Source organism: Streptomyces ortus (assembly GCF_026341275.1).
In the GTDB taxonomy this organism is placed as follows: Bacteria; Actinomycetota; Actinomycetes; order Streptomycetales; family Streptomycetaceae; genus Streptomyces; species Streptomyces ortus.
The window spans coordinates 2023264-2080243 of record NZ_JAIFZO010000002.1 but is presented as its reverse complement, the minus strand read 5'-3'; the positions used below and the strand labels follow the sequence as shown (position 1 = coordinate 2080243).

Here is a 56980-nt window from a genome sequence, read left to right as displayed (position 1 = left end):
GTGACCGACTACCGGCGGGCCGCGGACCATGTCGTCAGCCAGGCCGGGAATTCCAGCAGGTCCTTGAGGACGACGTCGGCGCCGGCCGCGCGCAGTTCCTCCTCGTCGCACGGGCCGGTGGCCACCGCGACGGACAGGGCTCCGGCGGTCCGCGCGCCGCGCACGTCGCCGGTGTGGTCGCCCACGTAGACGTCCGCGTCGTACTCGCGCAACGCCTCCGCCTTGCGCTCGGCCCACAGGTCGCCGACGACCGCGTCGGCGTCGATGCCGAGATGACCGAGATGCAGCTTGGCGTTCGGCTCGTACTTGGCGGTGACGACGATCGCCCGGCCCCCCGCGGCCCGTACCGCGGCCATCGCCTCGCGGGCGCCGGTCATCGCGGGCGTCGGGGCGATGGCGTGGGTGGGATACATCTCGCGGTAGACATCCGCCACGGCCGCGACCTCCTCGGCCGGAAACCAGTTGACCAACTCCTCCGCGAGCGGCGGCCCGAGCCGGGTGACGGCCAGATCGGCGTCGATGAAGGTCCCCGTCCGCGCCGAGAGCGCCTGGTAACAGGCACGGATCCCGGGCCGGGAGTCGATGAGGGTCATATCGAGGTCGAAGCCGACGGTCAGCACACGAGAAGTCATATGAGCCATTGTGCGGGTGCCGTCACTACCGTCGGCGCTGCGAGCGCCACACCAGGTACAGCGCCGAGGCGACGGCCGCGCCGCGCAGGACCCACGGCCAGGTCTCGGCGATCGCGTCGCTCATCCGGTCCTGCGGAATGGGCTCGCCCCAACGCCCCTCCTTGCGGCCCCAGATCCAGGCGATGCCCCCAGCGGCGACGAGGCCGGGCACGACGAGCACGGCCCACTTCGCCTCGGTGGGAGTCAGGCGGCGCGAGAGGTAGGCGATGAGCCAGCCGAGGCCCAGCATGACGAGGTTGCCGATGACCGCGCCGGCGACCAGGAGGGCGGCGGCGAGCAGGAGAAGAGGGTTGGACCAGCCGCCGCCACCGCCGCCCCCGCCGCCGAGGGGGCGCAGGCGGGGTACGTAACGCCGGCGTACGCGCCCGGTCGGCCCGGGGTTCTCGACCACCTCCACCACTGCCGCACCGGACTTGGCCTGATCGTCCCGCTTGCCTTGCTTGTCCTGCTCGTCCCGCTTGTCGGGTTCGTCGATCGGTGGCGGCTTGAACAGTTCCGGGATCTCCACGCCGCCCGTGAACCCCGGCACGCTGTCCGTCGCCCCGAACGGGCCGCTCTCCACCCGCCACCAGTCGGGCTGAGGCCCGGTGCCCAGCTCCTCCGTGCTGGCGAGGTGCGGCGGGGTGGGCGTGGAGCCGACCATCCCCGTCGGTTCCGTCTCGGCGAGCTCAGGGTGGGCCGAACGCGGCCGGGGCACCGCGCGGCGCAGGCGCCTGGGCCGGGCCGCGGGTCCGCCGTCGCGCTGCGCGGGGACGGCGGACCGCTCCCCCGAGGACGAGGGGGCCGTCGGGAATGAGGGGGACGGGGTCGTGTCGGCGCCCTTGTCCCGGCCGGTGGAGCGGCCCGCGCCGCCGTCGGGCCCGGCGTTGGCGGCCTCGACCACCGACTCCGGGCTGCCGATGCGGTCGAGGATGCGGCGCACCGCGGCCGGACTGTCGAGCGTCGCCTTCGTGCGGCGCCGGTCGATCTCGCCGCGCAGCTCGGACACGAGCCGCATCCGCGTCCCCGACGGCAGCTGCCTCTGCTGGGCCAGGTCGCCCACCCGGCTCAGATAGTCGAATACGAGCTGGTCGCTCTCGATCCCCACGAAGTCCCCTCCGGGACGCCCACGTTGCGATTTCCCGTGCGACCGACGGTACCGCGCCCGCCGCCGGCGGCGGGCCCCGGCACGGCCGTGGCGCACGCCAACGGGAACGGCGGCGGGGGCCCACCCGCTACCGTGGATCGGATGAGCGTCCAGGAGCAGTCGTCAGAGGAGCCCGGCGGGGCGTCCGCGGAGGGGCCCGCCCACGCCGGGGCACACCCTCGTTCCCTCGCGGAGGACCTGCGGGCCCGCGACGACTCCTCCCTGTCCGCGCTGCTGCGGGCCCGCCCGGACCTCATCACTCCCGTACCGACCGACCTGACCCAGCTGGCCACCCGGGCCGGTACGCGCGCCTCCGTGATCCGGGCCCTGGAGCGCCTGGACCGGTTCGCCCTGCAGACCGCGGAGGCACTGGCCGTGGCCCCGGAACCAGCCCCGTACGGCACGCTCCAGGACCTGCTGGCGGGCGACGCCGGCGATCCGGTGGTCGTCGAGGCGCTGCCGCGTGCCGTGGCCGTCCTGCGTGAGCAGGCACTGGTGTGGGGCTCGGACGACCGGCTCCGGCTGGTGCGCACGGCCCGCGAACTGCTCGCGCCCTCGCCGCAGCACCCCTCCCCGACGGGGCTCGGCCCGACGGTCGCGGAGGCCACCGCGGGCATGTCCCCGGGCCGGATCCAGGAACTCCTCACCGCCGCCGGACTGCCCACCACGCACGACGCGGTGTCCGCGACGGAGTCGCTCACGGCGCTCTTCACCGACCGCGCCCGGATGTCCGCCCTGCTCGACTCGGCCCCGCCGGACTCGCTAGAGGTCCTTTCACGGCTGCTCTGGGGGCCGCCGTACGGTCAGGTGACCGCCGATCCCGCGCCCCGGCTGCGCTGGCTCCTGGACCGCGGACTGCTGCTGCCGACGGCGCCCGGCACGGTGGTCCTGCCCCGCGAGGTGGCCCTCCATCTGCGGGCGGGACGGGCACACCGGAGGACGGAACCGCTCCCTCCGCCGGTCGAGCCCACCTCCGTACACCGTCCACAGGTTGTGGACAGCACGGCGGCCGGACAGGCGTACACCGCGCTCGCCACCGTCGAGGAGCTGCTGAAGGACTGGGACGAGGGCGGCCCGTCCGTGCTGCGCGCGGGCGGTCTGAGCGTGCGCGACCTGAAGCGGACGGCCGTGGCCCTGGACGTACCGGAGCCGGTCGCCGCCTTCTGGGTGGAACTCGCCTACGCGGCGGGCCTGCTGGCCACGGACGGCGAGGCCGACGAGCGGTACGCGGCGACGCCCGCCTACGACGAGTGGCTGGAACTCCCGGCGGCCGAACGCTGGACGCGGCTGGCCACGGCGTGGCTGTCGGCGACCCGCACGGCGGGCGTGGTCGGCGGACGCGACACCAAGGAGCGCACGCTGGCGGCGCTCGGCCCCGGCCTGGACCGCTCGGCGGCGCCCGAGGTCCGGCACCGGGTCCTCTCGCTCCTCGCCGCGCTGCCCGAGGGCGGCTCCACGTCCCCCGACGCCGTCGTCGCCCGCCTGCACTGGGAGCGGGCCCTGCGCGGCGCCGCCTCCGCGGACGACCTGCGGTCCCGTATCGCCCGGTGGACGCTGACCGAGGCCGAGTCCCTGGGGATCACCGGCAGGGGCGCGCTGTCCGCGCACGGCCGGGCGCTCATGGGCGCACCCCCCGGCACACCCGCCCCCGCGTCCGCACCCACCGCGGGATCCGCCGCAGGATCCGGTGCGGTCTCCGGTACCAGGCCCGGCGCAGGAGCCGGTGACAAGCTCCCCGTGCATCATCACCGCCCTCTCCATCCCTTCCCTCACCACCCGGCGCCCGCGCCGGAGCCCCGCTCTCCCGCCGAGGTGGCCTCCGCCGCCGCGCTGGCTGGCCGGCTGCTGGCGCCACTTCTTCCGGAACCCCTCGACCACGTCCTGCTCCAGGCGGACCTGACGGCGGTGGCCCCGGGTCCGCTGCGCCGCCCGCTGGCCGACGTGCTGGACGTCCTCGCGGACGTGGAGTCGAAGGGCGGGGCGACGGTCTACCGCTTCACACCGGGCTCGGTCCGCCGGGCCCTGGACGCGGGCCGCTCGGCCTCCGACCTCCAGGCGTTCCTCGCCGCCCACTCCCGTACGCCGGTCCCGCAGCCCCTCGCCTACCTGATCGACGACGTGGCGCGCCGGCACGGCCATCTGCGGATCGGCGCGGCGTCGGCGTACGTGCGCTGCGACGACGACGCGGTCCTGAACGAGATCATCGCCGACAAGCGGTCGCAGGGCCTGCGGCTGCGGCGTCTCGCGCCCACGGTGCTGGCCGCCCAGGCCGATCCGGCCACGCTCCTCGAAGGGTTGCGCGCGATGGGTTTCGCGCCGGCCGCCGAGTCCGCCGAGGGCGATGTGCTGATCACCCGCGCGCACGCGCACCGCACACCCCCGCGCACGGCGCCCGAGCCGGTCCCCGACGGTCCGCCGGCCCCCGACACCACCCTGCTGGGCGCCGCCATCCGGGCCATCCGCGCGGGCGACCTGGCCTCCACGACCCCGCGCAAGCCGTCCGCCTCGGATGCCGCCGGCACCTCCGCCGACTCCGGCTCCTCCGGCGGCGGCCGGAGCGGCACCCTCCCGCGCACCACCCCCGCCGAGACCCTCGCCACCATGCAGGCCGCCGTCCTCACCGGCGGCACCCTGTGGATCGGTTACGTGAACGCCGAGGGCGCCGCCAGCCAGCGCGTCATCGCCCCCGTCCGGGTGGAGGGCGGTTTCGTCACGGCGTACGACCACACCGCGGACGAGGTCCGGACGTATCCGCTGCACCGGGTGACGGGCGTGGCGGAACTGGCGGACGAACAGGCCTGAACCGGCTCGTCCACCGGACTCCGTCTCACTCGTTCGGGTGTGTGCGGCGGTTCATGCACGCCACGCCGGGCGCTTCCCACCCATGAGGGACCTCGCGGGTTCTCCGGCATCCCCGGGCCGGTCGCTGGGCAGCCACTTGGCGAAGGGGGATCCCACAGGTCCCGTCCCGGCTCCGCAGCACCCGAAAGGTTCCGTAGCGTCCATGCGCCCCCTCCGCCGTCTGCTGCAACCCGTCTGTCCCACGGCTTCCGAGCCCTCGGTACCCTCCCTGACCTCCGTGAGTTACGGGAGCCCCGTGACTCACGTGCACCCCGTACCCCCCGCCCGCCGTACCCCGCACGCGCGCACCGCCGCCGCGGTCGTCCTCATCGCCTCGGCGGTGCTCATCGGCGTACTCGCCCCGCAGGCAGCCGCAGCCGCGCGGGCCGCCCCGCCGCTGCCCCTGCCGCTTCCTCTGCCGGTGACCGCCGTCGAACCGCTGGTGACCGAGGGAGTCGGCGTCGAGGGGCCGCTGATCAACAACGTCACTCTGTCCACGACGCGGTGACCCGGCGCGTGCGGTAGCTGTCCCCTTCGAGACGCACGATCTCCGCGTGGTGCGCCAGCCGGTCCACCATCGCGGGGGCGGCGCCGCCGAAGACCTCCTCCCAGCGGCTGAGCGGACGGTCGGTGGTCACGATCAGCGAGGACCGCTCGTAGCGGTGCGCGACGAGCTGGAAGAAGAGGTGCGCGGTGTCCGGGTCGAGCGGGGTGTAGCCGACCTCGTCGACGATGAGGAGGGGTCGGGCGTCGAGGTCCGCCAGTTCCTCGGAAAGGCGGCCGGCCGACCGGGCCCCCGCCAGCCGCGCGGCCCACTGCGCCGCGGTCGCGAAGAGGACCTGATGTCCGGACTGGCACGCCCGCACGCCGAGGCCGACGGCGAGATGCGTCTTGCCGGTGCCGGGCGGGCCGACGAACACCACGTTGCGCCGGGCCGTGACGAAGTCCAGGCCGCCGAGCCGGGCCACGGCCTCGCGGTCGAGCACCCGGGGGTACTCCTCGTCGAATTCCTCCAGCAGCTTCCGGGCGGGGAAACGGGCGTCACGGATCCGGGCCTCGAACCCGGGCTCGGAGGGGTCGTGCACGTCGAGCGCGTCCTGTGCGGTGTGGGACTCGTGCGCGTCGTACGGGGAGGAGACGGTCTGCACCGGGATCGGGGCGGTGACCTGCGCGGCGAGCTGTGCGGCGACCTGCGAGGCGGACGGGCCCGTGAGCGGGAGGGCGACCCGTGCGACGGGCGCGGTCTTGGTGGCGAACGCGAACTCGGCCGGGACGGAGGACCCGGTCATCCCGTCGGCCGCCCTCCCGGTGCTCTCACCCCCGGCCCCCGCGCCGGAGCCATACGCGTGCCCGGCCCCTCGCTCCTGCACCTGTTCGACCCCGGGCTCCTGCCGCCGCACGTGATTCTGCGCCTGCGCCTGCCCATGTCCCTGTCCCTGTCCATGGCCGTGTCCATGGCGGTGTCCAAGGCCGTGTCCAGGCGTGTGGGCCACTCCGTGCCCCTTGTGCTGGCGCTCCCCGTGCGTCGCCATCGGTCCCGACATGTACGCCAGGATCGCCGCCGAGGCGATGAACGCCATGTGGATGACCGTCCCCCACAGCAGCGAGTGGTGCGAGGTGTGGTGCACGTCCACGAACATCTGGAGCAGGTGCACGGACGAGATGCCCACGATGGCGGTGGCGAGCTTCACCTTCAGCACGTTGGAATTGACGTGCGAGAGCCATTCCGGCTGGTCCCGGTGGCCCTGGAGGCCGATGCGCGAGACGAACGTCTCGTAACCGCCGACGATCACCATGATCAGCAGGTTGGCGATCATGACGACGTCGACCAGTTTCAGCACGGCGAGCATCACGTACGTCTCGTTCGCCTGCCCGGTCACGCTCCGGACGATTAAAGTCCACAGCTCTCTGAAGAACTTGTAGACGTACACGCCCTGTGCGGCCACCAGTCCGAAGTACAGCGGCGCCTGGAGCCAGCGGGTCGCGAAGAGTGAGTACCCGAGGGTCACGGTCGGCGGCGAGGGGGGAGGCGGCGTCCCGGGCTGGGGTTCGGGCCGCGGCTCGGGCGGCGGGGCATGGCTGTGACGAGGCAACAGTGGGCTCTCCCTGGACGGCGAACCGGGCGGTGACCTGGGGCAGTGACCTGCGAGATCACCATTCTTCGGGGCAGAGACCGTAAATCTGAATTCACACCACTCATTGGAATGAATAGACATTCAGTAGGACAGGACAAGGTCGTCGGGCGTTCGCGGCGGCGGGCTCCGGCCATCAGGCACACTGGACGTTTGGCCGTGCACATCGCACGGCTGTGCAGAAGGGGACGCGCGTGAATGGTCCACTCATCGTCCAGTCCGACAAGACCCTGCTCCTGGAGGTCGACCACGAGCTGGCGGACGAGTGCCGCCGGGTCATCGCTCCCTTCGCCGAGCTGGAGCGCGCACCCGAGCACATCCACACCTATCGGGTGACCCCGCTCGGGCTGTGGAACGCGCGCGCGGCCGGACACGACGCCGAGCAGGTCGTGGACGCGCTCGTGCAGTACAGCCGCTATCCGGTGCCGCACGCGCTGCTGGTCGACATCGCGGAGACGATGGGCCGCTACGGGCGGCTCACGCTGAGCAAGCACCCGGCCCACGGGCTCGTGCTCACCACCACCGACCGGCCCGTCCTGGAGGAGATCCTGCGCTCGAAGCGGATCACCCCGCTCGTGGGCGCCCGGCTCGACCCGGACACCGTGGCCGTGCACCCCTCCGAGCGGGGGCAGATCAAGCAGACGCTCCTGAAGCTGGGCTGGCCGGCCGAGGACCTCGCCGGGTACGTGGACGGCGAGGCGCATCCCATCGGGCTCGCCGAGGACGGCTGGTCCCTGCGGCCCTACCAGAAGCAGGCGGTGGAGAACTTCTGGCACGGCGGCTCAGGTGTGGTCGTGCTGCCCTGCGGCGCCGGAAAGACGCTGGTCGGCGCGGGCGCGATGGCCGAGGCGAAGGCCACCACGCTCATCCTGGTCACGAACACCGTCTCGGCCCGGCAGTGGAAGCACGAGCTGGTCAAGCGCACGAGTCTGACCGAGGACGAGATCGGCGAGTACAGCGGTACGCGCAAGGAGATCCGCCCGGTCACCATCGCGACGTACCAGGTGCTGACGACCAAGCGGAAGGGTGTGTACCAGCACCTAGAGCTGTTCGACTCCCGCGACTGGGGGCTGATCATCTACGACGAGGTGCATCTGCTGCCCGCGCCGGTCTTCAAGTTCACCGCCGACCTCCAGGCGCGCCGGCGGCTCGGTCTGACGGCCACGCTGGTGCGCGAGGACGGCCGTGAGTCGGACGTGTTCTCCCTCATCGGGCCGAAGCGTTTCGACGCGCCCTGGAAGGAGATCGAGGCGCAGGGGTACATCGCGCCGGCCGACTGTGTCGAGGTCCGGGTGAACCTCACGGACTCCGAGCGGCTGGCCTACGCGACCGCCGAGGCGGAGGAGAAGTACCGCTTCTGCGCGACGACGGCGACGAAGCGCAAGGTCACGGAGGCGCTGGTGCGGCGCTTCGCGGGGATGCAGACGCTCGTGATCGGGCAGTACATCGACCAGCTGGACGAGCTGGGCGAGCATCTGGACGCGCCGGTCATCAAGGGCGAGACGTCGAACGCGCAGCGCGAGAAGCTCTTCGACGCGTTCCGTGAGGGGGAGATCAGCGTGCTGGTCGTCTCGAAGGTCGCGAACTTCTCCATCGACCTGCCGGAGGCGACGGTCGCCATCCAGGTGTCGGGCACCTTCGGCTCCCGCCAGGAGGAGGCGCAGCGTCTGGGCCGGGTGCTGCGTCCCAAGGCGGACGGTCACCAGGCGCACTTCTACTCGGTCGTGGCGCGCGACACCATCGACCAGGACTTCGCGGCCCACCGCCAGCGCTTCCTGGCCGAGCAGGGGTACGCGTACCGGATCGTGGACGCGGACGAGCTGCTGGCCGACAACAACTAGCCGGGCATCATCGGCGGCCGGGTGTCATCGGCGGCGTACGCCCGCCTCCTCGCCGTACTCGCCGAGGAGCACCACTCCGAGGGCGGCGCCGGCGAAGACCTTGACGGCGCGCAGGGCGTCGCCGACGCGGTGGCGGTGGCCGTCCCGCAGTGCGGTCGCGCCGGTCGGCGGGCGGGGGCGGGCGGGGGCCTGGGTGAAAGTCACGGTACTCATGCATCCATGGTGGAACGTTCGCGCTCCACTTCCATCGGCCTGCGGACCGACCCTCGATCGTCCCCGCGTACGACTTCGGGGCGACCCGTACCCCGTAGGTACCCGTAGGCGGGGGTGGGTGTCCCCTAGGGGACACCGAAAAGCAGGAGGCGAAAACGGTTGGCCTCGGACATCCCCGTTCGCCTAGGATCTCCGCTCTTGCCCGCCTCCCGTCGTGGAGCGCCGCCGTCCGGACGGAAACCGGCCGGTTCACCGCCACAGTCAGCGGGGCCCGCCCGGCCCCGCGGTTCTCGCAGGCCCGGAGGCAACACCCGTGTCCACCCCGTCCGACCCCGCCATGCCGTCCGCCGTGCCGTCCGACGATCCCCTCTCCCGTGAACGCGCCCACCTCACGCACTCCCGGGCCGCCCTGCGTTCGATGCGCGAGGACGTCCAGTCCCTCGACATCCGGGACGTCACCGCGAACTGGGTCAACGCGGAGGTCCTGACCCGGCAGATCGACGAGCGCATCAAGGCCCTCGCCGACCTGTCCCACACCCCGCTGTTCTTCGGCCGCCTCGACTACCTGCACGCCCCGGGCGCCGAGCGGGCGGAGGGCGCCGAGGGCGAACGCTTCTACATCGGCCGCCGGCACGTGCACGACGCCGGCGGCGACCCGATGGTGATCGACTGGCGCGCCCCGGTCTCCCAGCCGTTCTACCGGGCCTCCAAGAAGACCCCGATGGACATCGCACTGCGCCGCCGCTTCGGCTACACCGGCGGCGACCTCACCGCGTACGAGGACGAGCACCTCTCCGACCCCGCCGAGACCGCCGCCACCAGCAAGCTGCTCCAGCAGGAGATCGAGCGCCCGCGCGTGGGCCCGATGCGCGACATCGTGGCGACGATCCAGCCCGAACAGGACGAGATCGTACGGTCCGGTCTGGGCGGCACGGTCTGCGTGCAGGGCGGTCCGGGCACCGGCAAGACGGCCGTCGGCCTGCACCGGGTCGCCTACCTCCTGTACGCCCACCGCGACCGGCTCGCCCGCACCGGCACCCTCGTCATCGGGCCGAACGCGTCCTTCCTCCACTACATCGAGCAGGTGCTGCCCGCGCTGGGCGAGCTGGAGGTCAAGCAGGCCACGGTCGCCGACCTGGTCGCCCATGTCGAGGTGCGGGGCACGGACGAGGCGGCGACCGCCGTCGTGAAGGGCGACGCGCGGATGGCCGAGGTGCTGCGCCGGGCGGTCCGCGCGCACGTGACCCTGCCCACCGAGCAGGTCGTGGTGGTCCGCGGCTCGCGGCGCTGGCGCGTACCGGAGCACGAACTGACCACCATCGTGCGGGAGTTGCTGGACCGGGACATCCGGTACGGCGCCGCCCGCGAGGCCCTGCCGCAGCGCATCGCGCACGCCGTGCTGGTCCAGATGGAACGGTCGGGCGAGGCGCCGGACGACCGGGTGCAGGACGCCGTCGCCCGCAACCCCGCGGTGAAGGCGGCCGTGAAGGCGATCTGGCCGCCGGTGGACCCGGCGAAGCTGGTCTTCCGGCTGCTCTCGGACGCGGACTTCCTGGCGCTGCACGCGGAGGGCGTCCTCACCGGGGAGGAGCAGGAGACGATCCGCTGGGCGAAACCCGTCCGGTCGGTGAAGTCCGTCAAGTGGTCCGCCGCGGACGCGGTGTTGATCGACGAGGCCACCGACCTCGTACAGCGCACGCACTCCCTCGGGCATGTGGTGCTCGACGAGGCGCAGGACCTGTCGCCGATGCAGTACCGGGCGGTGGGGCGGCGCTGCACGACCGGTTCGGCGACCGTGCTCGGGGATCTGGCGCAGGGTACGACGCCGTGGGCGACGCGGAGCTGGGAGGAGGCGCTGGCACACCTCGGGAAGTCGGAGGCGGTGGTGGAGGAGCTGACGGCCGGTTTCCGCGTCCCGACGGATGTGATCACGTACGCGTCCCGGCTGCTTCCGCACATCGCGCCGGGGCTCGCGCCGGTGGCGTCGGTCCGGGAGAACCCGGGCTTCTTCGAGGTACGGGAGACCGCCGTGGACACCACTGCGGCCGAAGTGGTCGCGGCCTGCGAGGAGTTGCTCGCGCGGGAGGGGTCGGTGGGGCTGATCGCCGCCGACGCGCGGGTGCCGGTGCTGTCCGAGGCGCTGGCGAAGGCGGGTCTTCCCCATCTCGCTCCGGGTGAGGAGACGACCGCCGCGGCGCGTCTGACTCTGGTGCCGGCCTCTCTCGCGAAGGGGCTGGAGTACGACTACGTGGTACTGGACGAACCGCGGGCGGTGGTGGACGGCGAACCGGACGAACGGACGGGGCTGCGCCGTCTGTACGTCACGCTGACGCGGGCGGTCTCGGGGTTGATCGTGACCCACGCGGACGCCTTGCCCGCGCAGTTGGGGGACTAGGGCGTTGCCGGCCCCTCGGCGGTCAGCGCCACACTCGCCCGCAGGCGTCACTCAGTGTCAATATGTCACTGAGATGGCCCTTGCCCTGCCGTAGATCTGCCGTAGATCCGCCGGCACGGCCCGAGCGGAGGTGACCGCGTGGAGACCGCCAAACGCGGCAGGAGCGGCATGAGTGAGCAGCGGCGCCACCGGCTGCGTCTGGAGATCTCCCGGGAGGCGTCGCGGCTGTTCTGGAAACAGGGAGTGGACGCCACGAGCGGTGACCAGATCGCCGAGGCGGTAGGCCTGTCCACCCGCACCATCTGGCGTCACTTCCGCAGCAAGGAGAGCTGCGCCGAGCCCATCATCATGCAGGGCGTGGAATGGGAGATGGGCACACTGCGCGACTGGCCCGCCGAACTCTCGCTCGAAGAGCGCCTCAGCACGGAGGCGATCCGGTTCGGTCGCGAGGCCAGCGCCGTCGAACAGGCCGACAACGCGCTGGCGATGCGGATGATCCGGCTGGCCGACACGGAGCCCGCGCTGCGTACGGCCTGGCTGATGGCCTGCGACCAGGTCGAGCGCGAGATGGCGGGGATCATCGCGAAGCGGCTGGGCCTGCCGGCCTCCGACCTCCAGGTACGCCTGTACGCCGCAGCCGCCTCCGCCGCGGTCCGGGTCCTCAACGAGGAGATCGGCGCGGCACTCCTCGACGGCGTCGACCCGGCCCAGCTCGCCGACGGCCCGGAACGCCTGGCACGCGCCGTCCGCGAAGCCACAGGAGGAAAGGTAGGAGACCCGGTCACCACATGACCCCCTCCTGCCCACCACAGGACACCCCGGCCCCCCAGGGCCAAGCCCTCCAGGGGCGCGGGGAACGGCGCAACCTTTCGCCTTTACCTCACCAGGGGCGCGGGGAACGGCGCAACCTTTCGCCTTTACCTCACCAGGGGCGCGGGGAACGGCGCAACCTTTCGCCTTTGCCCTTCAGGGGCGCGGGGAACGGCGCAATCTTTTGCCTTTGCCTCACCAAGGGCGCGGGGAACGGCGCAAACCACCCCCCGACCCCCGCTCAAGCGGCAAAACCCGCGTCCAGCGCCCCGCGCCACTCCGCAACCGCCGCCGCGGAGACCGCCCCCGCCCACCCCTCCGGCCGCGCCGCACCCCGATGTGGAAGGCGTCCACCCCGCCCCCGCAACCGCGGCACATGGTCCAGCCGAAGCCCGCCCCCACAAGGAGCCGCGGCTCATACCCCGGCTCCCCCCGCCGCCCCGCCTCCGCGAGCAACGTCGGCAGCCCCTCGTCCACGCCCCCCACGGCCCCCGCCGTGAGATACGTGTCGAGCCCGGGAAGCTCGCAAAGCCGCTTACGCAGCGCGTCCCGGTCCGCGGCCCGGTCGATCGCCCGGTGGAACGTCCAACCGCAGCCGTCCAGTTCGGCGAGCACCGACTCCAGCGCCGCCAGATCGGGCTCCCCGTTCTCGTCGAGGAACCCGAGCACGAACTCGTCCGCCCCGGCCGCCCGCAGCTCCCGAGCAGCCCGTACGAGCGCCCGTACGTCCCCGGCCGCGAAACCGTCCGCCAGCCGCAGCATCACGCGCAACGAGATGCCGACGGCGGCCCGGATCCCGGCGAAGGTCGCGACCGGCGGGGTGAGCCCGTCCGCGGCCATGTCGGTGACCAGTTCCAGCCGGTCCGCGCCTCCGGCCTCGGCGGCGACGGCGTCCTCGACGTCGAGGGCGATCACCTCCAGGACTGCACGCTTGCTCATAGGACCTCTTCCCTCGGGCGGCTTCGGATGGCTACGGATGGCGTCGGATGGCTTCGGGTGACGGGCTGCATACAGGTCTAGTCCAATACGCAGCCTACGCGCAGCCCGGGACCGCGGACAATGGAGCGCATGGCCGACCCCGACGCTCTGCGCACCCGCTGGTCCGACACACTCCACCGAAGCCGAAGCCGAAGCCGAAGCCGCAGCCGCAGCCGCAGCCAGAGCCGTGAGTTCGCACCCCCCACCCGCACCCGCACCCCCGCCCCCTCGCCGGAGGCCTACGCCGACAATCTCCTCGCCCGCTGGTCGGAACCCCAGCGCCGCTATCACACGCTCGATCACCTCACGGCGGTGCTGGACCACGTCGACGTGCTGGAGGAGACCGCGGACGACCCGGACCTGGTGCGGCTGGCCGCGTGGTTCCACGACGCGGTCTACCTCCCCGACCGCTCCGAGAACGAGGAACGTTCGGCCCGGCTCGCCGAGCGCGCGCTCCCCGAGGCCGGCCTCTCCGCCGACGCGACGGCCGAGGTCGCCCGCCTCGTCCGGCTGACGGTCACGCACGCCGCCTCCGCCGACGACCCGAACGGGCAGGTCCTGTGCGACGCCGACCTGGCGATCCTCGCCTCGCCCGCCGACGCGTACGCCGCCTACACCGCGGCGGTCCGCGAGGAGTACGCCTTCGTGCCACCGGACGCCTTCCGGGAGGGCCGCGCGGCGATCCTCCGCCAGCTCCTGGACCTGCCGCGTCTCTTCCACACCCCTTACGGCACAAGGGAGTGGGAGGGCCCGGCCCGTCACAACCTGACGAGCGAGCTGACCCTGTTGACGGCCTGAAGACCACCCCGGTGGAATGGGCTGTCCACCGTCGAGGTTGGCACTTGACATGCCCGTCCCCACGAGCTCCAGCTCCCCCGCACCCGCCACCACCCCCAAGCCCGGGTCCGCGTCCATGCCCCTGGCCGTCTACATCCTCGGGCTCTCCGTCTTCGCGCTGGGCACCAGCGAGTTCATGCTCTCCGGGCTGCTGCCCGCGGTCGCGGACGACATGCACGTGTCCATTCCGCGCGCGGGCCTGCTGATATCCGCCTTCGCGGTCGGCATGGTCGTCGGCGCGCCCCTGCTGGCCGTGGCCACGCTCCGGCTGCCCCGCCGCACCACCCTCATCGCGCTCATCAGCGTCTTCGGCCTCGGCCAGATCGCGGGCGCCCTCGCCCCGAACTACGCCGTGCTCTTCGTGTCCCGGGTGGTGAGCGCGCTGGCCTGCGCCGGTTTCTGGGCGGTCGGCGCGGCCGTCGCCGTCGCCATGGTCCCGGTGAACGCCCGTGCCCGCGCACTCGCCGTGATGATCGGCGGCCTGTCGATCGCGAACGTCCTCGGCGTCCCGGCGGGCGCCTTCCTCGGCGAGAGCCTCGGCTGGCGCTCGGCGTTCTGGGCGGTCGGCGCGGCCAGCGCGGTCGCGCTCGTCGGCGTGGCCACCCTCATCCCCCGTATCCCGCTCCCCGACGGGAAGCCCCGGCTCAGGGACGAGCTGCGGATCTACCGCGACCGGCAGGTCTGGCTCACCATCTCGCTGATCGCGTTCTCCGCGGGCGGGGTGTTCTGCGCGTTCAGCTATCTCGCGCCGCTGCTCACGGACGTGTCCGGGCTCGACGAGGGCTGGGTGCCGGCCGTGCTCGCGCTGTTCGGGATCGGCGCGCTCATCGGGACGACGATCGGCGGCCGGATCGCGGACGCGCACCTTTTCGGAGTGCTGCTCTCCGGGATCGCGGCCTCGACGGTCCTGCTCGTGGCGCTCGCCCTGCTCGCGCAGTACGCCGTCGCGGCGGCCCTCCTCGCCTTCCTCCTCGGCGTCTCCGCCTTCTACACCGCCCCGGCGCTCAACGCCCGGCTGTTCAACGTCGCGACCGCCGCCCCCACCCTGGCCGCCGCGACCACCACGGCCGCCTTCAACCTCGGCAACACCGGCGGCCCCTGGATCGGCGGCGCCGCCATCGACGCGGGCCTCGGCTTCGCCTCCCCCGCCTGGGCGGGAGCGGCCCTGACCGTCGCCGCGGGCGTACTGACCGCGATCTCCCTGCGCCTGTACCGGCGCGGGACGTCGTCGCGGGTAGTCACCCGGGCCACACCCAGAATCGAGGACGGGGAGAACGGAGCCAAGATCGCTCCGGAAATCCAAGCCTAGAAGGTCATTTCGATTGGCCAGTCGGCGGTAGCGGATGAGGGTGCGAGCCGGGGTTTCTGGGTGGCCTTGGAGGGGACGGCGGTCTCATTGAGCACGAGCAGCGGATCGGCGTCCTCCGGAGTAACGGCCGGGCCGGCCGGAGAGGCGGCCGGTCGGGCGGGCGAAATCGCCCGGCGGTCCGTGCATTGATCACCTATCCTCACCGGCATGCGAGCCATGGGTGGGGACCAGGTGGAAGAGGCCGTCTCCGGTGCGGTGGCGGCCCTGCGGGGCGCGACCGACCGGGACTGGGACGTCGAGGCGGGCCGCCTCGAATGGAGTTGCCGCAGGGCGGCGGAGCACATCGCGTCGGACCTCGTCTCGTACGCGGGCCAACTGGCGGGCCGCCCCGCCGACCGCTACGTACCCTTCCGGATCGCCTTCGACGAGTGCGAGGGCCCCGAGGACGTCCTCCAGGTCATCGAGGCGACCGGCGCCCTCCTCGCGGCAGCCGTGCGCACCACTCCACGGGAGGCGCGGGCCTTCCACCCGTACCCCTTCCGCAGCGCGAACCGCGAGGGCTTCGCCGCGATGGGCGTCGCCGAGGTGCTCCTGCACACGCACGACGTGGCGCAGGGCCTGGGCATCGCGTACGAGCCGCCGGCCGCGCTCTGCGCCGACGTGCTGACCCGGATCTTCCCGCACGTGCGCCCCGAACCCGGCCCCGACCACTGGCGGACCCTCCTGTGGGCGACGGGCCGCGGCGAACTGCCCGGCCGCCCGCCCGTCACGAGCTGGCAGTGGAACAACAACCTCGTCCTGCCGACCGAGCGCCTCACCCTCCAGGGCGTCACCCCCGCCGCCGCCGCCGACCTGAGCGCGGGCGGCACCGGGGGCTTCGAGTGGATCGAGGGCGGCCCCTACCAGGGCACGCGCGACGCCGCGGGCATGGTCGTCAAGGCGTACGAGGCCGGGGTGCACCGGCCCGAGTGGGGGCTGTTCGTCCTCGTGCGGCGCGAGGACGGCCGCGCGGTCGGCGGCATGGGTTTCCACGGCGCCCCGGACGACGAGGGCCGCGCCGAGGTCGGCTACGACCTGGCCGTATCGGCCCGCGGCAACGGTTACGCCACCGAGGCCCTGCGGGCCATGTCCGCCCGGGCGCTGGCCCGCGAGGACGTCTCCTACCTGCTCGCGACGGTCGACCTCACCAACGCCCCCTCCCAGGGCGTCATCTCCCGCGCGGGCTTCACCCGGGTGGGCACGGTGGACGACGTCGGCGAGCAGTACGTGTACGAGCTACGCGGCTGAACCACGCAGCCGAGTTACGCGGCTGAACCACGCAGCTGGGTTACGCGGCTGAGCCCGGCCCCCGGGCTTCCGGCCGCCCCTTGGGCCTGCGCAGCCCGGACGCGTGCAGGACGCGTACGACCTCGCGGCTGCGCACCCGCACCGCGCCCTCCCGTACGGCGTCCTCGTACCGGTGCGAGGGGATGTCGTAGTGGTCGCGCTCGAAGGCGCGGGCGGGCACGCCCAGCCGCCGCGCGAACGCGTGCAGCTCGTCGAAGGACACATCGCTCACGAGGTGGGACCACATGCGCCCGTGCCCGGGCCAGTCGGGCGGATCGATGTAGACGGTCACGAAGAGGTCGCTCCGCTCCCGAGGGCGGGTCCGAGTGCGCCCACCGGAGCGACGCTCACACCGGCCTTGTGGCACACCCAGTGCGGGTCGGGCCCCAGTTCCGGCTCGATCTCCAGGGCATGCGGATCGCCGTCACCGCAGACGGGACACAGCGGCCAGCGCCCGTACGTCTCCAGCAACGCGTCCTGTACGTCCTGGGCGACCAGCCCGGCCACGTACGCGACGCCCTCGGGCCACTGCTCCACCCACCACCGCCGCTGCACGACGGACTCCTCGACCATCGACACGACATCGGCCTCCGCGACCTCCCCCGCCACGAGATCGGCGATCACCAGGGCGCGAGCGGCGTGCAGAGCCTGTTCGAGAGGCGCGACGGAGGATTCCATACATCCATTGTGCGCCAGCGCCCCGACGACCCTCTTGACCCTCCTCCCACCCGAAAATATCTTTCATGGGTGACCCAAGAAGTGAAGGAAATTTTCGCGGGCGATCCCCCGCCACCCCCCGCAGCCCTCGCCGCAAAGGTCCGCACCCTCGCCCCCTCGATGACCCGCTCCATGCAGCGGGTGGCGGAGGCCGTGGCCCACGACCCCGCGGGCTGCGCGGCCCTCACGGTCACCGGCCTCGCGGAACTGACCGGCACCAGCGAGGCGACGGTCGTCCGCACGGCCCGCCTCCTCGGCTACCCCGGCTACCGCGACCTGCGCCTCGCCCTCGCCGGTCTCGCCGCCCAGCAGCAGTCCGGCCGCGCCCCCGCCGTGACGGCCGACATCGCGGTCGACGACCCGATCGCGGACGTCGTCGCCAAGCTCGCGTACGACGAGCAGCAGACGCTCGCCGACACCGCGGCGGCGCTGGACACGGTGCAGCTGGGCGCGGCGGTGGGCGCGCTCGCGGCGGCCCGCCGTACCGACGTGTACGGCGTCGGGGCGTCCGGGCTCGTCGCCCAGGACCTCACCCAGAAGCTGCTGCGCATCGGGCTCATAGCCCACGCCCACAACGACCCGCATCTCGCCGTGACCAACGCCGTGCAGCTGCGGGCCAAGGACGTGGCGATCGCGATCACGCACTCGGGGGCCACCGGCGACGTCATCGAGCCGTTGCGGGTCGCGTTCGAGCACGGGGCCACGACGATCGCGATCACGGGACGGCCGGACGGGCCGGTGACGCAGTACGCGGATCACATCCTGACCACGTCCACGGCCCGGGAGAGCGAGTTGCGCCCGGCGGCGATGTCGTCGCGGACGAGCCAGCTGCTGGTGGTGGACTGCCTGTTCATCGGGGTCGCGCAACGGACGTACGAGACGGCGGCGCCGGCGCTGTCCGCGTCGTACGAGGCGTTGGCGCACCGGCACCGGAGTACGCCGCGTTAGGGCGAGCCCGTGGGCCCGCGCACCTCAGCGCGAGGACGAAGGATCGCGCCCCTCAGCGCGAGGACAGAAGATCGCGCCCCTCAGCGCGAGGACAGAAGATCGCGCCGTTCCCCGCGCCCCCCGGGAAGACAAAGACCGCACCGTTTGCCGCACCCTGAAGCCGTTTGCCGCGCCCCCGAAGAGGAGCGCGCCCCGTACCGGAAAGAGTCGCTGCACATGACCTCAAGCGCCGACGCCACCGACGCCCCCTCCCCTTCCCCTGCCGAATACCGCGATGTACGGGCCGAGTTGGAGGTGCTCACCACGGAGGCGTTCCGTCCCGAGCACTCCGACATCGACCGGCTGCCGACGCTCGACATCGCGCGGATCATGAACGGTGAGGACGCCACCGTGCCCACCGCCGTCGCCGCGCAACTGCCGGACATCGCGGCGGCCATCGACGCCATCGCGGAGCGGATGGGGCGCGGCGGCCGGCTCGTCTACGCCGGCGCCGGCACCGCGGGACGGCTCGGCGTGCTGGACGCGTCGGAGTGCCCGCCCACGTTCAACACGGACCCGGCCGAGGTCGTCGGACTGATCGCGGGCGGTCCGGCCGCGATGACGACGTCGGCCGAGGGGGCGGAGGACTCCGCGGAGCTGGCCGTCGCGGACCTGTCCGCGCTGGACCTCACGGCGGACGACACGGTCGTCGGCGTCTCCGCCTCGGGCCGCACCCCGTACGCGATCGGGGCGGTCGAGCACGCCCGCGCGCTCGGCGCCCTCACGGTCGGCCTGTCCTGCAACGCGGACAGCGCGCTCGCGGCAGCGGCGGAGCACGGCATCGAGGTCGTGGTGGGCCCCGAACTGCTCACGGGCTCCACCCGGCTGAAGGCGGGCACGGCGCAGAAGCTCGTCCTCAACATGCTCTCGACGATCACGATGATCCGGCTGGGGAAGACGTACGGGAACCTGATGGTCGACGTACGCGCCTCGAACGAGAAGCTGCGGGCGCGTTCACGGCGTATCGTCGCGCTCGCCACGGGTGCCTCCGACGAGGAGATCGAGGCGGCGCTGGCCGCGACGGACGGCGAGGTGAAGAACGCGATCCTCGCGATCCTGGGCGGCGTGGACGCGGCCACGGCCGCCCACCTCCTCACCACGTCGAACGGCCACCTGCGCGAAGCCCTGACGGCAGTCCCGCACGTCTAGAACCACTCACACCACCCCCGCCGCACTGTCAGTGGCTCGTGCGACGCTGGTGAAGCCGATCGGAAGGGACTCCAAGACCGTGAACCACGCGCAACTGACCGCCCTGGGCAGAGCCCTCCGCGTGCTGGGCGAGCACGGAGACGCCCTCTCCACCGAGATGCCGGACGCCAAGCTCCACGAGGTGAAGGCGGACCTGAAGCGCGCCCTCGACCTCCTGGACGAGACCGTCACCACCGCGGCCCCCACCACCCGCTGCGCGGAACACCCCACGGGCCCGGTCGACGAGGACGCCCCCGACCTGTGCCTGCTCTGCGAGACCCGCCGCCGCCTCGCCCGCCGCTCGAAGGTGAACGACTCGTTCCAGGACTCCTTCCCCCAGGGGCGCCAGGCGGCCCCGGGGGAGAGTTCCGAACGCACCACGTCCCGTTACGGTGTCCGGGGCGACCGGCCCCAGCCCCAGCAGCGCTGGCTCCCGGAGATGTGGACCGGCCAGGCCTGGCAGCTCTGCGGCACGCCCCGCCGCGACAAGCAGGAGGCCGAGCTGTATCTCGCCGCACAGCGCAGGACCCCTCGCCCGAGCATGGCCTACCGCCTGGTCCACGAGTTCACGGACTACGAGGTCCTGCGCATCTGGGGCACCCCCGTGAAGGTCGACATCGAACCGATGGGAAACCTCTAGAGCCGGAACGGATGCTGGGGCCGGTGCCCTGCGCCCGGTGCCCGGCGGCGCGGCGGCGCGGCGGCGCGGCAGTACGCGGTGCCGCCCTCGTCACCCAGGCCCGTCGGACGCGCCGCGCGGTTGCCGACTTGCGCGGTCCGCGCTCCCGCCCGCGGGGCTCAGCCCCGTCACCGCCAGCCGGAACAACCGGCCCGCCTCCGCCGCCGGGTCCCGGTGCTGCTCCGTGGCCAGCACGATGCCGACCGCGAGCGTGATCAGGTCGGCGACGGTGACCCCCTCCGCCACCGCGCCGTCCCGCGCGGCGCGGTGAAGCAGCGGATCCCCCGCCTCCTCCAACGCCCGCGAGCACGAGTTCTCGCCGAGATCCTCTCCCAGGCACTGGGTACGCGGCTGTCCGCGCCGGACATGACGGAGGAGGAGGCGCTGGCCGCGGGCATGCCGCCGATGGGCGCCTCGCACGAGCGCCTGAACGTGGTCGGCCAGCCCGGCCGCCCCCAGTACGCCAGGGACCTGGGCATCCCCCTGACCCCCTTCGGACAGTGGGCACAACACCACCTGCCCCCGACACCCTGACCGGGCCCCACCTGGGGGCTCCGCCCCCAACCCCCCGTTGCGCCGTTCCCCGCGCCCCTGAGTACCCAGGGGCGCGGGGAACGGCGCAGTCCCTTGCCTTTCGGCTTTTAGGGGCGCGGGGAACGGCGCAATCTTTCGCATTTAAGGGGCGCGGGGAACTGCGCAACCACCCCCGTCGGCCCCAGCCGAACGCGTACCCGAACCCGCCCCCGCACCCGCACCCCGCCCCTCAGCTGAGCGAGCGCAGCGCCCCCGCCTCGAACGCCCCCAGCTCCCCGAACCGCCCGCCCAGCACCTTCATGGCCCACTGCGGGTCCTGAAGCAGCGCGCGGCCGACCGCGATCATGTCGAACTCCTCGTTCTCCAGCCGGTCGAGCAGGTCGTCGATGCCCTTGACCGGCGCACCCTCCCCACGGAACCCCTTGAGGAAGTCCCCGTCGAGGCCGACCGACCCGACGGTGATGACGGGCTTGCCGGTGAGCTTCTTCGTCCAGCCGGCCAGGTTCAGGTCGGAGCCGTCGAACTCCGGCAGCCAGTAGCGCCGCGTCGACGCGTGGAAGGCGTCCACACCGGCCGCGGCGAGAGGGGCCAGCAGAGCCTCAAGCTCCGCCGGCGTCTCCGCCAGGCGCGCCTTGTAGACGTCCTGCTTCCACTGCGAGTAACGGAAGAGGACGGGGAAGGCGGGCGAGACGACCGCCCGCACCGCGGCCACGATCTCCGCGGCGAACCTCGTACGGGCGACGAGGTCCCCGCCGTACCCGTCCGTGCGGCGGTTGGTGCCCGCCCACAGGAACTGGTCGAGCAGGTAGCCGTGCGCGCCGTGCAGCTCGACCCCGTCGAAGCCGATGCGCTCGGCGTCGGCCGCAGCGTCGGCGAAGGCCTGGATGACGTCGTCGAGGTCGGCCCGGGTCATCTCCTTGCCCTGACCGGCGGTGCCGTCCAGGCGCAGGCCGGACGGGCCGACCGCGGGCGCGTCCGCGAACGGGGGTTCACCGGCGGCGCGCACCATGCCGATGTGCCAGAGCTGAGGCACGATCGTCCCGCCCGCCGCGTGCACGTCCGCGGCGACCTTCGCCCATCCGGCGAGCTGCTCCTCCCCGTGGAACCGCGGGACCCTGTCGCTGTTCCCGGCCGACTCGTGGTTCACGTACGTGCCCTCGGTGACGATGAGACCGACACCGGCCGCGGCGCGGCGCGCGTAGTACGACGCCACGTCCTCCCCCGGAACGCCGCCCGGCGAGAACTGCCGGGTCATCGGCGCCATCGCGATCCGGTTCGGAACGGTCAGACCGTTGAGGGCCACGGGCCGGGAAAGAACCTCGGCGGCGCGGGAGGCGGAGGGGGCGACAGTCACGTGGGGACTCCTCGTGGGGGGGGGAGGGAATTGCACATCCCACCGGGTATGTGCATACGCATAAACAACTCCCCGAACAACCAACGTGGCCCGCAAGGCATTCCGCCTCCCCCCGCGCCCACCTCTGTGACCCCGGCCACGATCCCGGACCCGGCCCGCACACAATCCGGAACGGCCGAGGGCGGCACCCCTGGAGTGGGGTGCCGCCCTCGGTTCGTGCAGCTGGGGTGGAGCGGTGCCGCGGCAGCGGTGGGTGCGTGCCGTGGCGGTGGGCCGCCGATCCGTTGCCGGATCAGAAGTCCATGTCACCGCCCGGCATACCGCCACCGGCACCGGCACCGGCCGCGGCCTTCTCCGGCTTGTCGGCGATGACGGCCTCGGTGGTGAGGAACAGCGCGGCGATGGACGCGGCGTTCTGCAGGGCGGAACGCGTGACCTTCGCCGGGTCGATGATGCCCTCGGCGATCATGTCCACGTACTCACCGGACGCGGCGTTGAGGCCGTGACCGACGGGCAGGTTGCGGACCTTCTCGACGATGACGCCACCCTCGAGACCACCGTTGACGGCGATCTGCTTGAGCGGGGCCTCCAGGGCGAGCTTCACGGCGTTGGCGCCGGTCGCCTCGTCACCCGTGAGCTCAAGCTTCTCGAACACCGAGGAAGCCTGGAGCAGAGCCACGCCACCACCGGCGACGATGCCCTCCTCGACGGCCGCCTTCGCGTTGCGAACGGCGTCCTCGATGCGGTGCTTGCGCTCCTTGAGCTCGACCTCCGTGGCGGCACCGGCCTTGATGACGGCCACGCCGCCGGCCAGCTTCGCCAGACGCTCCTGGAGCTTCTCGCGGTCGTAGTCCGAGTCGGAGTTCTCGATCTCGGCACGGATCTGGTTGACCCGGCCCTGGACCTGGTCGGCCGAGCCGGAGCCGTCCACGATCGTGGTCTCGTCCTTGGTGATGACGACCTTGCGGGCACGGCCCAGCAGGTCCAGACCCGCGTTCTCCAGCTTCAGGCCGACCTCCTCGGAGATGACCTCGCCGCCCGTGAGGATGGCGATGTCGCCGAGCATGGCCTTGCGGCGGTCACCGAAGCCCGGAGCCTTGACGGCGACGGACTTGAAGGTGCCACGGATCTTGTTGACGACCAGCGTCGACAGCGCCTCGCCCTCGACGTCCTCGGCGATGATCAGCAGCGGCTTGCCGCCCTGCATGACCTTCTCGAGGAGCGGGAGCAGGTCCTTGACGTTGGCGATCTTCGAGTTGGCGATCAGGATGTACGGGTCGTCGAGGACGGCCTCCATACGCTCCATGTCGGTGGCGAAGTACGCCGAGATGTAGCCCTTGTCGAAGCGCATACCCTCGGTGAGCTCAAGCTCGAGACCGAAGGTCTGGGACTCCTCGACGGTGATGACGCCTTCCTTGCCGACCTTGTCCATCGCCTCGGCGATGAGCTCGCCGATCTGGGTGTCGGCGGCGGAGATGGAGGCCGTGGAAGCGATCTGCTCCTTGGTCTCGACATCCTTGGCCTGCTCAAGAAGGGCACCGGAGACGGCCTCGACGGCCTTCTCGATACCGCGCTTGAGGGCCATCGGGTTGGCACCGGCGGCTACGTTGCGCAGACCCTCGCGGACCAGCGCCTGGGCGAGCACGGTCGCCGTGGTCGTTCCGTCGCCGGCGACGTCGTCCGTCTTCTTGGCGACTTCCTTGACCAGCTCTGCGCCGATCTTCTCGTACGGGTCTTCGAGCTCGATCTCCTTGGCGATGGAAACACCATCGTTGGTGATCGTGGGGGCGCCCCACTTCTTCTCTAGGACGACGTTACGGCCCTTGGGGCCAAGGGTGACCTTGACGGCGTCGGCGAGCTGGTTCATCCCGCGCTCGAGACCGCGCCGTGCCTCCTCGTCGAACGCGATGATCTTGGCCATGTGAAGTGGTCCTCCCGGACTGGGGTGGAATCTCCAGGACCGCGCCCGCGCCCGCGACGGACGGCCTGCAGACCTCGTGGTTCCTTGCCCCACCCGGCCTGCGGGCCTCACTGACCCGGTCCTCGTTGTCACTCTCACCTTCAGAGTGCTAACGCCAATGATTAGCACTCGACCCATGCGAGTGCAAGCGCCTCTCGATGATCCGCAGGTGGGAGGGGGTGCGAGGAGAGGGCGCAGGATGACCTTGAAGCGCCCGCGCCCGCGCCCGACCCCGATCCCGACCCGGACCTGACCAGGACCCGCCCCGGACCCGCACCCGGACCCGGACATGCCGAAGGGCCCGTACCCGGGAGGTACGGGCCCTTCGGAAGAAGAACGTCGCTGCAGTAAGTCGGCGCGTGCTTCAGCCGGTCGCCAGCCGGACCATGTCCGCCTGCGGCCCCTTCTGGCCTTGCGAGATCTCAAAATCGACCCGCTGACCCTCTTCCAGGGTGCGGTAGCCGTCCATCTGAATCGCGCTGTAGTGGACGAATACATCCGCACCACCGTCGACCGCGATGAAGCCGTACCCCTTCTCCGCGTTGAACCATTTGACGGTGCCCTGAGCCATGCCTAACTCCCCTATTACTGGCCCTTGCACAGACCCGCACTTCGCGGATCCGGGTCAGACCTCACCCCCCAACGGTTGGGGGTGTGCGCCGGAACGCGTCGACCGCGGCTGAATGTATCCGTCCAACTGCCCTCTGCAACAGGTCAATCCGACGAGAATTCCGGGCACGGATGATCGGAAATATGTGAAGCATTTACGAAGATTCAGGGCAAGTCGGGCCCGGTAAATGCCATAAATGGCTCAAAATGAACAGTTACTTTGGCTGCTTCTTGGCGGGTCCCGGGCGCGAACTCTCAAGCGCCGACCTGGAGAAGCGGAGCAGCTTCCCCAACTGTACCGCGCTCAACCATACAGAATTGCCCCCTCCGCTTCGGGCGCGGAGAGGGCAATTCGACGAACGGGGCGGGCGGTTCAGCCGCCGGCGACCGCCGGGATGATCGAGACCCCGACGCCGTCCGGCGTGGCCGTCTCCAGACCCTGCTCGAAGCGGACGTCGTCGTCGTTCACGTACACGTTGACGAACCGCCGCAGCTTGCCCTGGTCGTCCAGGACACGGGCCGCGATACCGGTGTGGTTCTTCTCCAGATCGGCGATGACCTCGGCGAGGGTCGCCCCTTCGGCGGCCACCTCGGCCCGACCACCCGTGTAGGTACGCAGGATGGTGGGGATACGGACGTTGACGCTCACGGGACCTCCAACAGGTAGGGCAGGTAGGGCTGCGGTGCGGTGCGGGCGGACGGCGATCAGGACCCGAGCCCGGCCTCGTGGAAGGAATCGAGGTTCGGACGGATGGTCGCGGTCAGCCCCGTGTCGGAGGCCACGGCGTCCAGCGTCTTCAGACCGTCCCCGGTGTTGAGGACGACGGTCGTCAGCGTCGGGTCGAGCAGCCCGCTCTCGATCAGCTTCTTCGCGACCCCCACCGTCACCCCGCCGGCGGTCTCCGCGAAGATCCCCTCGGTCCGCGCCAGCAGCTTGATCGCGTCGACGACCTGGTCGTCGTTCACGTCCTCCACAGCCCCGCCCGTCCGGCGGGCGATGTCGAGCACGTACGGCCCGTCGGCCGGGTTCCCGATCGCGAGCGACTTCGCGATCGTGTCCGGCTTCTGCGGGCGTACGACGTCGTGCCCGGCCTTGTAGGCGACGGACACCGGTGAACAGCCCTCGGCCTGGGCACCGAAGATCTTGTACGGCCTGTCCTCGACGAGGCCGAGCTGGATCAGCTCCTTGAGCCCCTTGTCGATCTTCGTCAGCTGCGAACCGGAGGCGATCGGCACGACCAGCTGGTCCGGCAGCCGCCAGCCGAGCTGCTCACAGATCTCGTACGCCAGGGTCTTGGAGCCCTCCGCGTAGTACGGCCGCAGGTTGACGTTGACGAAGCCCCAGCCCTCGCCGGCCGGGTCGCCGATCAGCTCGGAGCAGAAACGGTTCACGTCGTCGTAGTTGCCCTCGATGCCGACGAGCTCGCCGCCGTAGACCGCGGCCATGACGACCTTGCCCTGCTCCAGGTCGTGCGGGATGAACACGCAGGAACGGAAACCGGCCCGCGCGGCGGCGGCGCCCACCGCGCCCGCCAGGTTGCCGGTGGAGGAGCAGGAGAGGGTGGTGAAGCCGAAGGCGCGCGCGGCCTCCAGCGCCTGGGCGACGACGCGGTCCTTGAAGGAGTGCGTCGGGTTGCCGGAGTCGTCCTTGACGAAGAGCTTGCCGGCGTCGACGCCCAGCTCACGCGCCAGGTTGTCGGCCTGGACGAGCTTGGTCCAGCCGGGGTTGATGTTCGGCTTGTCCGCCACGTCCGCGGGGACGGGCAGCAGCGGCGCGTAGCGCCAGATGTTCGCGGGACCCGCTTCGATCCGCTTGCGGAGTTCCTCGGTGTCGTAACCCGAGAAGTCGTACGCGATCTCCAGCGGGCCGAAACACTCCTCGCAGGCGAAGACCGGACCGAGCGGGACGCGGTGGCCGCACTCGCGGCAGGAGAGCGCGGCGGCCGGACCGAGGTCGACGGCGTTCGCGGAGCCCGCGGCGGAGGCGGACACGGACGCGGGGGTGGAATTCGTGGTGCTTGCAACTGTCTGCGCAGCCATGGAGGCGAGGCCCTTTCCTCATCTTCCTCACGACGCACTTCGCCATGAGACGGATTTGGCACCTTCCCGAGCCGGGAGCCTCGCGGCGCTGATCGGCGATGTTCGACGACGATCAGGACGAGACCGGCTGGAGGGTTGCCGGGGCTTCAACGGGCCGTATCCCTCTGCCCCTCTGGATGAGCGGTATTCAGTTGTGGTCCTGCATGTGTGGTCCTGCACGTGATTTTAGTTGTCCGCGCAACGACCCCCGACATGCGATGGTCATCAGCGTTGTTCAAGACTGTAACCGACGGCATGGATGGTGGAGAGAGCCGTCCGAACCGCGAGATGACCGCCACACCGGTCCGCGTCGCGGCGGGACGCACGCATCCCGATGAACGCAAGGGAGAGCCGCACGTGCTGGAAGACGTCGAGCGCTGGCTGAGCACGCGCTCCTGGTCCGTCGAGGACCGCCCGCTCAAGAAGCTGATCGCCGCGAAGCGGTCCACCGGCTCCACGGTCAGTGTCGTACTGCCCGCGCTCAATGAGGAGGAGACCGTCGGCGAGATCGTCGCCGTGATCCGCCGTGAGCTGATGACCACGAGAGTGCCGCTCGTCGACGAGGTCGTGGTGATCGACTCGGGCTCGACGGACCGCACCTCTGAGGTCGCCGCCGCCGCGGGCGCCCGTGTCGTGCACCGGGACGAGATCCTGCCCCGGATCCCGGCCGTCCCCGGCAAGGGCGAGGTGCTGTGGCGCTCGCTGCTCGTCACCCGCGGGGACATCGTGGCCTTCGTGGACGCGGACCTGAAGGAGTTCTCGGCGGACTTCGTCTCCGGGATCGTCGGGCCGCTGCTCACGGATCCGGGGGTCGACCTCGTCAAGGCGATGTACGACCGTCCGCTGGGCTCGGCCGCGGGTCAGGGGGGCCGGGTGACGGAACTCATGGCCCGGCCGCTGCTCAACATGCACTGGCCGCAGCTGGCCGGCTTCGTCCAGCCGCTGGGCGGGGAGTACGCGGCCCGCCGCTCGCTCCTCGAACGGCTTCCGTTCCCCGTGGGGTACGGCGTGGAGCTGGGCATGCTGGTCGACTCGCTGCACCTGGTGGGGCTCGACGCCCTCGCGCAGGTCGACGTGGGCGTGCGGAAGCACCGGCACCAGGACGGGCAGGCGCTCGGACGGATGTCCGCGGCGATCTACCGCACGGCGCAGCTCCGGCTGGCCCGCGGGCACATGATCCGGCCGTCGCTGACGCAGTTCGTCCGGGGCGAGAACGGCTTCGAGCCGCGGACACACTCCGTCGACCTGGAGGAACGCCCCCCGATGACGGACATCAGAGAGTACGTGACCCGCCGCGCGGCCTAGCGGGGCGCGGTTCCCCGCGCCCCCATCAGGGGCGCGGGGAACGGCGCAATCTTTCGGCTTTGGCTCTCAGGGGCGCGAGGAACTGCGCGACACCCCCGTCCACGGCGAGTGGAACGTTTGAGCGGTTGGAGCTGCGGCTAGATTTCGAGTCATGGCTCCCACCCACGGCACACACCCCGTCCTCGTCGCGTCCAACCGCGGCCCGGTCTCGTACACGAAGGACGAGTCCGGCGAGCTCACGGCCAAGCGCGGCGGAGGCGGACTCGTGTCGGGCCTCTCGGCCATCGGCCCCGACGCCGGCGCCCTGTGGGTCTGCTCGGCCCTCGGCGACGGCGACCGCGAGGCCGTCCGGCGCGGCGTGAGCGAGGACGGCGTCCGGATGCTCGACATCGACGCCGACACCCACGCCGCCGCGTACAACGGCATCGCGAACTCCGCGCTGTGGTTCGTCCACCACATGCTCTACCAGACCCCCCTGGAACCCGTCTTCGACGCGGGTTTCCGGCGCCAGTGGGCGGCCTACGAGACGTATAACCAGGCCTTCGCCGAGGCACTGGCCGAGGAGGCGGCGGACGGCGCCGCGGTCCTCGTGCAGGACTACCACCTGACCCTCGTGCCGCGGATGCTCCGTGAGCTCCGTCCCGACCTGCGGATCGGGCACTTCTCGCACACCCCGTGGGCCCCCGCCGACTACTTCCGTCTCCTCCCGGACGACATCGCGGCGAAGGTCCTGCACGGGATCCTCGGCGCCGACCGGGCCGCGTTCCTCACCCGGCGGTGGGCGGACGCGTTCACGGACTGCTGCCGGGCCGTGCTGGGGGACGACTTCGACCCGGACACGCGGATCGGCGTGCACGGGCTGGGCGCCGACGCGGACTTCCTGCGCGAGCGCTCGCACCGGGAGGACGTCGACGAGCGGATGGCCGCGCTGCGCGAGCAGATCGGCACCGCGCCCGACGGCAGCGCCCGGAAGACCATCGTGCGGGTGGACCGGACCGAGCTGTCCAAGAACATCGTGCGCGGGCTCCTGGCCTACCGCGAGCTGCTGGAGGACCGGCCCGAGTGGCGGGAGCGGGTGGTGCACGTGGCGTTCGCGTACCCGTCGCGGCAGGACCTCGCGGTGTACCGCGACTACACGGCCGAGGTGCAGCGGGTCGCCGACGAGATCAACTCCGCGTACGGGACGGACGGCTGGACGCCGGTCGTCCTGCACGTCAAGGACGACTTCGCGCGCTCACTCGCGGCGTACCGGCTGGCCGACGTGGCCCTCGTGAACCCCATCCGCGACGGTATGAACCTCGTCGCGAAGGAGGTGCCTGTCGTCTCCGACGACGGGTGCGTGCTGGTGCTGTCGCGGGAGGCGGGGGCGTACGAGGAGCTGGGCGACGACTCGGTCGTCGTGAACCCGTACGACGTGTCCGGTACGGCGGAGGCGTTGCACGAGGCGTTGCTGGTGCCTGCGGGGGAGCGGGCCGAGCGGACCAAGCGGTTGGCTGCGGCGGCGACCGCGCTGCCTCCGGCGCAGTGGTTCCTGGACCAGTTGCAGGCGGTGCGCTCCGCGGGGGCGGGGGGCTGAACCGATCTGGGGGCGCGCCGGTTCCCGCGCCCCTGAAGGGTTCAAGGCGAAAAGACTGCGCCGTTCCCCGCGCCCCTTATGGGGTCAGCCTTGCTGCCAGGGTTGTCAGTAGGTGGGTGACCCCCTCCGGGCCGTCGACCACCAGGTCCGCGCGGTCCGCCAGTTCGGTCACCTCTGTGCTGCCGCTGCAGACCAGCAGGCCGGGGATGCCGTCGGAGCGTAGTTTCTCGACGGCGGCGAAGGCCGGCAGGTCGCCGAGGTCGTCGCCGACGTACATGACCGACTCGGCGCCCACCTCGCGCACGTACTCGCCGAGGGCGACGCCCTTGTCCATGCCCGCCGGACGCAACTCCAGGACCAGCCGCCCCGGTTCGACGATCAGGCCGTGCTTCTGCGCCAGCCGGGCCAGCGGTTCGCGCAGTGCCTCGAAGGCGGCCTGCGGGTCCTGGGCGCGGCGGGTGTGGACCGCGACGGCCCGCCCCTTCTCCTCGATCCAGCTGCCCTGCCAGGCACCGATGCCGTCGAGGAACCCGGGCAGTTCCGCACGGGCCGCGGCCACGCCGGGGTGCGGCGCGGGAGCCCGGACCGTACCGGTGACCGCGTCCCAGCGCTCCGCCCCGTAGTGACCGAGCACGACGAGGTGGTCGAGGCCCGGCACCCCGGCGAAGCCGCCGTACCGGACGGCTACCGACGCGGGCCTGCCGCTGACGACGGCCACCGACGCCACCTTCGGGGCCAGCGCCGCGAGGGCGGGTACGGCGTCCGGGTGGGCGCGGGCCTGCTCGGGGTCGGGCACGATCGGCGCGAGCGTGCCGTCGAAATCGAAGGCGAGGACGGCCTTGTGAGGCCGCGCGAGGATCGCGGCGAGACCGTCCCGGCCCGCGGTGGTCACGGGGCTCGGCAGCGACGACGGGTCGGACGGGGCGGGGTGACTGGCCATGCTGCGACCCTATCCGCCGAGGTGGCGTCCTACGCCTCCCGCCCGCTCCTGCGTACCTCACGGACGCGCCGCAGGCGGTTGACCGTCACCGGGTCGTGCGCGAGGGCCCGCTCCGTGTCCAGCAGGGCGTTCAGCAACTGGTAGTAGCGAACCGGGGCGATCCCCAGCTCCTCCCGGATGGCCCGCTCCTTGGCCCCCGGCGCCTCCCACCCCCGCCCCTCCAACGCAAGCACACCCCGCTCCAGCGAGCTAAGCCCTTGGTCACTCATACGCCCCACGCTAACCCCAAAGGGGCGCGGGGAACGGCGCAATCTTTCGCCTCTCCCCCACCAGGGGCGCGGGGAACGGCGCAACCACCCCACCGCCCCGCCGCCCCACCCCGCGGAGCACCCCGCGGAGCTACGCCGCGTTCTGCGCAGCGGAAGCAGCCCGCTGCAACTGCCCCAGCACCGCCCCCGGGTCCCCCTCCGCGCTCACCGCCTCACCGATCCGCCGCTTGATCTCCGCGCTGACCACCGCCCAGGACTTCTGCCCCACGGGGTACAGCTCCGCGTTGGGCAGCTCGCCCAGGAAGTCGACGAGGTCCGCGTCGTCCTTGTCGAGGGCCATCGCCTCGGAAGCGGACGTCGTCACGGGCAGCAGGTCGTACTCGTGGGAGAACTCGAGGACGTTCTCGTCGCTGTACACGTAGTCGAGGAACTCCCCGATCTCCTTCGCGTGCCCGTTCTTCTTGAACGCCATCATCCAGTCGGCGACGCCCATCGTGGCCTTGGAACGCCCCTTCTCGCCGGGCATCGGCACCATGCCGAACTTCACGCCCTTCGCGGCGGCGGCCTTCATCAGCGTGGGGTGGCCGTTGAGCATGCCGACCTCGCCGCGCGTGAACGCCGCGAAGGCGTCCGCGCGGTTGAGCTTCGCGGGCGCCACCGGCCCGGTCAGCCCCTTGTCGACGAGCTCGTCCTTCAGCCAGGTGAAGGTGTCGATGTTCTGCGGGGAGTCGAAGCTGTAGGAGCCGACCGTGTCGGTGTACCCGTCGCCGCCGCTGAGCAGCCACATCAGGGTCTCGGCCTGCGCCTCCTCCGGCCCCAGCGGCAGCGCGTACGGGTACTTCACGCCCTTGGCCTTGAGGGCCGCCGCGTCGGAGGCGAGGTCGCTCCAGCTCTCCGGCGGGGTGAGGCCGGCGTCGGCGAAGAGGTCCTTGTTGTAGAAGAGCAGCCGGGTGGAGGAGGCGAACGGCATGCCGTACTGCGTGCGGTTTATCTCCCCCGCCGCGGACAGCTGCGACACGAAGTCGGCCTGGGTGTCGATGGAGAGCAGTTCGCTCACCCGGTAGAGCTCCCCCGCGTCCGCGTAGTCGGCGTACGCGCCGATCTGCGCCAGGTCGGGCGGGTCGCCCGCGTCGACCATGGCCTTGACCTTGGCGTCCACGTCGTTCCAGGAGTAGACGCTGACCTTGACGTCGACGCCGGGATGCTTCGCCTCGTAGGCCTGCGTCAGCTTGTCCCAGTACTTCTGTGAGCTGTTCGCCGCGGAGTCGCCGTAGTCGGCCGCCACGAGTTTCAGCGTGACGTCCCCGGATTCGGTGGAACTGCCGCAGCCTCCGAGGGCCGCGGTCACTCCCAGCGCGGACACGACCGCTATCAGACTTGTCACTCGCCGCTGCACTACTGCCGTCCTCAACCCTGTTCGTCCCCTGAGCGCGTCCGCGCGTCCGGGCGTCCGCATGCCCAAGTGCCCGCGTATCACACAGAATTCGCTCATGTGATCCGGAACTTTCGATTCGCAATTTTCGCTCTAAGGTCTACACCACGTAAGTGGACTAGACCTCTCACGGGGTAAGGGGCGACACTGTACGTGTGAGACACGTCATCGCCCTGGATGTGGGCGGCACCGGAATGAAGGCCGCCCTCGTGGGTGCGGACGGTGAGCTGCTGCACCGGGCCCGCCGCTCGACGGGCCGGGAGCGCGGCCCGGACTCGGTCGTCGAGTCGATCCTCGCCTTCGCCGCCGACCTGCGCGCGCACGGCGAGGAGCACTTCGGCGAGCCCGCGGCGGCGGCCGGCGTGGCCGTCCCCGGCATCGTGGACTCCGACCGCGGTATCGCGGCCTACGCGGCCAACCTCGGCTGGCGCGACGTACCCCTGCGCACGCTGCTCAGCGAACGGCTGGCCGGGGTCCCCGTCGCCCTCGGCCACGACGTACGCACCGGCGGCCTCGCCGAGGGCCGGATCGGCGCCGGCCGGGGCGCGGACCGCTTCCTGTTCGTACCGCTCGGCACGGGCATCGCCGGTGCCATCGGCATCGACGGCCGGGTGGAGGCAGGCGCGCACGGTTTCGCGGGCGAGATCGGCCATGTCGTCGTACGCCCCGGGGGCGCCCCCTGCCCGTGCGGTCAGCACGGCTGTCTGGAGCGGTACGCGTCCGCGGGCGCGGTCGGTGCGGCGTGGGCCGAGGCCTCCGGCGACCGGGACGCCGACGCGGCGGACTGCGCGAAGGCCGTCGAGTCCGGCGACACCCGGGCGCGGGCCGTCTGGCAGGACGCCGTGGACGCGCTCGCCGACGGCCTCGTCACCGCGCTCACCCTGCTGGACCCGCGCGTCCTGATCATCGGGGGCGGTCTCGCCGAGGCGGGGGAAACCTTGTTCACACCACTGCGGGCCGCGGTCGAGCGGCGCGTCACCTTCCAGAAACTGCCGTCCATCGTCCCCGCCGCACTCGGGGACACGGCCGGCTGCCTGGGCGCGGGCCTCCTCGCCTGGGACCTGCTGGCCACCACTTCGGAGGTATCCGCCCGATGACCACTGAGCGTATGTCTCCGGCCGGGCCGCAGACCACAGTCCTCACCGGCGCGAACGTAGTACTCCCCACCGGAACGGTGCGCGGCGGACGCCTGATCGTCGACGGCACCCGCTTCGCCGGGAGCGCTCCCGAGGGCGCCCCCACGGTGGACCTGAGCGACCACTGGGTGGTCCCCGGCTTCGTCGACATGCACAACCACGGCGGCGGCGGCGCCTCCTTCACCTCGGGCACGGTCGAGGAGATCCTCCAGGGCGTCCGCACCCACCGCGTGCACGGCACGACGACCCTCGTCGCCTCCACGGTCACCGGCGACATGGACGGCCTGGCCCAGCGCGCGGGACTGCTCTCCGAACTGGCCGAGCAGGGCGACATCGCGGGCGTCCACTTCGAGGGCCCGTTCATCTCCCCGTGCCGCAAGGGAGCGCACTCCGAGAAGCTGCTGCGCGACCCGGACCCGGCGGAGGTCCGCAAACTGATCGACGCGGCGCGCGGCCAGGCCCGCATGGTCACCCTCGCCACCGAACTGCCGGGCGGCATCGACTCCGTACGCCTGCTCGTCGAGCACGGTGTCATCGCGGCGATCGGGCACACGGACGCCACGTACGAGCAGACGGTGGAGGCCATCGACGCGGGCGCGACCGTGGCGACGCACCTCTTCAACGCGATGCCCGTGCTCGGACACCGCACCCCGGGCCCGATCGCGGCCCTGCTGGAGGACGAGCGGGTCACCGTCGAGCTGATCAACGACGGCGTCCACCTGCACCCGGCCTCTCTCCAGCTGGCGTTCCATCACGCGGGCGGCGGACGGGTGGCGTTCATCACGGACGCCATGGACGCGGCGGGCTTCGGCGACGGCCGCTACATGCTCGGCCCGCTGGAGGTCGAGGTCGCGGACGGAGTGGCGCGGCTGGTGGAGGGCGGCTCGATCGCGGGCTCCACGCTCACCCTGGACCGGGCCTTCCGGCGCGCGGTGACGGTGGACCGGCTGCCCGTCGAGGACGTCGTCGCGGCCATCTCCGCCAATCCGGCCCGGCAGCTGGGCCTGTACGACCGGGTGGGCTCACTGGAACCGGGCAAGGACGCCGACCTGGTGGTCCTGGACTCCGGTTTCGAGCTCAGGGGTGTGATGCGTCGGGGCGAATGGCTGGTCGAACCTCAGATCGGCTGAGCCGGGGGCTGGGCCGACGGCCTCCGCCTTTGGCATGATCGGACTTTCGGACGAGCACACCCGTGGGATCCGTACGCCCACCGGGCGCCCGCGCCCACATCGAGGGAGGCAGCCCCAGGTGATTCTCACGGTCACGCTGAACACCGCTCTCGACATCACGTACCGCGTACGCAAGTTGCGGCCCCACGCGTCGCACCGGGTCGACGAGATGACCGAACGGCCCGGCGGGAAGGGCCTGAACGTGGCCCGGGTGCTCGCGGCCCTCGGCCACGAGGTGACCGTGACGGGCTTCGTGGGCGGGGTCACCGGACGGGCCCTGCGGGAGCGGCTCGCGCAGACGCCGGACGTCGTCGACGCGCTGGTCCCGGTGAGCGGCGCGACCCGCCGCACGATCGCGGTGGCCGACGCGACGACCGGTGACACGACTCAGCTCAACGAACCGGGCCCGCAGATCACCCCCGCCGAGTGGGCCGGCTTCCAGGAGACGTACGAGGTTCTGCTGCGGTCCTGCTCCGCGGTGGCCCTGTGCGGCAGCCTGCCACCCGGGGTGCCGGTCGGGGCCTACGCCCAACTCGTACGCGCGGCACGGGCGTTGGCGGTTCCGGTGCTGCTCGACACGAGCGGGGAGCCGTTGCGGCGGGGGATCGCGGCGCGACCCGACATCGTGAAGCCGAACGCGGACGAACTGGCCGAGCTGACCGGCTCGCACGACCCGTCGCAGGCCACGCGTGACGCGCGCCGGCGCGGGGCGCACGCGGTGGTGGCGTCCCTCGGCCCGCAGGGGCTGCTCGCCCGCACCCCCGAGGGCGACTGGCGCGCGGCCCCGCTCAGGCCGGTCCGCGGCAACCCGACGGGCGCCGGGGACTCCGCGGTCGCGGGCCTGCTCTCGGGCCTGGTCGAACACCTGCCGTGGCCGGACCGCCTGGCCCGCTCGGTCGCCCTCTCCGCGGCAACGGTCCTGTCCCCCGCAGCGGGGGAGTTCGACCAGCAGGCCTACGAAGAACTACTCCCCCGAGTATCAGTGGCAAACCAACCCACAGCAGCGTAAACCCGGCATTTCAGGGGCGCGAGGAACGGCGCGAACGTCAGTTCTTGACCTGCCCGGCCTTCAGCCGGAGCTGGTCCAGGAGGACATCACACTGGTCCCCCTCCTGACAGGAGATGGAGATCGTGTTCGTGCCCTTGGTGAGAGTGGGCCAGGAGTACGTCTCCGTCCACCCCTTCTCCCACTCGTTCTCCTTGGCCTTCGCGAAGTTCCCTAGATTCAGCTTGGTCCCGAACTCCTTGCCGTTCACGGTCAGCGTCATCTTGGCGTCCTTGCCGGGCACGCTGTACTTCGTGAAGACGGTGTACGTACCGGCCTTCGGAATGCCGTTGACGGTCCACGTGACCTCGGCACCGACCTGGTTCAGGCCGGTCACATAGATACCGCCCGCCGCACTCGCGCCCTCGATGTCCGACGCGGTCGTCACACCGGCACCGAGCTTCAGTGCCTTCGCGTCGATGTCGGGCAGCTCGGCCGGCTCGTCGGCATCCTTGCTTGACGTCTCGCTCGGCTCGGCGCTCTGCCCGGCCGACGTGGTCGGCCCCGCGGCGTCGTCCCCGCCCTTGTCGTCGTCCGAGTCACCGCCCGTCATCGCGATGGCGATACCGATCACCACGGCCGCGACCACGGCGACGGCGCCGATCAGCAGCCCCCTGGTGTTGGGCCCGCGGCCCCGGCCGCCACCGCCCCGGCCGCCGTGCGTCTGCTGGTGCGTGGTGGGCGCGCCGCCGGAGTGGTTCTCGGACGTGGCGTAGTTCGCGTTCGGCTGCCCGTACTGCCCCTGCTGCCCGTACGTGCCCTGCTGCTGCGGCGCCTGCCCGTACTGCGCGGTGGGGGCGGCCTGCGCGGCGGACTGGCCGTACTGGCGCTCACCGACCGGACGCACACGGTTGACCGAGCCGGGGTAGCCGTAACCACCACCGCCGCTCGGCGGCTGGGCTCCGGCGGCTTTCCCGTCCTCGTACAAATAGCCGAACGGGTCGTCGTCCTCGGGCGTGCTCGCGCCGTTGCTGCCGGGCGTCATCCCTTGGTCTCCTAGCGGGTGCGGTACAGATGCGGTACGGGGGATCGAAAGGCGAGCCTACCCGGTCCCGCTGCCCCAAACGGGTGACTCAGCTCGCATGCCGGCGCTGACCTGCGGATCAGCCGGCACGCCTGTGCGCTTTGGGACGAGAACGTTTCTCTACGTACATCCGCTCGTCGGCGGACTGCAGGACCTCGTCCGCCGACATGCCGCAGTGGGCCCACCCGATACCGAAGCTGGCGCCGACCCGCATGGCCCGTCCGTCGACCCTGATCGGCTGGATTATCTCGTTGCGCAGCCGCACCGCGAGGTCCTCCGCGTCGGCCCGGCCGAGCCCGTCGGCGAGCACCACGAACTCGTCGCCGCCGAGCCGGGCGACCGTGTCCCCGTCGCGCACGGCGCCGCTCAGCCTGCGGGCCACCTCGATCAGCACGTGGTCACCGGCGTTGTGCCCGAAGCGGTCGTTGATCGACTTGAAGCCGTCGAGGTCGCAGAAGAGGACCGCCAGCCCCTTCGTGCCGTCGTCCCGCTCCCCCTCGGGTGTGACGGTGTGCACATGGTGGTCGTACGCGCCCAGGGCGTCCGGGACCGACCGGTAGTCGAACCCGTGCCCGTTCGCGTCGTAGGGGGTCACGTCGTAGCCGTTCACGTCGTACCCGTTGGCTCTCGCGTTGCGGGCGGCCACCACTTCCCCGTACGCCGCGTCGATCGTGTCGACCACGCCGGGTTCGGTCGCCGTGGGGCGCGCGCACAGCCGGGCGGCGAGCCGGGAGCGCAGCTCCGCGGAGTTCGGCAGGCCGGTGAGCGAGTCGTGGGAGGCGCGGTGGGCGAGCTGCAGCTCGCGGCGTTTGCGCTCCTCGATGTCCTCGACGTGGGTGAGCAGGAAGCGCGGCCCGTCGGCGGCGTCCGCGACCACGCTGTTGCGCAGCGACACCCACACGTACGTGCCGTCGCGGCGACAGAGCCGCAGCTCGGCGCGCCCGCCCTCGGCGGAGGTCCTGAGCAGGGTGCCGATGTCCTCGGGGTGGACGAGGTCGGAGAAGGAGTAGCGGCGCATGGAGGAGGCAGGGCGGCCCAGCAGGCGGCACAGCGCGTCGTTCGTGCGCAGGATCCGGCCGTGCTGGTCGCCGCCCATCTCGGCGACGGCCATGCCGGAGGGCGCGTACTCGAAGGCCTGCCGGAAGCTTTCCTCGCTGGCCCGCAGCGCCTGCTGCTCGCGCTCCAGGCGCACCAGCGCGCGCTGCATGTTGGCGCGCAGCCGCGCGTTGCTGATGGCTATGGCGGCCTGGAATGCGTACATCTGCAGGGCCTCGCGGCCCCATGCGCCGGGACGGCGTCCGTTGCGCGGGCGGTCCACGGACAGGACACCGATCAGCTCACCGCAGGAGCCGCCCGGGATGCTCGGGGTGTACATGGGGGCGAAGAGCCGGTCGGCGGGGTGCCACTCGTCCTCGAAGCGCGGTTCGGGTCCGTCGGTGTACCACTGCGGGACGTCGTCCTCGTCGAGGACCCAGCCCTCGGTGTGCGGTATGAACCGCAGGTCGCCCCAGGCCTCGCCCATGGTCAGCCGGCGTTCCCAGGAATCGCGGGAGCCCGTGCGGCCGGTGATGAGCGCCTCGGCGGCGGAGTTCCCGGCGAGGGCCGCGACCACCAGGTCGCCCTCGGGAAGGACGAGGTTGACGCAGGCCAGTTCGTAGCCGAGGCCGTTGACGACGCCGTCGGCCACGGTCTGCAGCGTGTCGGCCAGGCTGCGGGCCGTGTTCATGTCCGCCATGACCGTGTGCAGCTGCCGCAGGGTCGCAAGGCGGACGTACGGCTCCGACTCGGTCTCCATTCGCCCTCCCCTCGAAGACCTCGACAGCAACTCCAGGGCTCTCTCCCCGCCTACTCCCTGCCAGCTTCCCCGCCACTGAATCACAGCGCGCTGCCCACTCGGTACACAGGGTCAACAAATTATGGCACCTGTGACTCAAGTCACAGGCGAAGATGAACAATTGAGTAGAGTTTCTGTGTTTTCGCGGTGCGTTTACTGAACGTAAATTTGTGGAACATGTGCGCGCCCCTGGTAAGAGATCCGAGTCACACTCCCACTTCGGTCCTAGGACCCGGTTCCGACGTTGGTCGGATGTGTCCACCGTCGGCGGAGAATAGCGTCTTCGTGTGCTGAACACTCCCTCCACCGCTCCGCCCGCCCCGTCCGTGCATGCTGTGGGGGTGAGCAACGAAGAGTTCCGCGCGGCCATGTCCCGGCTCGCCGCCGGCGTGGTCCTGGTGACCGCGCACGAGCCGCAGGCCGACCCGGACGGCCCGAGCGGCGAGGACATCGGCATGACGGCGACCTCCTTCATGTCCGTGTCCCTCGACCCGCCCCTCGTCCTCATCGGCCTGCGCGAGGGCTCCCGCATGGACGACCTGCTCGCCGAGCAGCCCTTGTGGGCGGTCTCCTTCCTCTCCCGGAGCCAGGGTTCGGTCGCCGGCCGCTTCGCCATGAAGAACCGCATCTCGGACCGCCTGCTCTTCGCCGACGTGCCGTACGTCCGCGGAAAGGAGTCCGGCGCGCCGCTGCTGGACGACGCCCTGGCGACCCTGGAATGCCGCACCGAGCAGCGGGTGACCGCGGGCGACCACACCCTGGTGATCGGCCGCGTCCTGACATCCGCGCTGCCGGGTGCGGAGGGCAGCCCGCTCACCTATTTCCGGGGCCGTTACCGGCAGTTGGACTAGGCCTTTTCCGGGCGCCGGGGATTCGACGGCTTACGACTGTGTACGAATGTGAAGCCGGGCATGTGCCGGACACACTTATCCCCCGGCTTTTCCGCCGCCGTCGGAAAACTCGCGCCGGGCGGTCGCGGAGAAGCGAACGGAGCGGTGGGAACGGGAAAAGCGCCGGGACGGCCCGACCCCCTTTCCGTCACCCCCAGTCACGCCCGGAACGCCCGCGCTTGGTGTCGCCCCGCTGTTTCTTCTCGCGAAGCCGGCGCTCATTGATGCCCCGCGGAATACGGGTGGCCCGACGGGGCCTCGGCGGCGGGGCGCTGGCCTCCGCGAGCAGCGAGGCGAGCCGCACGGCCGCCGTCTCACGGTTGCGCCACTGGGAGCGGTGCTCGGAGGCGCGCACGGCGACGACGCCGTCGACCAGCCGGTCGGCGAGCCTGGCGAGTGCCCGCTCCTTCCACACCGGCGGCAGCGACTCGGTCTTCGCGAGGTCGAACCGCAGCTCGACCTGAGAATCCGTCGTGTTGACGTGCTGGCCACCCGGCCCGGAGGAGCGCGAGAAACGCCACATGAGCTCGGCCTCGGGCAGCGAGACGGAGCCACGGATGACGTAGGGACCGGACATGCCCCCATGGTCCCCTGTCTGTCCGGTCCACGTCACCAGCTTTTCGGCACCGGACCGGTCACCGACCCGAGCCCGCCTCCGCCCGGCCCCCGGCCCACCGGCCCCCTGCGCGGCACCCCTCCGGCCCCGCAGGTAAAGAAAGTAAAGAGGAGCGGAACCCTGGGGACCCCCATCGGCGTTCTTAGGGTTGGCGGTAGCTTCGTCCCGTACGAAGCCCGCCGCGCAGCACCGCACGATCCGTACGCACGCATAACGAGGGAAGGACTCCCAACAATGGCTGTAAGCCTGTCCAAGGGTGGCAACGTCTCGCTCACCAAGGAGGCTCCGGGCCTGACCGCCGTCACCGTGGGCCTCGGCTGGGACGTCCGCTCCACCACGGGAACCGACTTCGACCTGGACGCCTCGGCCATCGCGGTCAACCCCGCGGGCAAGGTCTACTCGGACTCCCACTTCATCTTCTTCAACAACAAGCAGACCCCGGACCAGACGATCGTCCACACGGGCGACAACCGCACGGGTGAGGGCGCAGGCGACGACGAGGCGATCAACGTCAACCTCGCGGGCCTCCCCGCCGACGTCGACAAGATCGTCTTCCCGGTCTCGATCTACGACGCCGAGACGCGCTCGCAGAACTTCGGCCAGGTCCGCAACGCGTACATCCGCATCGTGAACCAGGCCGGCGGCACCGAGATCGCCCGCTACGACCTCTCGGAGGACGCGGCCACGGAGACGGCCATGGTCTTCGGCGAGCTGTACCGCAACGGCGCCGAGTGGAAGTTCCGCGCGGTCGGCCAGGGCTACGCGTCCGGCCTGACGGGCATCGCCAAGGACTTCGGCGTCAACGTCTGATCACGACATCCGAGGGGCCCGGTCCGGCTGCGGCCGGACCGGGCCCCTCGGTCGCGGCGGACCCACCGGCCCCCCGCGGAGCGCCTACCCTTCCCGGCGTGATCCTCGAACCGCTGATCCTCACCCCCGACCACGACCTGCCGGGTCCCCTCCTCACGGAACTCACCGAGCTCTACGCCTCGAACCACGCCTTCTACGCCCTCAGCGGTGACTTCCCCGACCCGCACGACATCCGTTCGGAGCAGGTCGCGAAGGCGCTGGCGGACGAGCTGGCCAACCCGGACGTGGAGGTCCTCCAGGCCCGCAGCGCCGGCCGGCTCGTCGCGATCGCGATCACCCTGGCGCACCACCCGGACCCGGGCGACCCCGACCCCTGGATCGGCCTGCTGCTGGTCGACGCGGCCCACCAGGGCAAGGGCCACGGACGGCGGCTCGCGGCACGCATCGAGGACCGCTTCCGCGAGGCGGGCCGGGACGCCGTGCGCCTGGCGGCCCTGGACAACAACCCCGGGGCCTACGCCTTCTGGACGACGATCGGCTACGAGACCATCGGCCACCGCAAGGACCGCGGACGGGGCCGCCCCTGCACGGTCCTACGCAAAATCCTGCACTGAGAACGGTCCCGCACCCCATCCCGAAACACGCATCTCAGGGACTCGCGGGCTTCCCCTCCCCGTACAACCAGTCGTCCCAGATCCCCGAGAAGTCCACGTCCGGCGCCGCCTTCTCCACGAAGGCGGTGAAGTCGCCGGTGTCCGCGTTGCCATGCCGCCGTGCGGCGGCCCACCCCCGCAGGATGCCGAAGAACACCTCGTCACCGACCGCCTGCCGCACCTTGTGCAGCACCATCGCCCCCCGCTCGTACACGGGGCTGTCGGAGATCTGCGCGGCTCCCGGCGGCCGAGCGGGCGGAAAGGCCCACACCCCTTCGCTCTCCGCCTTCTTCTCGAAGTAGCTCCCCTCGTACAGCGCGTCGAAGACGTCCTGCACGGAATCCCCGCCGTGGTCCTCGTCCCACAACCACTCGGCGTACGTGGCGAAGCCCTCGTTCAGCCACATGTCGCGCCACGACTTCGGGGTGACGGAGTTCCCGTACCACTGGTGCACCAGCTCGTGCACGAGAAGATCCACGCCGGGCGCACCGGGAAACACGGGCCGGTTCTGGGTCTCCAGCGCGTACCCGGCATCGTCCTCCCGCTCCACGATCGCGCCGGTCGACGAGAACGGATAGGGCCCGAACAGGTCCTCGGCCCACTCCATGACCTCGGGAATCCGTCCGAGCACCTCGGCACTGTCCGCCGCCTCCACGGGATCCACGGCGACGTAGACGGGCAACCGCCCCGCCCTGGACCGCCGAACCTCGAACTCCCCCACGGCGACCGTCACCACATAAGAAGCCACAGGCTCCGCGACCCGCCACTCAAAAACAGCCCGACCACCCCTCACCGCCTCCTTCCGCAACTCCCCGACCGAAACGGCCTCCAGCCCCTCAGGCACCTTCACAACGATGTCGTACGAGGCCTTGTCGCTCGGATGATGGTTCCCGGGAAACCACGCCATGGACCCGGTGGGCTCCCCCAGCCCCACAGCCCCGTCCTCGGTGGGCAGCCACCCCTCCTCCGACCCGTCCGGATCGGTGATGACCTCGGGCTTTCCCTCGTAGCGCACCACCGCCACAAAGGAATCCCCACCCTGCAGATCCTCACGCGGCCGAACGGTCAACTCATGATCACCACTGCGATTGAACCGGGCGCTCTTCCCGTCCACCTCGACGGACCGCACCTTCATCCCTTTCAGATCAAGGTTGAAAGCGCTGAGGTCCTTCTCCGCCCGAGCCCGGATCTCCGCCTCCCCCACCAGCCGCCGGCCCTTGGGCTCGTAGTCGAGCGTGATCCCGTAATGCGTGACGTCGTAGCCCCCGTTCCCCGCCTTGGGAAAGTACGGATCCCGCACACCGGAGGCCCCCGCAACGCCCTTCACACCCCCCTCGCACCCGGCGAGGAGGCACACCAGCACAAGACCGACAGGACCAAGGACGACAGACCGGGGCATGGCGGCGATCCTAAGGGCTGTCCCGTAACTCCCGGCGGGCGCACGACGACAGCTACGGCGTTGCCGGATCGCCCGAATACACCCGGTATGAGGGCGACCCGGCGCCTTGCGATGCACCGCATCCGACGCCGCACGCTGATCCACCGGGAGTTACGGGACAGCCCTTGGAACGGCGTGACACCATCACCCACGTGCTCGACATCGGCTACGCCCTCTCCTCCCGCTTCCCGGACCCCCCGCAGACCGACTACCGCCGTGCGGACGTCCACGCCCTGCGCCACGACCTGTTCTGCGGGGACGTCTACCTCGCCGACACGAAGGCGGACCGGGAACTGTCCACAGGCTGGGGATGGGTACCCGTACTCGACTTCGCGTGGGCCCTGTGCGACATCGTCGAACAACTCGACCAGGACCCCCTGGGCAGCAGGGCCTCCCGCCCCCAGCGCGCCGAACTGGACTTCACCGAGTCCACCGACCGCATGCTCTTCGAGCGCCGCTTCGGCTGGGTGGACATCGAGTCGGACTGGATGCCCGCGGACGAGCCCCCGCTCACCTTCTCCCACACCGAACTGCGCCGCGAAGCGCGGGACTTCCTCCACGACATCGTGGCCGACCTGACAGACCTCCACGAGGGGCTCCGGGACAACCCGGCCATCTGGGCCCTGGAGGCCCGCTTCCCCCGCCTCCCCTGAGCCGAACACCCTGGGGGCTGCGCCCCCAGACCCCCCATCGGCCTGAACGGCCTCGTCCTCAAACGCCGGACGGGCTAGAAGAACAACGGCCGGACGCGCCAGAAGAAGACCGACGACCGGACGGACTGAAAGACGATCGACGGCCGAACACGTTGTAAAACGATCGATGGCCAAACGGGCTGCAAGCCGATCGAAAGCCGAACGAGTCGAGAGATCACGGGCAGCCGGCGGCGTAACGCGGGAGCGGGCCGTGCCGGTACGTCGAAAGTCCGCCGCGTAGGGCTCCTCCAGGAAGCGGCGCCCTCAGAAACGTAGAGCCGTACACCCGGGGGCGGCGGACTCGACGTACCGGCACGGCCCGCTCCCCCCACCCACAGCGTCACGCCCGCCCGCTCACACATCAACCCCCCACCACCCGAACCCCACCTCCGCCGCAAACACCCCCGCAAGATCCAGCAACTGCGCCGGACTGATCACAGCCCCCGCCAGCCGATCAACCCCCCGCGCGAACCCCACCTCCGCCGCCCGCCGCAGATCCACGTCCGTCAACGACACCCCGCTGAAGTCCGCCCCCTTCAGCACGCAGTCCACGAACTCCACCCGCTCCAGCCGAGCACCCCCGAAGTCCGGCTCGACCAGCACACACCCCTCGAACACCACATCCCGAATCCGCGCCTCCCGCAGATTCAGGTAGTCGATCTTCCCCCCACGGAAGACCACCCGCTCCAGCACGGCGCCATGCATCTGCACCCCGCCCAGCCGCGCGTCGACCACCTCCACATCCCGGAAGGTCGCCGACCCGAAGTCCGTCCCCACGCCCCGCAACCCGGTGAGCACGCAGTCCAGCACCCGCGCGTGATGCAGCCGCGTCTCATCGACCGCGCACCCCGTCAGCGCGCAGTCCATGAACCGCGCACCCCCACCGTCCTGCCCCACAAAATCCAGCTCGTCGAAGAGCAGCCCGTCATAGTCCCCGTCGGGCTCCAGCCCCCCACCCCCGTACGGCTCCAGCGACGGCAACCGCACCTCGGGCCGCCGCGCACCCTTGACCCCCGCACTCGCCCCCGTGCCCGCGCCCGCCCTCGAACCACCCTTAGCCGCTCTGCTCACCATCCCCCCATCCTGCACCCCACCACTGACACACCCCCTGACCAGCAAAGAAGCCCCGCATGTCACACCCCGAACCCACCACGAGTCGTAAGGACAACACCCAACACACACCACTCCGTCGAAATGGTGAGAACCCATGCATCCCATGCACCCCATGCACCCCGCACACCCCACACCACCCCTCACGATCATCGGCGGCGGCTTCGCCGGCCTCACCGCCGCCATCACCGCCGCGGAAGCAGGCACCAAGGTCACGGTCTACGAGGCCCACCACACCCTCGGCGGCCGGGCCCGCACCGCCGAGGGCCCGTACAAGACGAACGAGGGCCCCCACGCCCTCTACAAGCACGGCCCCCACTGGACCTGGCTCGAACAACGCGGCCTGCTGGGCGAACTGGCCCCCCTCCCACTCCTGGAAGCGACCCGCCTGCGCCTCCACCACAAGGGCGCCCTACGCCGCACCCCACCCCTGGCCATGCTCAGACTCCTGCGCCGCGCCCCCCAACAGGCCCCCGTAGACCAGGATTTCACCACCTGGGCCACCGACATCGCCGGCGAGGAGGGCGCGACCGCCGCCGCCCACTACTCCGCCGTCGCGCTCTTCCACCACGCCCCCGGCACCCTCTCCGCCGCCTTCGTCCAGGAACGCCTGCGCCGCGCCACCAGACTGCCCCCGGAAGCGCACTACCCCCGCGGCGGCTGGGCGAGCGTCATCGACAGGATGGCGGCCCGCGCCTGGAACCTCGGCGTACGAGTGGAGACCCTCGCCCGCGTCGACACCCTGGACGCCCTCCCCACCGGCCACGGCCCGGTCATCGTCGCCACCTCCCTCGACGCGGCCCGCACCCTCCTCCGGGACGGCTCCCTGAACTGGCCGAGCGGCCGTACAGCCCTGCTCGACCTCGCGGTCCGCACCCGCCGCGGCGACGCGTTCGCCGTCTCCGACCTCGACGCCCCGGGCTGGATCGAGCGCTTCACGGCCCAGGATCACACCCTCGCCCCGCCCGGCGAACAGCTCCTCCAGGGCCAGTTCCCGATCGCCCCGCACGAGTCACGCGCGGACGGCATCGCCCGTGCCGAGCAGCTCCTCGACCTCGCCCTCCCCACCTGGCGCGAGCGGGTCACGTACCGCCGTGAGGCGCTCGCGAACGGCCGCACGGGCGCCGTCGACCTCCCCGGCACGAGCTGGCGCGACCGCCCGCACGTGGACCGCGGTGACGACGTCTACCTCGCGGGCGACCAGGTGGCGGCGCCGGGCGTGCTCTCCGAGGTCTCGTTCAACAGCGCCCTGGAGGCGGTGTCCCTGGCTTTCGGGCTCCGCAACAGGCCGGCCACCCCCGACAAGGCAACCCTGGAGCCCTGACTCCCCAGCGCCCGTGCCGCTCAAAATCGTAAACAGTACAAAATGTACGAATAGTACGCACAAACAACGCACGCAACTCAACGCCGCCCCAGCAACAGCAGCGCGATCCCGACCTGGTCCTCGTCCAACCCCTCCCCCTCCTCGACCCGCCACAGCGAGTTCTGCAACACCCGCCCCAACGTCCACGCCCGCGCCCGCGCCCGGTCCACCCCCAGCACCTCCGTCATCAGATCGAAGCGGCGTGCCAACGCCCCCTCCTCGCACCGGTTCCAGAGCGCCGGCAGCAGGTCGAAGCAGGGGTCCCCGGCAAGCGGCTTCGGGTCGATGACGAGCCAGGGCTCGCGCTCGGCCGCCAGGATGTTCTCGAAGTGCAGGTCCCAGTGCAGCAGCCGGTCCCCCGGCTCACCCGCGACCTCGCGCAGGGCCGCCGCGCAGTCCGCGAGCAGCCGCCGGTCGTCCTCCGCCGCGAGGGACCGGGCCACCGCGGGCAACCGCTCGAACATGCCCGCGGTGACGGAGTCCAGCCGCCGCAGCCCCGCCGGCGCCGGCCCGGCCGTGATCCGCGCCAGCAGTTCGGCCAGGACCGAGGTCGCCTTCATCACATCCGGCACCCCCGCCAACGGCCGGTCCTCGTCGAGCCGTTCCAGCAACAGCGTGCCGCTCTCCACGTCCTCGTCCAGCAGCCGCACGACCCCGTCGCCGTCCCAGGTCCGCAATGCCAGCCCCTCCCCGGCCGTCTCCTCGTCGAGATCCTGCAGCTTGAGCACGGCCCGCGTCCCGTCACCGCGCACCACGGGCAGTACCACCGAGACCTGCCCGCTCATCGGCGCGCCCTCCTGCCGCAGCCCCCACCGCTCCAGAAACCGCCCGCCGCGCTCCAGCAGCCGCCCATGTCCCACCTTCACCACCCCCGCCCTCTCCAGAACCACGAAATCCGAAGGAGACACCCACCACCCGGAGAAGCTAACGTCACCGCGCATGAGCAGCACGGAGAACGCGGACAGCGCGTCCGACCCGGACAGCGCGTCCAGCACGGACAGCGCATCCGCCACGGACCGCACACCCCCCGCGCCTTACGCGCCCCCCAAGCCGCGGACACCACCTCTGCCGCAGCCACCCCAGGCACCGGACGGCCCCCACGCCCGCCGGGGCCTCCGTGTCCCCCACGGCCCCCGTACGACCGTGAACGGCGGCATATCGTTCTGGTACGCCGAGGAGGGCCTCCCCGCCCCCCGCGAGCCCCTTCAGGGTGACGCGAACGCCGACGTGGTGATCGTCGGCGGCGGCTACACCGGGCTGTGGACCGCGTACTACCTGAAGAAGGCCGTCCCCTTCCTGCGGATCACCGTCCTGGAGCAGAAGTTCTGCGGCTACGGCGCCTCCGGCCGCAACGGCGGCTGGCTCTACAACGGCATCGCGGGCCGCGACCGGTACGCGCGCGTGCACGGCCACGAGGCCGCCGTACGCCTCCAGAAGGCCATGAACGCCACGGTCGCCGAGGTCATCAACGTCACCGCGGCGGAGAACATCGACGCGGACATCCACCGCGGGGGTGTACTCGAAGTCGCGTACACCCCCGCCCAGCTGGCCCGCCTCAAAGCCTTCCACGAGACGGAACTCTCGTACGGCGAGAAGGACCGCGAGCTGTACGGGGCCCGCGAGACCACCGACCGCGTCCGGGTCGCGGACGCCGTGGGCTCCACCTGGACCCCGCACGGCGCCCGGCTGCACCCGGTCAAACTGCTCAAGGGCCTCGCGGCGGCCGTCGAGGCGCTCGGCGTCACCATCCACGAGTCGACCCCCGTCACGGAGATCCGGCCCAAGCACGCCGTCACCCCGTACGGAACCGTCCGCGCGCCCTACGTCCTGCGCTGCACGGAGGGCTTCACGGCGTCCCTCAAGGGCCACAGACGCACCTGGCTCCCCATGAACTCCTCGATGATCGCCACCGAGCCCCTGACCCCCGCCCAGTGGGAGGCGGTCGGCTGGGAGGGCCGCGAGACCCTCGGCGACATGGCCCACGCGTACATGTACGCCCAGCGCACCGCCGACGGCCGCATCGCACTCGGGGGGCGCGGAGTCCCGTACCGCTACGGCTCCCGCACGGACAACGACGGCCGTACGCAGCCGTCGACGGTCGAGGCCCTGCACGAACTCCTCCTGCGCCTCTTCCCCCAGCTCGCCGGCGTCGCCGTGGCCCACGCCTGGTCGGGCGTGCTCGGCGTACCGCGCGACTGGTGCGCGTCGGTCACCCTCGACCGCGCCACCGGCCTCGGCTGGGCGGGCGGTTACGTCGGCTCCGGTGTCGCGACGGCGAACCTCGCCGCCCGCACCCTCCGCGACCTCATCCAGCAGGACTCGGGCCGGCCGGGCGAGACCGACCTCACCACCCTCCCCTGGACCGATCACAAGGTCCGCAAGTGGGAACCCGAACCTTTCCGCTGGCTCGGGGTACACGGCATGTACGCGACGTATCGAGCCGCCGACCGCCGCGAAGTCACCACCCATGCCGCACAGTCGTCCCGGATCGCGCGTCTCGCCGACCGGGTCGCGGGCCGCTGAAAGACAGGGGAACCCCATGAGCACCGCAGTCATGGACACCGTCCGCTACTCGACCGACGGTCAGCTCCTCGACATCCATCGCGCAGCCGCCCCGGACGCCCCGACCGTCCTGCTCTGGCACGGCCGCGGCCCCGCCGAACGCGACGTCCTCGGCGCGCTCGCGGCGGAGGTCGCCCGCCTCGGCGCCACCGTCATAGTCCCCGACTGGCACCCGGACGCCGAGGACGGCGGACGCCCCCAGCTGGCCGCCTCGCTCCGCTTCACCTGGGACTTCGTACGGAACCCGGAGGAGGTCGTCCTCGTCGGCTGGTCCCTGGGCGGGCGCGCGGCCATGGCGACGGCCCTGCGCCCCGACCCGCCGGAGGGCTGGCGCCCGGCCGCCGTGGTCGGCATCGCGGCCCGCTACAACCAGCCCGAACCGCTGCTCGGCCTGCCTTCCCCGATGGCGGTCTGCGCCTCGGCCCCACCCCTCCCCATCCACCTGGTGCACGGCACCGAGGACACGGTGTGCGACTTCGCCAACGCGGGCGAGTTCCAGCGCGTCCTGGCCGCCTCCGGCCGCGAGGCCCCGCTCACGGAACTCACCACGGACCACCCGGGCGCGGTCATGGCCGAGTACTCCCCGGAATGGGGCCGCTGCCGCCCCGCCCACACGGGCTCGGCCCACCGAGAGGGCCTGCGCACGGCCCAGGTCATCGCCCAGGCGGCAGGCGTACCCACGCAAAAGGCCCGAGTCACCAAGTGACCCGGACCTCTCGACACCACACCAGGAGCCCCCTGTCGGATTCGAACCGACGACCTACGCATTACAAGTGCGTTGCTCTGGCCGGACTGAGCTAAGGAGGCCTGCACGCGGACGTGCCCGGGCGTGCTCGCAGGCACGCCCGAAGCAGTGTACCCACGTCACAGCGGGGGCCCGTCGAAAATTTCCTCGAACTTCATTACCCGCCGGGTACTGACAGAACGAGTGAACGCGGGGTAGCGTCCTGAACCAGTCCGCTCATGTGGACTACACCACTACGGATCGTTCCGTAGCGGTACACCACCTTCCACTACGGATCGTCCGGCACGTTCCTGCCGGTGAAGGGGGCCCCTCACCATGGCCACTGTCTCGTTCAACAAGGCGACCCGCATCTACCCGGGTGGCGACAAGCCCGCCGTCGACCAGCTCGAGCTCGACGTCGCGGACGGCGAGTTCCTCGTCCTCGTCGGTCCCTCCGGCTGCGGAAAGTCCACCTCCCTGCGCATGCTCGCGGGTCTTGAGGACGTCAACGGCGGATCCATCCACATCGGTGACCGCGACGTCACGCACCTGCCGCCCAAGGACCGGGACATCGCCATGGTGTTCCAGAACTACGCGCTGTACCCGCACATGACCGTCGCGGACAACATGGGCTTCGCGCTCAAGATCGCCGGCGTGAACAAGGCCGAGATCCGCCAGAAGGTCGAGGACGCGGCGAAGATCCTCGACCTCACGGAGTACCTGGCCCGCAAGCCGAAGGCCCTCTCCGGTGGTCAGCGCCAGCGTGTCGCCATGGGTCGCGCCATCGTGCGTGAGCCCCAGGTGTTCCTCATGGACGAGCCGCTGTCGAACCTCGACGCCAAGCTCCGCGTCTCGACCCGTACGCAGATCGCGTCGCTGCAGCGCCGCCTCGGCATCACCACGGTGTACGTGACCCACGACCAGGTCGAGGCCATGACGATGGGCGACCGCGTGGCGGTCCTCAAGGACGGTCTGCTCCAGCAGGTCGACTCGCCGCGCAACATGTACGACCGCCCGGCGAACCTCTTCGTCGCCGGCTTCATCGGCTCCCCGGCGATGAACCTCGTCGAGGTCCCGATCACCGACGGCGGCGTGAAGTTCGGCAACAGCGTGGTGCCCGTCAACCGCGAGGCCCTCAAGACCGCCTCCGACAAGGGTGACCGCACGGTCACCGTCGGCGTCCGGCCCGAGCACTTCGACATCGTCGAGCAGGGCGGCGGCGCCGCGGCGAGCCTGTCGAAGGAGACCGCGGACGCCCCGGCCGGCCTCGCCGTCACCGTGAACGTCGTCGAGGAACTCGGCGCCGACGGTTACGTCTACGGCAGCGCCAAGCTCGGCGACGACCTCAAGGACCTCGTCGTCCGTGTCAGCGGTCGCGCGGTCCCGGAGAAGGGCGCCACCCTGCACGTCGTGCCGCGCGCGGGCGAGACCCACGTGTTCTCGACCTCCACCGGTGAGCGCCTCACCGACTGATCGCGCAACCGCACCGATCGGCCGGGCGGATCCCGGAGAATTCACCCAGGTTGACGAAGAAGGCCCCGCAGACCACTGCGGGGCCTTCTTCGTTGTCGACAAATACCCCGGCAGACCGGTCATTTCGACAGCTGTTCGTCAACATCGAACTCGAAAACGGTCACTTCCCCGTCCCCCGAACTGATTACTAAATGTCGCCAAATCATCACCCCGCGCTACCCTCACTCGCGTGAAGCACTCCACTAACCACTCGACGCGACACGGCCACGGCCCCTCCGGCCGACCGACCCGACACGGCCGTGGTCCGGCCCGCCGGATCGGCCGTACCCTCGCCCTCGTTCTGCCCGTCGTCCTGGTGCTCTCCGGCACGCTCGCGGTCACCCGGGTCAACTGGTCGGGGAACGAATCCTCCACGTCGGCGCTCGCCGCCTCCGCCGAGGACGTCTCCCGGCGCGCCCCGTCCCGCGCTCCACAGGACGTGCTGCGCGACAAACTCCTGCTGGAACTCCAGGAGAAGAACCCGGGGGTCGCCCTCACCCACCTCCAGGAGGCCGTGAACGGCCGCCCGTCCCTCGGCAGGCACTGCGCCTCCATCGCCCGCGCCCTGGGCCGCGCGGCGGTCCGCGCGTACGGCCCGACCCGCGCCCAGTCGTTCGCCCGCCCGGTGTGCGACACGTCCTTCGCCACGGGCGTAGCAGCCCAGCACGCCTGAGCCCGGGCCCCGCAAGGGGCGCGGGGAACGGCGCGGCCGGCCCTCTCCGACCCGCGGATCCAAGCTCCGCGCACCCCGCGCAAACCCCAACGGCTCATCCCGCGGAGCGCGACGTAAAGTTCGGGCATGACCGATCCGAACGCAGCGTCGCGCCCCGTTCAAGCCGTCGTCCTGGCCGGCGGCCAGGGCTCAAGGCTGCGTCCCTACACCGACGACCGCCCCAAGCCGATGGTCGAGATCCCCGGCACCGGGACCCCGATCATCGGCCATCAGCTGAGCTGGCTCGCCGAGGAGGGCGTCACCGACGTCGTCGTCTCCTGCGGTCATCTCGCCGAGGTCCTCCAGGAGTGGCTGGAGTCGGCGGATCTGCCCGTCTCCGTGACCACCGTGGTCGAGCCGGAGCCCCTGGGCCGTGGCGGCGGCCTCAAGTACGCGGCGAAGCACCTGCCGCACCCCGACCGCCCCTGGTACGCGACGAACGGTGACATCTGGACCCGTTTCTCGCTGCGGGAGATGGCGGACTTCCACACCGAGCGGGACGCCGTGGCGACTCTCGCGCTGGCGCGTCCCCGCCTTCCGTGGGGTGCCGTGCAGACCGACGACTTCGGCCACATCACGGACTTCATCGAGGCCCCGCCGACCACGCACGGCATCAACGCGGGTGTGTACGTGTTCTCCCCCGAGTTCGCCGATCTGCTGCCCTCCCTCGGCGACCACGAGCGTTCCACGTTCCCGCGGCTGGCCCGCGAACGCCGCCTGGCCGGCTACCCGATCCCGCAGGGCGCCTACTGGCGCGCCATCGACACGGCGAAGGACCTCACGGAGGCGGCCAAGGAACTGGCGGCACTGAGCCGCTGACCGCCCGCTGAGCACCCCACCCGAGGCAACCGGCACGTACGCCGCGCGTACGCCGATGGGGCCCCGCACCTGACTGGTGCGGGGCCCCATCGGCGTCCTACGGGCTCGTACTCGCTCGTACGGGCTCCTGCCGGCCTCTCAGCCGAGCAGCCCGCCCACGAGCTTGGAGTCGCCGCCGGAGCCTCCGGAGCCGCCCGAGCCGCCGCCCGTGCCCCCTCCGGATCCGGTGCCGCCACCCGTGCCCGTACCGCCGCCCGTGCTGCCGCCGCCGCCCGAGGAGGACGGTCCCGCCGTCGTGGCGGGCGCCTGCGGGGGTGCCGACTGCTGCGGCGGGGCCTGGTTCGAGCCCTGCGTCTGGCTGGGCTGGCCCGCGGTCGCGCCGGCCGTCTCACGGGCCGTCGCACCGGGCGAGGTCGCGGCGCCCGACGGGCTCGCCGAGGTCGCGCCCCGGGTGGGCGAGTCGGCCGACGCCGAGGGGCTCTGCTTGTCGCGGCGCGCGCCGGGCTCCTCCGGGAGCGCGGAGCCGGGCAGTTCGTTGCGCGGGGCCTCGCCCGGTCCGGGGACGACCACGCGGTCGGAGTCGCGGACGGCGCCACCGAGCAGCGACCCGATGAGCAGCGTGAGTCCGACGACGATGGCCGCGACGAGCGCGCCGCGCCGCAGGACCCGCCGGCGCAGTTCCCAGATCTCGGTACGCGGCCCGAGGGTGCGCCAGGCCTCGCCCGCGAGGCGGCCGTCGATGGAGTAGACGGGGGCGCCCGCGATGATCAGCGGCGACCAGGCGGCCAGGAAGATGATGTCGGGTGCGTCGTAGGCGGGCACGGACTTCCAGCTCACGGTGAGCAGGAGTGCCGCCGACAGCGACGCGCCGACGGCCGCCGCGACCCGCTGCCACAGTCCGAGGACGGTGAGGACGCCGACGATGACCTGGAAGAAGGCGATGAGCAGTCCGGCGCCGACGGGGTGCTGAAGCGCGAACTCGCGCAGCGGCTCGGCGAGTTCCCACGGGTGCAGCGAGTTGAGCCACTTGACCATGGAGCCGCGCTTGCCGCCGTCGAAGTAGACGGGGTCGCAGAGCTTGCCCATGCCGGCGTAGATGGAGATGAAGCCGAGGAAGACGCGCATCGGGAGCAGGACGACGCCGAGGTTCATCCGGCGGCCGGGGTAGTAGCCGTGCCGGACGGGGGCGGCTCCGTGCCGCTTGACCGCCCCGTCGTCCTCGTCCCGGTAGTCGTCGTCCTCGTAGGAGTCGTCCTCGAAGTCGCCCTCCGCGTACGGGGGTTGGTCGAGCTCCTCGTAGGCGCTGCCCGCGCTGCGCAGCTGTTGCGGCAGGAGGCGGGTCTCGGGGCCGCGGACGGCCGGGGTCTCGACGGTGGCGTCGACGTCGAACCCTGTGGGTGCTTCGCCGTCGACGCGCGGAATGACCTGGGTCGCGCCGCCTTCACCCACCGGGTCCTCGGCGCCGTGCCGAAGGCTCGTGTTCCGCACGGCCTGCAGCAACCGGGTGGCGCCCGTGTCGTCGGGGGCGGACTTCCCGCTCCAGACGACGGGCGCGCGACGGCGGGTGCCTGCGGCGGTTCCGACGACGGGGACGCGCGCGGTGTCGCCGCCCGAGCTCAAGTTCCGCGCGCCGCGCGGGGACTGGGCCCGCGGCGCGGTGTTCAACTGCACGCGGAAGCTCGCATGATTGACGATGACCTGCGCCGGATCGCTCGGCACCTTCACCATGCTCAGCGCGGGAGCGTCGTCGAATCCCAACGAGCTGTCCCCCGTGGGTGTGCGGGGTGTTCTGGTGTCCACACTCATCTAACCGAGTGACGTGTGTTTAGGACACTGCTTTGACCGCGCCGATGTGTCCGGACCCCGTCAAGATCAACGCGGGCCCCGTCAGGCGCGCGGAACTGTGCCGTTCGCGTCTCCTCCGCGGGTGCGCGACCAGCACGCGCGCACCCGCGGCCGAACAGCCGACCGCTCGGCGTCGGCCGGGCCGACGGCTCAGGCCCGGCGCCGCGAGGCCTCGTACAGCACGACTCCCGCGGCCACACCCGCGTTCAGCGACTCCGTACCGCCCGGCATCGGGATCCGTACCCGGAAGTCGCAGGTCTCCCCCACGAGCCGGGAGAGCCCCTTGCCCTCGCTGCCGACGACGATGACGACGGGTCCGCCGAGGGCGTCCAGGTCACCGACCTCCGCCTCGCCGTCGGCCGCGAGACCGACCACGACGAGCCCGGCCTTCTTGTACGCCTCCAGGGCGCGCGTCAGATTGGACGCGCGGGCGACCGGCGTACGAGCTGCCGCACCGGCGGACGTCTTCCACGCACCGGCGGTCATCCCCGCCGCCCGGCGCTCGGGCACGACCACGCCGTGACCGCCGAACGCGGAGACAGACCGGACGACGGCACCGAGGTTGCGCGGGTCGGTCACGCCGTCGAGGGCGACGATCAGCGGGTCCCTGCCCTCGTCGTACGCGGCGGCGGCGAGGTCGTCCGGGTGCGCGTACTCGTACGGCGGGACCTGGAGGACGAGCCCCTGGTGGTTGAGCCCGTTGGTCATGCGGTCCAGCTCGGGACGCGGGGCCTCCATGAGGTGGATGCCGCCACGGTCCGCGGCGAGCTGCAGCGCTTCGCGCACCCGCTCGTCGCTGTCGATGAACTGCTGGACGTACAGCATCGAGGCGGGCACGCCCTCGCGCAGCGCCTCGACGACGGAGTTGCGGCCGACGACCATCTCGGACGTGCCCTTGCCGCCCCGGCCGCCGCGCGGCGAGGGCTTGCGCACGAGCTGCTTGGCCTTGGCGCCGGCGATGCGGTTCTTCTTGTGTCCCTTGCGCGCCTCGGCGGGCGGGGTGGGGCCCTTGCCTTCGAGACCCTTGCGCCGCTGGCCGCCACTGCCGACCTGCGCGCCCTTCTTGCCGGACATGCGGCGGTTGTGAGCGGCCATGACCTACCTGTCTGTGTGAACGCTTACGAATGGACGTACGGATGCACGTCCATGCAGTGTGCCGCCCGGAGACCCGGACGGCACAATCGATCAAGGAACGATCGATGAGGGGTCAGCGCGGACCGAGGGTCCAGCGCGGCCCCTGGGGGCCGTCCTCGATGACGAGGCCGGACTGGTTCAACTGGTCGCGGATGGCGTCGGCGGTGGCCCAGTCCTTGCGGACGCGGGCGGACTCGCGCTGCTGCAGCACCAGCCGTACGAGCGTGTCGACGACTCCGTGGAGGTCCTCGCCGCGGTCGCTCTCGCCCGCCCAGTGCGGGTCGAGCGGGTCGAGGCCGAGGACCGCGAGCATGGCCCTGACCTCGGCGAGCCGGGCGACGGCCGCTTCCTTGTCGTCGGCGGCCAGCGCGGAGTTGCCCTGGCGGACCGTGGTGTGCACGATGGCGAGGGCCTGCGGGACCCCCAGGTCGTCGTCCATCGCCTCGGCGAACGCCGGCGGCACCTCGGCGGCGGGCTCGACCGGTCCCCCGGCCTTCTCCACCACGCGCTGCACGAAGCCCTCGATCCGCGCGAACGCCGACTCGGCCTCGCGCAGCGCCTCTTCGCTGTACTCGATGGTGGAGCGGTAGTGCGGCGTGCCCAGGTAGTAACGGAGCACGATGGGCCGCCATGCCTTGACCATCTCGCTGACGAGGACGCTGTTGCCGAGCGACTTCGACATCTTCTCGCCGCTCATGGTCACCCATGAGTTGTGCACCCAGTAGTGCGCGAACTCGTCGCCGAAGCCGACGGCCTGGGCGATCTCGTTCTCGTGGTGCGGGAAGATCAGGTCGATGCCGCCGCCGTGGATGTCGAAGGCGGAGCCCAGGTACTTGTGCGCCATCGCGCTGCATTCCAGGTGCCAGCCGGGCCTGCCGCGTCCCCAGGGCGTCTCCCAGGACGGCTCGCCGGGCTTGACGGCCTTCCACATGGCGAAGTCGCGCGGGTCCCGCTTGCCGGTCTCGCCGTCCTCGGCGGGCTGGCGCAGCTCGTCGAGGTCCTGGTTGGACAGGGAGAGGTAGCCGGGCAGGGACCGTACGTCGAAGTAGACGTTCCCGTCGGCCTCGTACGCGTGACCGCGCTCGATGAGCCCGCGCATCATCTCGACCATCTCGGTGACGTGGCCGGTGGCGCGCGGCTCGTACGTCGGCGGGAGGCAGCCCAGTGCCGTGTAGCCGTCGTTGAACGCGCGCTCGTTCTCGTAGCCGATCGCCCACCAGGGCCTGTGCTGCTCCGCGGACTTCCTGATGATCTTGTCGTCGATGTCCGTCACGTTGCGGACGAACGTGACGTCGTAGCCGCGGTACTCGAACCAGCGGCGCATGATGTCGAAGTTGAGCCCGGACCGGATGTGCCCGATGTGCGGGGCGGCCTGCACCGTGGCGCCGCACAGGTAGATCGAGACACAACCCGGTGTGATCGGGGTGAAGTCGCGAATCTGCCGGGCGCTGGTGTCGTACAGGCGAATGGTCACCCCACCAGGGTAGTGGGCGGGGGGTAGTGCCCCGCGCCCCTTGTCCCGTATGGGACACGTATTCGTGACATACGGGCGTGCCGGTGACGTCAGGGGCCCTTCCTTCGCCCCCGCCGCCCCTTCCCGTTCCCGACCTCATATGGGGGCTGCGCCCCCTCGCCCCCCTTTGTCCTCAAACGCCGGACGGGCTGAAATGCTTCAGCCCGTCCGGCGTTTGAGGACCGGGGGTTCGGGGGCGGAGCCCCCGAGTACGTGACGGGAACGGGTAGGGGCGGCGGGGGAGGGAGAC

At 71.4% G+C, this 56980-nt stretch carries 51 protein-coding genes, 1 tRNA gene, 2 pseudogenes and 1 riboswitch (1 of these 55 cut by a window edge); of the genes and pseudogenes, 28 read left to right on the top strand and 26 right to left on the bottom strand.

All coding sequences use genetic code 11. The features are described from left to right. Positions 1-4, top strand: the final stretch of a protein-coding gene (locus K3769_RS12505) for a hypothetical protein (protein ID WP_267026508.1). It extends 245 nt beyond the left edge of the window; the window shows 4 of its 249 coding nt (coding positions 246-249); its start codon lies beyond the left edge, outside the window; it ends in the stop codon at positions 2-4. 4 nt (positions 5-8) lie between these two features. Here K3769_RS12505 and K3769_RS12500 read toward each other — a convergent pair whose 3' ends face one another. After that, on the bottom strand, positions 9-632 hold the full coding sequence (locus tag K3769_RS12500; protein WP_267026507.1) for an HAD family hydrolase: 624 nt from the start codon (positions 630-632) through the stop codon (positions 9-11). A 25-nt stretch (positions 633-657) separates the two neighbouring features. Then, positions 658-1779 carry a hypothetical protein gene (locus K3769_RS12495; protein WP_267026506.1) on the bottom strand — a complete coding sequence of 374 codons (1122 nt, stop codon included), beginning with the start codon at positions 1777-1779 and terminating at the stop codon, positions 658-660. A gap of 141 nt (positions 1780-1920) precedes the next feature. Here K3769_RS12495 and K3769_RS12490 point away from each other — a divergent pair, with 141 nt between their 5' ends. Together K3769_RS12490 and K3769_RS12485 are read left to right on the top strand one after the other, a co-directional pair. Beyond that, the gene (locus K3769_RS12490) at positions 1921-4620 is read left to right on the top strand and encodes a helicase-associated domain-containing protein (protein WP_267026505.1); all 2700 of its coding nucleotides are present in this window, start codon (positions 1921-1923) and stop codon (positions 4618-4620) included. A gap of 295 nt (positions 4621-4915) precedes the next feature. Then, a complete protein-coding gene (locus K3769_RS12485; protein WP_308216318.1) occupies positions 4916-5167 on the top strand; it encodes a hypothetical protein in 252 nt (83 codons plus the stop codon). Here the strand turns inward: K3769_RS12485 and istB are convergent. Then, complete coding sequence (gene istB, locus K3769_RS12480; protein WP_267026504.1) at positions 5145-6668, bottom strand: IS21-like element helper ATPase IstB; 1524 nt, start codon at positions 6666-6668, stop codon at positions 5145-5147. The genes K3769_RS12485 and istB overlap by 23 nt on opposite strands. A 317-nt stretch (positions 6669-6985) precedes the next feature. On the opposite strand from istB, the gene K3769_RS12475 reads away from it, so the two are divergent. Then, the gene (locus K3769_RS12475; RefSeq protein WP_267026503.1) at positions 6986-8632 is read left to right on the top strand and encodes a DNA repair helicase XPB; all 1647 of its coding nucleotides are present in this window, start codon (positions 6986-6988) and stop codon (positions 8630-8632) included. A gap of 24 nt (positions 8633-8656) precedes the next feature. Here K3769_RS12475 and K3769_RS12470 read toward each other — a convergent pair whose 3' ends face one another. Continuing rightward, entirely contained in the window at positions 8657-8845 is a 189-nt protein-coding gene (locus K3769_RS12470; RefSeq protein WP_267026502.1) for a hypothetical protein, read from the bottom strand. Between the two features lie 337 nt (positions 8846-9182). Here K3769_RS12470 and K3769_RS12465 point away from each other — a divergent pair, with 337 nt between their 5' ends. Both K3769_RS12465 and K3769_RS12460 read left to right on the top strand, forming a co-directional pair. Further along, on the top strand, positions 9183-11240 hold the full coding sequence (locus K3769_RS12465) for a HelD family protein (protein ID WP_267031341.1): 2058 nt from the start codon (positions 9183-9185) through the stop codon (positions 11238-11240). 168 nt (positions 11241-11408) lie between these two features. Beyond that, positions 11409-12032 (top strand): TetR/AcrR family transcriptional regulator, encoded by a 624-nt coding sequence (locus tag K3769_RS12460; protein WP_267026501.1) that lies wholly within the window; start codon positions 11409-11411, stop codon positions 12030-12032. Positions 12033-12291: 259 nt separating this feature from the next. Here K3769_RS12460 and K3769_RS12455 read toward each other — a convergent pair. Next, a pseudogene (locus K3769_RS12455) lies at positions 12292-12989 on the bottom strand (copper homeostasis protein CutC). A 129-nt stretch (positions 12990-13118) separates the two neighbouring features. On the opposite strand from K3769_RS12455, the gene K3769_RS12450 reads away from it, so the two are divergent. The 3 genes from K3769_RS12450 to K3769_RS12440 all read left to right on the top strand — a co-directional run bounded on the left by K3769_RS12450 (position 13119) and on the right by K3769_RS12440 (position 16461). Continuing rightward, entirely contained in the window at positions 13119-13826 is a 708-nt protein-coding gene (locus K3769_RS12450; RefSeq protein ID WP_267026500.1) for an HD domain-containing protein, read from the top strand. A 115-nt stretch (positions 13827-13941) separates the two neighbouring features. Continuing rightward, positions 13942-15174, top strand: coding sequence for a Cmx/CmrA family chloramphenicol efflux MFS transporter (locus K3769_RS12445; protein WP_267031340.1), 1233 nt, complete (start codon positions 13942-13944; stop codon positions 15172-15174). A 207-nt stretch (positions 15175-15381) separates the two neighbouring features. Next, positions 15382-16461 carry a GNAT family N-acetyltransferase gene (locus tag K3769_RS12440; RefSeq protein ID WP_267026499.1) on the top strand — a complete coding sequence of 360 codons (1080 nt, stop codon included), beginning with the start codon at positions 15382-15384 and terminating at the stop codon, positions 16459-16461. A 40-nt stretch (positions 16462-16501) separates the two neighbouring features. Here the strand turns inward: K3769_RS12440 and K3769_RS12435 are convergent, their stop codons facing one another. Both K3769_RS12435 and K3769_RS12430 read right to left on the bottom strand, forming a co-directional pair. Further along, positions 16502-16792 carry a DUF4031 domain-containing protein gene (locus K3769_RS12435; protein WP_267026498.1) on the bottom strand — a complete coding sequence of 97 codons (291 nt, stop codon included), beginning with the start codon at positions 16790-16792 and terminating at the stop codon, positions 16502-16504. Next, positions 16789-17178 carry a DUF8819 family protein gene (locus K3769_RS12430; RefSeq protein WP_267026497.1) on the bottom strand — a complete coding sequence of 130 codons (390 nt, stop codon included), beginning with the start codon at positions 17176-17178 and terminating at the stop codon, positions 16789-16791. The genes K3769_RS12435 and K3769_RS12430 overlap by 4 nt, the downstream gene beginning before the upstream one ends. A gap of 69 nt (positions 17179-17247) precedes the next feature. Between K3769_RS12430 and K3769_RS12425 the strand changes: the two genes are divergently transcribed. The 3 genes from K3769_RS12425 (at position 17248) to K3769_RS12415 (ending at position 20032) form a co-directional block, all read left to right on the top strand. Beyond that, complete coding sequence (locus tag K3769_RS12425) at positions 17248-18165, top strand: MurR/RpiR family transcriptional regulator (protein WP_267026496.1); 918 nt, start codon at positions 17248-17250, stop codon at positions 18163-18165. A 216-nt stretch (positions 18166-18381) separates the two neighbouring features. After that, the gene (murQ, locus tag K3769_RS12420) at positions 18382-19353 is read left to right on the top strand and encodes an N-acetylmuramic acid 6-phosphate etherase (protein WP_267026495.1); all 972 of its coding nucleotides are present in this window, start codon (positions 18382-18384) and stop codon (positions 19351-19353) included. A 79-nt stretch (positions 19354-19432) separates the two neighbouring features. Beyond that, positions 19433-20032, top strand: a complete 600-nt coding sequence (locus tag K3769_RS12415; RefSeq protein ID WP_267026494.1) for a hypothetical protein — start codon at positions 19433-19435, stop codon at positions 20030-20032. 90 nt (positions 20033-20122) lie between these two features. Here the strand turns inward: K3769_RS12415 and K3769_RS12410 are convergent, their stop codons facing one another. Beyond that, positions 20123-20491, bottom strand: coding sequence for an SbtR family transcriptional regulator (locus tag K3769_RS12410; protein WP_372515144.1), 369 nt, complete (start codon positions 20489-20491; stop codon positions 20123-20125). On the opposite strand from K3769_RS12410, the pseudogene K3769_RS12405 reads away from it, so the two are divergent. Further along, a pseudogene (locus K3769_RS12405) lies at positions 20387-20605 on the top strand (NmrA/HSCARG family protein); the annotation flags it as partial. The gene K3769_RS12410 and the pseudogene K3769_RS12405 overlap by 105 nt on opposite strands. 229 nt (positions 20606-20834) lie before the next feature. On the opposite strand, the gene K3769_RS12400 reads toward K3769_RS12405, so the two are convergent. From K3769_RS12400 to thrC, 5 genes are all read right to left on the bottom strand, one after another. Beyond that, positions 20835-21959, bottom strand: coding sequence for an NADH:flavin oxidoreductase (locus tag K3769_RS12400; RefSeq protein WP_267026493.1), 1125 nt, complete (start codon positions 21957-21959; stop codon positions 20835-20837). A gap of 292 nt (positions 21960-22251) precedes the next feature. Further along, entirely contained in the window at positions 22252-23880 is a 1629-nt protein-coding gene (groL, locus tag K3769_RS12395) for a chaperonin GroEL (RefSeq protein ID WP_267026492.1), read from the bottom strand. Positions 23881-24283: 403 nt separating this feature from the next. Continuing rightward, positions 24284-24490, bottom strand: a complete 207-nt coding sequence (locus K3769_RS12390) for a cold-shock protein (RefSeq protein ID WP_007493268.1) — start codon at positions 24488-24490, stop codon at positions 24284-24286. Between the two features lie 411 nt (positions 24491-24901). After that, positions 24902-25177 carry a MoaD/ThiS family protein gene (locus K3769_RS12385; RefSeq protein WP_267026491.1) on the bottom strand — a complete coding sequence of 92 codons (276 nt, stop codon included), beginning with the start codon at positions 25175-25177 and terminating at the stop codon, positions 24902-24904. Positions 25178-25233: 56 nt separating this feature from the next. Next, positions 25234-26568, bottom strand: coding sequence for a threonine synthase (gene thrC / locus K3769_RS12380; protein ID WP_267026490.1), 1335 nt, complete (start codon positions 26566-26568; stop codon positions 25234-25236). A 15-nt stretch (positions 26569-26583) separates the two neighbouring features. Next, a riboswitch (SAM riboswitch) is annotated at positions 26584-26751 on the bottom strand. A 213-nt stretch (positions 26752-26964) separates the two neighbouring features. Between thrC and K3769_RS12375 the strand changes: the two genes are divergently transcribed. Then, positions 26965-27912, top strand: a complete 948-nt coding sequence (locus K3769_RS12375) for a glucosyl-3-phosphoglycerate synthase (protein ID WP_267031339.1) — start codon at positions 26965-26967, stop codon at positions 27910-27912. A 151-nt stretch (positions 27913-28063) separates the two neighbouring features. Next, entirely contained in the window at positions 28064-29488 is a 1425-nt protein-coding gene (locus K3769_RS12370) for an alpha,alpha-trehalose-phosphate synthase (UDP-forming) (protein ID WP_267026489.1), read from the top strand. 76 nt (positions 29489-29564) lie between these two features. Here K3769_RS12370 and otsB read toward each other — a convergent pair whose 3' ends face one another. From otsB to K3769_RS12355, 3 genes are all read right to left on the bottom strand, one after another. Beyond that, on the bottom strand, positions 29565-30428 hold the full coding sequence (gene otsB, locus K3769_RS12365) for a trehalose-phosphatase (protein ID WP_267026488.1): 864 nt from the start codon (positions 30426-30428) through the stop codon (positions 29565-29567). Between the two features lie 29 nt (positions 30429-30457). Continuing rightward, positions 30458-30697 carry a DUF3263 domain-containing protein gene (locus K3769_RS12360; RefSeq protein WP_267026487.1) on the bottom strand — a complete coding sequence of 80 codons (240 nt, stop codon included), beginning with the start codon at positions 30695-30697 and terminating at the stop codon, positions 30458-30460. 130 nt (positions 30698-30827) lie between these two features. After that, entirely contained in the window at positions 30828-32093 is a 1266-nt protein-coding gene (locus K3769_RS12355; RefSeq protein ID WP_468666252.1) for an ABC transporter substrate-binding protein, read from the bottom strand. A gap of 191 nt (positions 32094-32284) precedes the next feature. Between K3769_RS12355 and K3769_RS12350 the strand changes: the two genes are divergently transcribed. The 3 genes from K3769_RS12350 (at position 32285) to K3769_RS12340 (ending at position 35443) form a co-directional block, all read left to right on the top strand. Next, a complete protein-coding gene (locus K3769_RS12350; protein WP_267026485.1) occupies positions 32285-33226 on the top strand; it encodes an ROK family protein in 942 nt (313 codons plus the stop codon). Then, the gene (gene nagA, locus K3769_RS12345; protein WP_267026484.1) at positions 33223-34395 is read left to right on the top strand and encodes an N-acetylglucosamine-6-phosphate deacetylase; all 1173 of its coding nucleotides are present in this window, start codon (positions 33223-33225) and stop codon (positions 34393-34395) included. Before K3769_RS12350 ends, nagA begins: the two co-directional genes overlap by 4 nt. 118 nt (positions 34396-34513) lie before the next feature. Then, positions 34514-35443, top strand: coding sequence for a 1-phosphofructokinase family hexose kinase (locus K3769_RS12340; RefSeq protein WP_267026483.1), 930 nt, complete (start codon positions 34514-34516; stop codon positions 35441-35443). A gap of 37 nt (positions 35444-35480) precedes the next feature. Here K3769_RS12340 and K3769_RS12335 read toward each other — a convergent pair whose 3' ends face one another. After that, positions 35481-36464 (bottom strand): carbohydrate-binding protein, encoded by a 984-nt coding sequence (locus K3769_RS12335; RefSeq protein ID WP_267026482.1) that lies wholly within the window; start codon positions 36462-36464, stop codon positions 35481-35483. 118 nt (positions 36465-36582) lie between these two features. Then, on the bottom strand, positions 36583-38298 hold the full coding sequence (cdgB, locus tag K3769_RS12330; RefSeq protein ID WP_267026481.1) for a diguanylate cyclase CdgB: 1716 nt from the start codon (positions 38296-38298) through the stop codon (positions 36583-36585). A gap of 326 nt (positions 38299-38624) precedes the next feature. Between cdgB and K3769_RS12325 the strand changes: the two genes are divergently transcribed. Next, on the top strand, positions 38625-39188 hold the full coding sequence (locus K3769_RS12325) for a flavin reductase family protein (RefSeq protein WP_267026480.1): 564 nt from the start codon (positions 38625-38627) through the stop codon (positions 39186-39188). 187 nt (positions 39189-39375) lie between these two features. Here the strand turns inward: K3769_RS12325 and arfB are convergent, their stop codons facing one another. Further along, positions 39376-39804, bottom strand: coding sequence for an alternative ribosome rescue aminoacyl-tRNA hydrolase ArfB (gene arfB, locus K3769_RS12320; RefSeq protein ID WP_217454041.1), 429 nt, complete (start codon positions 39802-39804; stop codon positions 39376-39378). A gap of 273 nt (positions 39805-40077) precedes the next feature. On the opposite strand from arfB, the gene K3769_RS12315 reads away from it, so the two are divergent. Both K3769_RS12315 and K3769_RS12310 read left to right on the top strand, forming a co-directional pair. Further along, complete coding sequence (locus tag K3769_RS12315; protein ID WP_267026479.1) at positions 40078-40653, top strand: TerD family protein; 576 nt, start codon at positions 40078-40080, stop codon at positions 40651-40653. A 98-nt stretch (positions 40654-40751) separates the two neighbouring features. After that, a complete protein-coding gene (locus tag K3769_RS12310; RefSeq protein ID WP_267026478.1) occupies positions 40752-41267 on the top strand; it encodes a GNAT family N-acetyltransferase in 516 nt (171 codons plus the stop codon). Between the two features lie 34 nt (positions 41268-41301). Here K3769_RS12310 and K3769_RS12305 read toward each other — a convergent pair whose 3' ends face one another. Continuing rightward, a complete protein-coding gene (locus K3769_RS12305; RefSeq protein ID WP_267026477.1) occupies positions 41302-42705 on the bottom strand; it encodes a M1 family metallopeptidase in 1404 nt (467 codons plus the stop codon). A 191-nt stretch (positions 42706-42896) separates the two neighbouring features. Here K3769_RS12305 and K3769_RS12300 point away from each other — a divergent pair, with 191 nt between their 5' ends. Beyond that, positions 42897-43397, top strand: a complete 501-nt coding sequence (locus tag K3769_RS12300) for a hypothetical protein (protein ID WP_267031338.1) — start codon at positions 42897-42899, stop codon at positions 43395-43397. A 393-nt stretch (positions 43398-43790) separates the two neighbouring features. On the opposite strand, the gene K3769_RS12295 is transcribed toward K3769_RS12300, so the two are convergent. Beyond that, positions 43791-44510, bottom strand: coding sequence for a pentapeptide repeat-containing protein (locus K3769_RS12295; RefSeq protein ID WP_267026476.1), 720 nt, complete (start codon positions 44508-44510; stop codon positions 43791-43793). Between the two features lie 142 nt (positions 44511-44652). On the opposite strand from K3769_RS12295, the gene K3769_RS12290 reads away from it, so the two are divergent. Then, the gene (locus tag K3769_RS12290; RefSeq protein WP_267031337.1) at positions 44653-45870 is read left to right on the top strand and encodes an NAD(P)-binding protein; all 1218 of its coding nucleotides are present in this window, start codon (positions 44653-44655) and stop codon (positions 45868-45870) included. 77 nt (positions 45871-45947) lie between these two features. On the opposite strand, the gene K3769_RS12285 is transcribed toward K3769_RS12290, so the two are convergent. Continuing rightward, positions 45948-46922: an aminoglycoside phosphotransferase family protein gene (locus K3769_RS12285; RefSeq protein WP_267026475.1), complete on the bottom strand. Its 975-nt coding sequence runs from the start codon at positions 46920-46922 to the stop codon at positions 45948-45950. A 130-nt stretch (positions 46923-47052) separates the two neighbouring features. On the opposite strand from K3769_RS12285, the gene K3769_RS12280 reads away from it, so the two are divergent. Next, positions 47053-48432: an NAD(P)/FAD-dependent oxidoreductase gene (locus K3769_RS12280; RefSeq protein ID WP_267026474.1), complete on the top strand. Its 1380-nt coding sequence runs from the start codon at positions 47053-47055 to the stop codon at positions 48430-48432. 16 nt (positions 48433-48448) lie between these two features. Next, entirely contained in the window at positions 48449-49177 is a 729-nt protein-coding gene (locus K3769_RS12275; protein WP_267026473.1) for an alpha/beta hydrolase, read from the top strand. 26 nt (positions 49178-49203) lie between these two features. Here the strand turns inward: K3769_RS12275 and K3769_RS12270 are convergent. Beyond that, positions 49204-49278 (bottom strand) — tRNA-Thr (locus tag K3769_RS12270). Between the two features lie 253 nt (positions 49279-49531). On the opposite strand from K3769_RS12270, the gene K3769_RS12265 reads away from it, so the two are divergent. From K3769_RS12265 to K3769_RS12255, 3 genes are all read left to right on the top strand, one after another. Next, positions 49532-50668 (top strand): ABC transporter ATP-binding protein, encoded by a 1137-nt coding sequence (locus tag K3769_RS12265; RefSeq protein ID WP_267026472.1) that lies wholly within the window; start codon positions 49532-49534, stop codon positions 50666-50668. A gap of 229 nt (positions 50669-50897) precedes the next feature. Continuing rightward, entirely contained in the window at positions 50898-51380 is a 483-nt protein-coding gene (locus K3769_RS12260; protein WP_267026471.1) for a hypothetical protein, read from the top strand. Between the two features lie 126 nt (positions 51381-51506). Further along, positions 51507-52238 carry a nucleotidyltransferase family protein gene (locus K3769_RS12255; RefSeq protein ID WP_267026470.1) on the top strand — a complete coding sequence of 244 codons (732 nt, stop codon included), beginning with the start codon at positions 51507-51509 and terminating at the stop codon, positions 52236-52238. Between the two features lie 138 nt (positions 52239-52376). Here the strand turns inward: K3769_RS12255 and K3769_RS12250 are convergent, their stop codons facing one another. The 3 genes from K3769_RS12250 to cysS all read right to left on the bottom strand — a co-directional run bounded on the left by K3769_RS12250 (position 52377) and on the right by cysS (position 56691). Next, on the bottom strand, positions 52377-54044 hold the full coding sequence (locus K3769_RS12250; protein WP_267026469.1) for a DoxX family protein: 1668 nt from the start codon (positions 54042-54044) through the stop codon (positions 52377-52379). A 189-nt stretch (positions 54045-54233) separates the two neighbouring features. After that, positions 54234-55178, bottom strand: a complete 945-nt coding sequence (gene rlmB / locus K3769_RS12245) for a 23S rRNA (guanosine(2251)-2'-O)-methyltransferase RlmB (protein WP_267026468.1) — start codon at positions 55176-55178, stop codon at positions 54234-54236. Between the two features lie 112 nt (positions 55179-55290). Continuing rightward, positions 55291-56691 (bottom strand): cysteine--tRNA ligase, encoded by a 1401-nt coding sequence (cysS, locus tag K3769_RS12240; protein WP_267026467.1) that lies wholly within the window; start codon positions 56689-56691, stop codon positions 55291-55293. Positions 56692-56980: the final 289 nt, after the last annotated feature.

Coding starts and splice junctions, on each gene's coding strand:
- K3769_RS12490 (WP_267026505.1), top strand. CDS start 1,921: ATGAGCGTCCAGGAGCAGTCGTCAGAGGAGCCCGGCGGGGCGTCCGCG.
- K3769_RS12470 (WP_267026502.1), bottom strand. CDS start 8,845: ATGAGTACCGTGACTTTCACCCAGGCCCCCGCCCGCCCCCGCCCGCCG.
- K3769_RS12445 (WP_267031340.1), top strand. CDS start 13,942: ATGCCCCTGGCCGTCTACATCCTCGGGCTCTCCGTCTTCGCGCTGGGC.
- K3769_RS12265 (WP_267026472.1), top strand. CDS start 49,532: ATGGCCACTGTCTCGTTCAACAAGGCGACCCGCATCTACCCGGGTGGC.
- K3769_RS12390 (WP_007493268.1), bottom strand. CDS start 24,490: ATGGCTCAGGGCACCGTCAAATGGTTCAACGCGGAGAAGGGGTACGGC.
- thrC (WP_267026490.1), bottom strand. CDS start 26,568: ATGGCTGCGCAGACAGTTGCAAGCACCACGAATTCCACCCCCGCGTCC.
- K3769_RS12315 (WP_267026479.1), top strand. CDS start 40,078: ATGGCTGTAAGCCTGTCCAAGGGTGGCAACGTCTCGCTCACCAAGGAG.
- arfB (WP_217454041.1), bottom strand. CDS start 39,804: ATGTCCGGTCCCTACGTCATCCGTGGCTCCGTCTCGCTGCCCGAGGCC.
- K3769_RS12335 (WP_267026482.1), bottom strand. CDS start 36,464: ATGACGCCCGGCAGCAACGGCGCGAGCACGCCCGAGGACGACGACCCG.
- K3769_RS12450 (WP_267026500.1), top strand. CDS start 13,119: ATGGCCGACCCCGACGCTCTGCGCACCCGCTGGTCCGACACACTCCAC.
- K3769_RS12360 (WP_267026487.1), bottom strand. CDS start 30,697: ATGAGTGACCAAGGGCTTAGCTCGCTGGAGCGGGGTGTGCTTGCGTTG.
- K3769_RS12465 (WP_267031341.1), top strand. CDS start 9,183: ATGCCGTCCGCCGTGCCGTCCGACGATCCCCTCTCCCGTGAACGCGCC.
- K3769_RS12250 (WP_267026469.1), bottom strand. CDS start 54,044: ATGAGTGTGGACACCAGAACACCCCGCACACCCACGGGGGACAGCTCG.
- K3769_RS12460 (WP_267026501.1), top strand. CDS start 11,409: ATGAGTGAGCAGCGGCGCCACCGGCTGCGTCTGGAGATCTCCCGGGAG.
- K3769_RS12290 (WP_267031337.1), top strand. CDS start 44,653: ATGCACCCCATGCACCCCGCACACCCCACACCACCCCTCACGATCATC.
- K3769_RS12305 (WP_267026477.1), bottom strand. CDS start 42,705: ATGCCCCGGTCTGTCGTCCTTGGTCCTGTCGGTCTTGTGCTGGTGTGC.
- K3769_RS12255 (WP_267026470.1), top strand. CDS start 51,507: ATGACCGATCCGAACGCAGCGTCGCGCCCCGTTCAAGCCGTCGTCCTG.
- K3769_RS12500 (WP_267026507.1), bottom strand. CDS start 632: ATGACTTCTCGTGTGCTGACCGTCGGCTTCGACCTCGATATGACCCTC.
- rlmB (WP_267026468.1), bottom strand. CDS start 55,178: ATGGCCGCTCACAACCGCCGCATGTCCGGCAAGAAGGGCGCGCAGGTC.
- otsB (WP_267026488.1), bottom strand. CDS start 30,428: ATGGCCAGTCACCCCGCCCCGTCCGACCCGTCGTCGCTGCCGAGCCCC.
- K3769_RS12440 (WP_267026499.1), top strand. CDS start 15,382: ATGCGAGCCATGGGTGGGGACCAGGTGGAAGAGGCCGTCTCCGGTGCG.
- groL (WP_267026492.1), bottom strand. CDS start 23,880: ATGGCCAAGATCATCGCGTTCGACGAGGAGGCACGGCGCGGTCTCGAG.
- cdgB (WP_267026481.1), bottom strand. CDS start 38,298: ATGGAGACCGAGTCGGAGCCGTACGTCCGCCTTGCGACCCTGCGGCAG.
- murQ (WP_267026495.1), top strand. CDS start 18,382: ATGACCTCAAGCGCCGACGCCACCGACGCCCCCTCCCCTTCCCCTGCC.
- K3769_RS12295 (WP_267026476.1), bottom strand. CDS start 44,510: ATGGTGAGCAGAGCGGCTAAGGGTGGTTCGAGGGCGGGCGCGGGCACG.
- nagA (WP_267026484.1), top strand. CDS start 33,223: ATGACCACTGAGCGTATGTCTCCGGCCGGGCCGCAGACCACAGTCCTC.
- K3769_RS12275 (WP_267026473.1), top strand. CDS start 48,449: ATGAGCACCGCAGTCATGGACACCGTCCGCTACTCGACCGACGGTCAG.
- K3769_RS12370 (WP_267026489.1), top strand. CDS start 28,064: ATGGCTCCCACCCACGGCACACACCCCGTCCTCGTCGCGTCCAACCGC.
- K3769_RS12430 (WP_267026497.1), bottom strand. CDS start 17,178: ATGGAATCCTCCGTCGCGCCTCTCGAACAGGCTCTGCACGCCGCTCGC.